This is a genomic window from Streptomyces sp. NPDC056527 (assembly GCF_042794475.1).
Taxonomy (GTDB): domain Bacteria; phylum Actinomycetota; class Actinomycetes; order Streptomycetales; family Streptomycetaceae; genus Streptomyces.
The window spans coordinates 1-56068 of the sequence record NZ_JBHTTQ010000044.1; the positions used below are offsets into that span (position 1 = coordinate 1).

The 56068-nt window shown below is 71.4% G+C and carries 55 protein-coding genes and 1 pseudogene (1 of these 56 cut by a window edge); 41 read left to right on the top strand and 15 right to left on the bottom strand.

The genetic code is table 11. The features are described 5' to 3' along the window. Positions 1 to 224 precede the first annotated feature (224 nt). On the top strand, positions 225 to 797 hold the full coding sequence (locus ACFQ7Q_RS21295) for a hypothetical protein (protein WP_383557487.1): 573 nt from the start codon (positions 225 to 227) through the stop codon (positions 795 to 797). A gap of 4 nt (positions 798 to 801) precedes the next feature. Here the strand turns inward: ACFQ7Q_RS21295 and ACFQ7Q_RS21300 are convergent, their stop codons facing one another. After that, positions 802 to 1113 carry a ferredoxin gene (locus ACFQ7Q_RS21300; protein WP_383557490.1) on the bottom strand — a complete coding sequence of 104 codons (312 nt, stop codon included), beginning with the start codon at positions 1111 to 1113 and terminating at the stop codon, positions 802 to 804. 254 nt (positions 1114 to 1367) lie between these two features. Here ACFQ7Q_RS21300 and arc point away from each other — a divergent pair, with 254 nt between their 5' ends. The 6 genes and pseudogenes from arc (at position 1368) to prcA (ending at position 7107) form a co-directional block, all read left to right on the top strand. Then, positions 1368 to 3134: a proteasome ATPase gene (arc, locus tag ACFQ7Q_RS21305; RefSeq protein WP_383557493.1), complete on the top strand. Its 1767-nt coding sequence runs from the start codon at positions 1368 to 1370 to the stop codon at positions 3132 to 3134. Between the two features lie 167 nt (positions 3135 to 3301). Continuing rightward, entirely contained in the window at positions 3302 to 4813 is a 1512-nt protein-coding gene (gene dop, locus ACFQ7Q_RS21310) for a depupylase/deamidase Dop (RefSeq protein ID WP_383557496.1), read from the top strand. Positions 4814 to 4973: 160 nt separating this feature from the next. Next, positions 4974 to 5186: a ubiquitin-like protein Pup gene (locus tag ACFQ7Q_RS21315; RefSeq protein WP_383557498.1), complete on the top strand. Its 213-nt coding sequence runs from the start codon at positions 4974 to 4976 to the stop codon at positions 5184 to 5186. A gap of 123 nt (positions 5187 to 5309) precedes the next feature. Continuing rightward, positions 5310 to 5501, top strand: a pseudogene (locus tag ACFQ7Q_RS21320) (endonuclease domain-containing protein); the annotation flags it as partial. Continuing rightward, positions 5453 to 6292, top strand: coding sequence for a proteasome subunit beta (gene prcB, locus ACFQ7Q_RS21325; RefSeq protein ID WP_383557501.1), 840 nt, complete (start codon positions 5453 to 5455; stop codon positions 6290 to 6292). The pseudogene ACFQ7Q_RS21320 and the gene prcB, both read left to right, overlap by 49 nt. Before the next feature lie 44 nt (positions 6293 to 6336). Continuing rightward, positions 6337 to 7107, top strand: coding sequence for a proteasome subunit alpha (prcA, locus tag ACFQ7Q_RS21330; protein ID WP_376434454.1), 771 nt, complete (start codon positions 6337 to 6339; stop codon positions 7105 to 7107). Positions 7108 to 7167: 60 nt separating this feature from the next. On the opposite strand, the gene ACFQ7Q_RS21335 is transcribed toward prcA, so the two are convergent. After that, positions 7168 to 8184, bottom strand: coding sequence for a LacI family DNA-binding transcriptional regulator (locus tag ACFQ7Q_RS21335; protein WP_383557504.1), 1017 nt, complete (start codon positions 8182 to 8184; stop codon positions 7168 to 7170). Positions 8185 to 8311: 127 nt separating this feature from the next. Between ACFQ7Q_RS21335 and ACFQ7Q_RS21340 the strand changes: the two genes are divergently transcribed. The 14 genes from ACFQ7Q_RS21340 to ACFQ7Q_RS21405 all read left to right on the top strand — a co-directional run bounded on the left by ACFQ7Q_RS21340 (position 8312) and on the right by ACFQ7Q_RS21405 (position 23322). Continuing rightward, positions 8312 to 9634 (top strand): MFS transporter, encoded by a 1323-nt coding sequence (locus ACFQ7Q_RS21340; protein ID WP_383557507.1) that lies wholly within the window; start codon positions 8312 to 8314, stop codon positions 9632 to 9634. A 9-nt stretch (positions 9635 to 9643) separates the two neighbouring features. Then, positions 9644 to 11005, top strand: a complete 1362-nt coding sequence (pafA, locus tag ACFQ7Q_RS21345) for a Pup--protein ligase (RefSeq protein WP_137990376.1) — start codon at positions 9644 to 9646, stop codon at positions 11003 to 11005. 118 nt (positions 11006 to 11123) lie between these two features. Then, entirely contained in the window at positions 11124 to 12062 is a 939-nt protein-coding gene (locus ACFQ7Q_RS21350; protein WP_383557509.1) for an FKBP-type peptidyl-prolyl cis-trans isomerase, read from the top strand. Between the two features lie 66 nt (positions 12063 to 12128). Further along, positions 12129 to 12503, top strand: coding sequence for an FKBP-type peptidyl-prolyl cis-trans isomerase (locus ACFQ7Q_RS21355; protein WP_383557512.1), 375 nt, complete (start codon positions 12129 to 12131; stop codon positions 12501 to 12503). A gap of 139 nt (positions 12504 to 12642) precedes the next feature. Beyond that, a complete protein-coding gene (locus tag ACFQ7Q_RS21360) occupies positions 12643 to 13623 on the top strand; it encodes a helix-turn-helix transcriptional regulator (protein WP_383557515.1) in 981 nt (326 codons plus the stop codon). A 17-nt stretch (positions 13624 to 13640) separates the two neighbouring features. Beyond that, the gene (locus ACFQ7Q_RS21365) at positions 13641 to 14597 is read left to right on the top strand and encodes a helix-turn-helix transcriptional regulator (RefSeq protein ID WP_383557518.1); all 957 of its coding nucleotides are present in this window, start codon (positions 13641 to 13643) and stop codon (positions 14595 to 14597) included. A 105-nt stretch (positions 14598 to 14702) separates the two neighbouring features. Further along, positions 14703 to 14966 carry a hypothetical protein gene (locus tag ACFQ7Q_RS21370; protein ID WP_383557521.1) on the top strand — a complete coding sequence of 88 codons (264 nt, stop codon included), beginning with the start codon at positions 14703 to 14705 and terminating at the stop codon, positions 14964 to 14966. A gap of 47 nt (positions 14967 to 15013) precedes the next feature. Continuing rightward, entirely contained in the window at positions 15014 to 15211 is a 198-nt protein-coding gene (locus ACFQ7Q_RS21375) for a hypothetical protein (RefSeq protein ID WP_383557523.1), read from the top strand. 185 nt (positions 15212 to 15396) lie between these two features. After that, positions 15397 to 15684, top strand: coding sequence for a Sec-independent protein translocase subunit TatA (gene tatA, locus ACFQ7Q_RS21380; RefSeq protein WP_383557527.1), 288 nt, complete (start codon positions 15397 to 15399; stop codon positions 15682 to 15684). A 104-nt stretch (positions 15685 to 15788) separates the two neighbouring features. Further along, positions 15789 to 16691 carry a twin-arginine translocase subunit TatC gene (tatC, locus tag ACFQ7Q_RS21385; RefSeq protein WP_383557624.1) on the top strand — a complete coding sequence of 301 codons (903 nt, stop codon included), beginning with the start codon at positions 15789 to 15791 and terminating at the stop codon, positions 16689 to 16691. A 41-nt stretch (positions 16692 to 16732) separates the two neighbouring features. After that, complete coding sequence (locus ACFQ7Q_RS21390) at positions 16733 to 17623, top strand: diacylglycerol kinase (RefSeq protein ID WP_383557530.1); 891 nt, start codon at positions 16733 to 16735, stop codon at positions 17621 to 17623. A 113-nt stretch (positions 17624 to 17736) separates the two neighbouring features. Next, positions 17737 to 20565, top strand: a complete 2829-nt coding sequence (locus tag ACFQ7Q_RS21395; RefSeq protein ID WP_383557533.1) for a DEAD/DEAH box helicase — start codon at positions 17737 to 17739, stop codon at positions 20563 to 20565. Positions 20566 to 20779: 214 nt separating this feature from the next. Next, the gene (locus tag ACFQ7Q_RS21400; protein WP_383557536.1) at positions 20780 to 22165 is read left to right on the top strand and encodes a cytochrome P450; all 1386 of its coding nucleotides are present in this window, start codon (positions 20780 to 20782) and stop codon (positions 22163 to 22165) included. A 14-nt stretch (positions 22166 to 22179) separates the two neighbouring features. Then, positions 22180 to 23322 carry a winged helix DNA-binding domain-containing protein gene (locus ACFQ7Q_RS21405; RefSeq protein WP_383557539.1) on the top strand — a complete coding sequence of 381 codons (1143 nt, stop codon included), beginning with the start codon at positions 22180 to 22182 and terminating at the stop codon, positions 23320 to 23322. A 12-nt stretch (positions 23323 to 23334) separates the two neighbouring features. Here the strand turns inward: ACFQ7Q_RS21405 and ACFQ7Q_RS21410 are convergent, their stop codons facing one another. From ACFQ7Q_RS21410 to ACFQ7Q_RS21420, 3 genes are read right to left on the bottom strand one after another with little or no spacing between them, the layout of a single operon-like run. Beyond that, positions 23335 to 24282, bottom strand: coding sequence for an ADP-ribosylglycohydrolase family protein (locus ACFQ7Q_RS21410; protein ID WP_383557541.1), 948 nt, complete (start codon positions 24280 to 24282; stop codon positions 23335 to 23337). A gap of 9 nt (positions 24283 to 24291) precedes the next feature. Then, a complete protein-coding gene (locus ACFQ7Q_RS21415; protein ID WP_383557543.1) occupies positions 24292 to 24729 on the bottom strand; it encodes an ABA4-like family protein in 438 nt (145 codons plus the stop codon). Next, positions 24726 to 25628 carry a hypothetical protein gene (locus ACFQ7Q_RS21420; RefSeq protein ID WP_383557627.1) on the bottom strand — a complete coding sequence of 301 codons (903 nt, stop codon included), beginning with the start codon at positions 25626 to 25628 and terminating at the stop codon, positions 24726 to 24728. The genes ACFQ7Q_RS21415 and ACFQ7Q_RS21420 overlap by 4 nt, the downstream gene beginning before the upstream one ends. Before the next feature lie 177 nt (positions 25629 to 25805). Here ACFQ7Q_RS21420 and ACFQ7Q_RS21425 point away from each other — a divergent pair, with 177 nt between their 5' ends. Then, entirely contained in the window at positions 25806 to 26438 is a 633-nt protein-coding gene (locus ACFQ7Q_RS21425) for a MerR family transcriptional regulator (protein ID WP_383557546.1), read from the top strand. A gap of 275 nt (positions 26439 to 26713) precedes the next feature. On the opposite strand, the gene ACFQ7Q_RS21430 is transcribed toward ACFQ7Q_RS21425, so the two are convergent. Next, complete coding sequence (locus ACFQ7Q_RS21430) at positions 26714 to 27550, bottom strand: siderophore-interacting protein (RefSeq protein ID WP_383557548.1); 837 nt, start codon at positions 27548 to 27550, stop codon at positions 26714 to 26716. A gap of 73 nt (positions 27551 to 27623) precedes the next feature. After that, on the bottom strand, positions 27624 to 28529 hold the full coding sequence (locus ACFQ7Q_RS21435) for a 5'-3' exonuclease H3TH domain-containing protein (RefSeq protein ID WP_383557629.1): 906 nt from the start codon (positions 28527 to 28529) through the stop codon (positions 27624 to 27626). Positions 28530 to 28798: 269 nt separating this feature from the next. On the opposite strand from ACFQ7Q_RS21435, the gene ACFQ7Q_RS21440 reads away from it, so the two are divergent. The 4 genes from ACFQ7Q_RS21440 (at position 28799) to ACFQ7Q_RS21455 (ending at position 33128) form a co-directional block, all read left to right on the top strand. Then, positions 28799 to 29872 (top strand): glycine betaine/L-proline ABC transporter ATP-binding protein, encoded by a 1074-nt coding sequence (locus ACFQ7Q_RS21440; protein WP_383557551.1) that lies wholly within the window; start codon positions 28799 to 28801, stop codon positions 29870 to 29872. Continuing rightward, complete coding sequence (locus tag ACFQ7Q_RS21445) at positions 29865 to 31670, top strand: ABC transporter permease/substrate binding protein (RefSeq protein WP_383557554.1); 1806 nt, start codon at positions 29865 to 29867, stop codon at positions 31668 to 31670. The genes ACFQ7Q_RS21440 and ACFQ7Q_RS21445 overlap by 8 nt, the downstream gene beginning before the upstream one ends. 161 nt (positions 31671 to 31831) lie before the next feature. Continuing rightward, the gene (locus ACFQ7Q_RS21450) at positions 31832 to 32386 is read left to right on the top strand and encodes a helix-turn-helix domain-containing protein (RefSeq protein WP_383557557.1); all 555 of its coding nucleotides are present in this window, start codon (positions 31832 to 31834) and stop codon (positions 32384 to 32386) included. A gap of 10 nt (positions 32387 to 32396) precedes the next feature. Beyond that, positions 32397 to 33128, top strand: a complete 732-nt coding sequence (locus ACFQ7Q_RS21455) for a helical backbone metal receptor (protein WP_383557560.1) — start codon at positions 32397 to 32399, stop codon at positions 33126 to 33128. On the opposite strand, the gene ACFQ7Q_RS21460 is transcribed toward ACFQ7Q_RS21455, so the two are convergent. Further along, complete coding sequence (locus ACFQ7Q_RS21460) at positions 33055 to 34212, bottom strand: TDT family transporter (protein ID WP_383557563.1); 1158 nt, start codon at positions 34210 to 34212, stop codon at positions 33055 to 33057. The genes ACFQ7Q_RS21455 and ACFQ7Q_RS21460 overlap by 74 nt on opposite strands. 70 nt (positions 34213 to 34282) lie before the next feature. Between ACFQ7Q_RS21460 and ACFQ7Q_RS21465 the strand changes: the two genes are divergently transcribed. Then, positions 34283 to 35221 (top strand): LysR family transcriptional regulator, encoded by a 939-nt coding sequence (locus ACFQ7Q_RS21465; RefSeq protein WP_383557566.1) that lies wholly within the window; start codon positions 34283 to 34285, stop codon positions 35219 to 35221. Positions 35222 to 35495: 274 nt separating this feature from the next. Here the strand turns inward: ACFQ7Q_RS21465 and ACFQ7Q_RS21470 are convergent, their stop codons facing one another. The 3 genes from ACFQ7Q_RS21470 to ACFQ7Q_RS21480 form a co-directional block, all read right to left on the bottom strand. Then, the gene (locus tag ACFQ7Q_RS21470; protein ID WP_383557569.1) at positions 35496 to 36221 is read right to left on the bottom strand and encodes a gamma-glutamyl-gamma-aminobutyrate hydrolase family protein; all 726 of its coding nucleotides are present in this window, start codon (positions 36219 to 36221) and stop codon (positions 35496 to 35498) included. A 29-nt stretch (positions 36222 to 36250) separates the two neighbouring features. Continuing rightward, positions 36251 to 37693 carry an ethanolamine permease gene (eat, locus tag ACFQ7Q_RS21475; RefSeq protein ID WP_383557572.1) on the bottom strand — a complete coding sequence of 481 codons (1443 nt, stop codon included), beginning with the start codon at positions 37691 to 37693 and terminating at the stop codon, positions 36251 to 36253. 169 nt (positions 37694 to 37862) lie between these two features. Next, the gene (locus ACFQ7Q_RS21480; protein WP_383557632.1) at positions 37863 to 38573 is read right to left on the bottom strand and encodes a FadR/GntR family transcriptional regulator; all 711 of its coding nucleotides are present in this window, start codon (positions 38571 to 38573) and stop codon (positions 37863 to 37865) included. Positions 38574 to 38702: 129 nt separating this feature from the next. On the opposite strand from ACFQ7Q_RS21480, the gene ACFQ7Q_RS21485 reads away from it, so the two are divergent. The 5 genes from ACFQ7Q_RS21485 to ACFQ7Q_RS21505 all read left to right on the top strand — a co-directional run bounded on the left by ACFQ7Q_RS21485 (position 38703) and on the right by ACFQ7Q_RS21505 (position 44507). Further along, a complete protein-coding gene (locus ACFQ7Q_RS21485; RefSeq protein WP_383557575.1) occupies positions 38703 to 40067 on the top strand; it encodes a glutamine synthetase family protein in 1365 nt (454 codons plus the stop codon). An 8-nt stretch (positions 40068 to 40075) separates the two neighbouring features. Continuing rightward, complete coding sequence (locus ACFQ7Q_RS21490) at positions 40076 to 41449, top strand: aldehyde dehydrogenase family protein (protein ID WP_383557578.1); 1374 nt, start codon at positions 40076 to 40078, stop codon at positions 41447 to 41449. Between the two features lie 5 nt (positions 41450 to 41454). Beyond that, a complete protein-coding gene (locus ACFQ7Q_RS21495; RefSeq protein WP_383557580.1) occupies positions 41455 to 42240 on the top strand; it encodes a 3-oxoacyl-ACP reductase in 786 nt (261 codons plus the stop codon). Positions 42241 to 42325: 85 nt separating this feature from the next. Continuing rightward, entirely contained in the window at positions 42326 to 43582 is a 1257-nt protein-coding gene (locus ACFQ7Q_RS21500) for a haloacid dehalogenase-like hydrolase (RefSeq protein WP_383557583.1), read from the top strand. A 22-nt stretch (positions 43583 to 43604) separates the two neighbouring features. Beyond that, entirely contained in the window at positions 43605 to 44507 is a 903-nt protein-coding gene (locus ACFQ7Q_RS21505) for a DUF2510 domain-containing protein (protein ID WP_383557586.1), read from the top strand. A gap of 7 nt (positions 44508 to 44514) precedes the next feature. Here the strand turns inward: ACFQ7Q_RS21505 and ACFQ7Q_RS21510 are convergent, their stop codons facing one another. After that, on the bottom strand, positions 44515 to 45717 hold the full coding sequence (locus ACFQ7Q_RS21510; protein WP_383557589.1) for an amino acid deaminase/aldolase: 1203 nt from the start codon (positions 45715 to 45717) through the stop codon (positions 44515 to 44517). A gap of 404 nt (positions 45718 to 46121) precedes the next feature. Then, positions 46122 to 46409: a hypothetical protein gene (locus ACFQ7Q_RS21515; RefSeq protein WP_383557591.1), complete on the bottom strand. Its 288-nt coding sequence runs from the start codon at positions 46407 to 46409 to the stop codon at positions 46122 to 46124. Positions 46410 to 46512: 103 nt separating this feature from the next. Here ACFQ7Q_RS21515 and ACFQ7Q_RS21520 point away from each other — a divergent pair, with 103 nt between their 5' ends. Both ACFQ7Q_RS21520 and mycP read left to right on the top strand, forming a co-directional pair. Next, positions 46513 to 47589 carry a hypothetical protein gene (locus ACFQ7Q_RS21520; protein WP_383557594.1) on the top strand — a complete coding sequence of 359 codons (1077 nt, stop codon included), beginning with the start codon at positions 46513 to 46515 and terminating at the stop codon, positions 47587 to 47589. After that, on the top strand, positions 47586 to 48767 hold the full coding sequence (gene mycP, locus ACFQ7Q_RS21525; protein WP_383557597.1) for a type VII secretion-associated serine protease mycosin: 1182 nt from the start codon (positions 47586 to 47588) through the stop codon (positions 48765 to 48767). Before ACFQ7Q_RS21520 ends, mycP begins: the two co-directional genes overlap by 4 nt. Here mycP and ACFQ7Q_RS21530 read toward each other — a convergent pair. Continuing rightward, positions 48742 to 49596 (bottom strand): serine hydrolase, encoded by an 855-nt coding sequence (locus ACFQ7Q_RS21530; protein WP_383557600.1) that lies wholly within the window; start codon positions 49594 to 49596, stop codon positions 48742 to 48744. The genes mycP and ACFQ7Q_RS21530 overlap by 26 nt on opposite strands. A gap of 95 nt (positions 49597 to 49691) precedes the next feature. On the opposite strand from ACFQ7Q_RS21530, the gene ACFQ7Q_RS21535 reads away from it, so the two are divergent. Continuing rightward, positions 49692 to 50426: an SseB family protein gene (locus ACFQ7Q_RS21535; RefSeq protein ID WP_383557603.1), complete on the top strand. Its 735-nt coding sequence runs from the start codon at positions 49692 to 49694 to the stop codon at positions 50424 to 50426. Between the two features lie 246 nt (positions 50427 to 50672). On the opposite strand, the gene ACFQ7Q_RS21540 is transcribed toward ACFQ7Q_RS21535, so the two are convergent. Then, the gene (locus ACFQ7Q_RS21540; RefSeq protein ID WP_383557606.1) at positions 50673 to 51035 is read right to left on the bottom strand and encodes a DUF1844 domain-containing protein; all 363 of its coding nucleotides are present in this window, start codon (positions 51033 to 51035) and stop codon (positions 50673 to 50675) included. A gap of 308 nt (positions 51036 to 51343) precedes the next feature. On the opposite strand from ACFQ7Q_RS21540, the gene infC reads away from it, so the two are divergent. From infC to pheS, 6 genes are all read left to right on the top strand, one after another. Beyond that, positions 51344 to 52069: a translation initiation factor IF-3 gene (gene infC / locus ACFQ7Q_RS21545; RefSeq protein WP_383557609.1), complete on the top strand. Its 726-nt coding sequence runs from the start codon at positions 51344 to 51346 to the stop codon at positions 52067 to 52069. A gap of 124 nt (positions 52070 to 52193) precedes the next feature. Beyond that, on the top strand, positions 52194 to 52388 hold the full coding sequence (gene rpmI / locus ACFQ7Q_RS21550) for a 50S ribosomal protein L35 (protein ID WP_019884943.1): 195 nt from the start codon (positions 52194 to 52196) through the stop codon (positions 52386 to 52388). A 107-nt stretch (positions 52389 to 52495) separates the two neighbouring features. Beyond that, positions 52496 to 52882 (top strand): 50S ribosomal protein L20, encoded by a 387-nt coding sequence (rplT, locus tag ACFQ7Q_RS21555; RefSeq protein ID WP_017241732.1) that lies wholly within the window; start codon positions 52496 to 52498, stop codon positions 52880 to 52882. A gap of 118 nt (positions 52883 to 53000) precedes the next feature. Further along, positions 53001 to 53840, top strand: a complete 840-nt coding sequence (locus ACFQ7Q_RS21560) for a TrmH family RNA methyltransferase (protein WP_383557613.1) — start codon at positions 53001 to 53003, stop codon at positions 53838 to 53840. Between the two features lie 82 nt (positions 53841 to 53922). Beyond that, positions 53923 to 55071 (top strand): ATP-binding protein, encoded by a 1149-nt coding sequence (locus ACFQ7Q_RS21565; protein ID WP_383557616.1) that lies wholly within the window; start codon positions 53923 to 53925, stop codon positions 55069 to 55071. A 138-nt stretch (positions 55072 to 55209) separates the two neighbouring features. Next, positions 55210 to 56068, top strand: partial view of a phenylalanine--tRNA ligase subunit alpha gene (gene pheS / locus ACFQ7Q_RS21570; protein ID WP_383557619.1) — the 5' portion only. Its footprint extends 269 nt past the window's final position; the window shows 859 of its 1128 coding nt (coding positions 1-859); it begins with the start codon at positions 55210 to 55212; the stop codon falls past the right edge of the window.

Consider the following 56068-nt stretch of genomic DNA (forward strand, 5'->3'; position numbering starts at 1 on the left):
GCGTCTGCTTATTTTTTTTAAACCACACACCAACCGGGGCTCCCCCCCCCAACACTCGGGGGGGCCGTGCGCGCGCCCCCCCCCGGGGGCTCGCACCCCCACGGCGGCACCTTCACGTTCGGCATCTTTGCGAACAGCCCGCACCCCGCCTGTTCCACCCGCATGTGACGTGTGGCACGATGCCCGCAACTCCTTCCGCACCATCGTCACAGGAGACATCCCGCGTGCAGCCCCCCGCCGTCACGGACCTCGCGCACACCCACGCCCGGCCGGTGCACTGGCTGGCCACCGCGACCGCCATGGCCGCCGTCGTGGCCGCCGCCGGCCTGCTGCAGCCCGGCGCCGCCACCGCCACCACGACGACCGCGGGCAGCGGGACCACCGCCCCACGACCCGCCCCCGACGCCGCGTCGGCCGACTATCCCCTGCAGTGCGGGGGAGCCCCCGTCAAGATCGCCCAGCGGGCGACGGGGGATCTCGACGGAGACGGGAACCCGGAAACCGTCGCAGTCGTACACTGCGAAGCCGGATCGGGGACGCCTCCCCACGCCGTCTACGTGCTGACCCACGCCAAGACCGGCCCGGACGCGCGCGTGGTCGCGACGCTCGTCGAGTCCTCGGAGCAGAAGAGCGTCTCGGGACTCGCCGTACGCGACCGGGCGGTCACCGCCACGCTGCTCGGCTACTCGTCCCCGGACGTACCCAGTTGCTGCCCCGACGAGCAGGAGCGCGTCAGCTGGCGCTGGCGGGGCGGAAGCTTCGTCCGCGCGGCTCAGGCCGACACGAGGAGTATGTGACGGGTCACTCCGCGTCAGGGCCGTAGACCTCGACCCTGTCCGAAACCCGGCGTACGTGGATGCAGTCGCCCGGGCATTCCTTCGCGGAGTCCACGACGTCCTGGAGCAGCGGCAGCGGGACCGGCGTCGTCGCCCCGGCGTCCTGCAGCAGCTCGTCGTCCGCGCTCTTCACATAGGCGAGCCCGTCGATGTCCAGCTCGAAGACCTTGGGAGCGTACTGCGCGCAGATCCCGTCCCCGGTGCAGAGATCCTGGTCGATCCAGACCTCCAGCGCCTCGCCGGCGCCCGTTGTCGGGGCCTCGTGCTGCACGGTCATGTCTCCTGCCGTTCCTGAGCGTCGAAAGAGATCGTTCTTCTAAGTCCGGTCAAGCCTGACGGGTGTTGACCACTCACGACGATACAACCGCCCGCTTTCCGATGTTGATGGGTGGGTATTCCACTGGCGTGAGGGGAAGCGCAAGGGTGAAGATCGGACACGCCTCGACAGTCTTTGTGATCTAGGGGTTTCAATCACCACCCACGCAGGTAGGGTCAGGAAGCGTCCAGCTCCCCTTGGAGGAGGTGAGGACCGTGGCAGCCCACGACGACGACATCAACCGCGGCATCCGGCCGGGGCGGGGGTCTGAAGACCCCGCCGGCCAGGTTGCCTATCTCGAGCAGGAAATCGCCGTCCTGCGCCGCAAGCTCGCCGACTCTCCGCGTCATACGAGGATTCTCGAAGAGCGGATCGTCGAGCTGCAGACAAACCTGGCCGGCGTGTCCGCGCAGAACGAGCGGCTCGCCAACACACTCCGTGAGGCCCGCGACCAGATCGTGGCCCTCAAGGAGGAGGTCGACCGGCTCGCACAGCCACCGGCAGGCTTCGGTGTCTTCCTGCAGGCCAATGAGGACGGCACCTGCGACATCTTCACCGGGGGCCGCAAGCTCCGGGTGAACGTCAGCCCCAGCGTCGAGCTCGACGAGCTCCGGCGCGGCCAGGAAGTCATGCTCAACGAGGCGCTCAACGTGGTCGAGGCCATGGAATTCGAGCGCGCCGGGGACATCGTCACCCTCAAGGAGATCCTCGAGGACGGCGAGCGCGCCCTGGTGATCGGGCACACGGACGAGGAACGGGTGGTCAGGCTCGCCGAGCCGCTGCTGGACATCACCATCCGCCCCGGCGACGCCCTCCTGCTCGAACCCAGGTCCGGCTACGTCTACGAAGTGGTCCCCAAGAGCGAGGTCGAAGAGCTCGTCCTCGAAGAGGTCCCCGACGTCGACTACACCAAGATCGGCGGCCTCGGCGGCCAGATCGAGATGATCAGGGACGCGGTCGAGCTTCCGTACCTCTACCCGGACCTCTTCAAGGAGCACGAACTGCGGCCCCCGAAGGGCATCCTGCTCTACGGTCCGCCCGGCTGCGGCAAGACGCTGATCGCGAAGGCCGTCGCCAACTCCCTTGCCAAGAAGGTCGCGGAGGTCACCGGCCAGCCCGCCGGCAAGTCCTACTTCCTCAACATCAAGGGCCCGGAACTCCTCAACAAGTACGTCGGCGAGACCGAGCGGCACATCCGCCTCGTCTTCCAGCGTGCCCGTGAGAAGGCGAGCGAGGGCACCCCCGTCATCGTCTTCTTCGACGAGATGGAGTCCCTCTTCCGCACCCGTGGATCCGGAGTCAGCTCGGACGTCGAGAACACGATCGTCCCGCAGCTGCTCGCCGAGATCGACGGTGTGGAGGGCCTGGAGAACGTCATCGTCATCGGCGCCTCGAACCGTGAGGACATGATCGACCCCGCGATCCTGCGGCCCGGCCGGCTCGACGTCAAGATCAAGATCGAGCGTCCGGACGCGGAGGCCGCGAAGGACATCTTCGCGAAGTACCTCACGTCTTCGCTGCCGCTGCACGCCGACGACCTCTCCGAGCACCAAGGCTCGAAGGAGGCGGCCGCCCACGGAATGATCCAGTCCGTGGTCGAGCAGATGTACGCGGAAACCGAGGAGAACCGCTTCCTCGAGGTCACGTACGCCAATGGCGACAAGGAAGTCCTGTACTTCAAGGACTTCAACTCCGGAGCGATGATCCAGAACATCGTGGACCGGGCCAAGAAGATGGCCATCAAGGCCTTCCTCGACCACAACCAGAAGGGCATCCGCGTCTCCCACCTCCTCCAGGCATGCGTGGACGAGTTCAAGGAGAACGAGGACCTGCCCAACACCACCAACCCCGACGACTGGGCCCGGATCTCCGGAAAGAAGGGCGAGCGGATCGTCTTCATCCGCACCCTTGTCACCGGAAAGCAGGGCGCGGACACCGGACGCTCCATCGACACGGTGGCGAACACCGGTCAGTACCTGTAGATCGCACACCGGCTGCGGATGTCCGGAACCTCGGACATCCGCAGCCGTCGTATTCCACCTCAGCAAAACAGTGAATCGATCTCCCCACCGGCGCGGAGTCGCTCTAGGCTCGTCGGTACTTGTTGCGCCGCACCCGAAGGGGAGCGCCGCCGGGCAAGGAGGGCCGCATGACCGTACGGCGAGTAATGGGCATCGAAACGGAGTACGGGATCTCCGTTCCGGGCCACCCGAACGCCAATGCCATGCTCACCTCGTCCCAGATCGTCAACGCCTACGCGGCGGCGATGCACCGGGCGCGCCGCGCCCGCTGGGATTTCGAGGAGGAGAATCCGCTGCGGGACGCCCGCGGCTTCGACCTCGCCCGCGAGGCCGCCGACTCCAGCCAGCTCACCGACGAGGACATCGGCCTGGCCAACGTGATCCTCACCAACGGAGCCCGGCTCTACGTGGACCACGCCCACCCGGAATACAGCGCCCCCGAGGTCACCAACCCCCGCGACGCCGTCCTCTGGGACAAGGCCGGCGAGCGGATCATGGCAGAAGCCGCCGAACGGGCCGCCCAGCTCCCCGGTGCCCAGCCCATCCACCTCTACAAGAACAACACCGACAACAAGGGCGCCTCCTACGGCACGCACGAGAACTACCTGATGAAGCGGGAGACCCCCTTCTCGGACATCGTGCGCCACCTGACGCCCTTCTTCGTCTCCCGCCAGGTCGTCACCGGCGCCGGCCGTGTCGGCATCGGCCAGGACGGCCGTGAGCACGGCTTCCAGATCAGCCAGCGCGCCGACTACTTCGAGGTCGAGGTGGGTCTGGAGACCACCCTCAAGCGCCCCATCATCAACACGCGCGACGAGCCGCACGCGGACGCCGAGAAGTACCGCCGGCTCCACGTGATCATCGGCGACGCGAACCTCTCGGAGATCTCCACCTACCTCAAGCTGGGCACCACGGCCCTGGTCCTGTCGATGATCGAGGACTCCTTCATCAACGTGGACCTCGCCGTCGACCAGCCCGTGCGCACCCTCCACCAGGTCTCCCACGACCCGACGCTCCAGCACCTGATCACGCTGCGCAGCGGCCGGACACTCACCGCCGTCCAGCTCCAGATGGAGTACTTCGAGCTGGCCAGGAAGTACGTGGACGAGCGGTTCGGCGCCGACGCCGACGAACAGACCAAGGACGTCCTGATCCGCTGGGAGGACACCCTCAACCGGCTGGAGCACGATCCGATGAGCCTGGCCGGCGAGCTGGACTGGATCGCCAAGCGGGAGCTCATGGAGGGCTACCGGCGCAGGGACAACCTGGAGTGGGACGCGGCCCGGCTGCACCTCGTGGACCTGCAGTACGCCGACGTACGCCCCGAGAAGGGCCTGTACAACCGTCTGGTGGCCCGTGGGCGCATGAAGCGGCTCCTGGACGAGTCCGAGGTCGAAAGGGCCGAGACGAAGCCTCCGGAGGACACCAGGGCCTACTTCCGTGGGCGCTGCCTGGAGCAGTACGCGGACGACGTGGCGGCCGCGTCCTGGGACTCGGTGATCTTCGATCTCCCGGGCCGCGACTCGCTCCAGCGGGTGCCGACCCTGGAGCCCCTGCGGGGCACCAGGAACCACGTGAAGGAGCTGCTGGACCGGTGCAGGACCGCGGAGGAACTGGTCCGCGTCCTCTCGGGCGGCTGAGAGCGTGCCGCCCGGCGCGGCTGAAATGCCCGGGCGCTGGGAATCATGGGACTAGTGCCCGGACGTTGTACCAAACTGCGGGGCCGAAGTCAGACCTGGCTTGTAGGGTCTGATCTTGAGAGACCCAACCGAGCGGGCCGATTCGAGCGGGGTGAGGGATATGGCGACCAAGGACACCGGCGGCGGACAGCAGAAGGCGACGCGTTCCACGGAGGAGGTCGAGGAGGCGACCGCGGAGGAGACCTCCGACCTCAAGGAGCGCCAGGAGAAGCTGAGCGACGACGTCGACTCCGTGCTGGACGAGATCGACGACGTACTTGAGGAGAACGCCGAGGACTTCGTGCGCTCCTTCGTGCAAAAGGGTGGCCAGTAAGGTCGCCTGACCTTCGAACCGAAGGTCGGGGCGGGGTGACCCAGGCGGTTGCCGGACGGTGCGGGCGAAGCTGCCCGTGCCGTCCGGTCGCAAGCGATGAGCCGGGAACCACTGCGGCGGGCCGCCCCCGAAGTCCATGTTGATCATCGTCACGAGACGGGTAGGGTCCGTGGCGTACCGTGCTTCAACTGCAATTCGGCCATCGGCAAGTTGGGAGACGATCCCGACACACTGCGGCGGGCCATCTCATACTTGGAGGGACACGCGTGGAAGCCAACACTCGTAGCACCGGGCGTCTACCAGCTGCCTTCCTGACGCCGGGCTCGTCCTCGTTCCTGGACTTCCTGTCCGACCACTCGCCGCAGCTGCTGCCGGGCAACCGGAAGCTGCCCGAGGGGGTCGTCGAGGCGCCCCACGGCACCACGATCGTCGCCGTGACCTTCCCCGGTGGCGTGGTGCTCGCCGGTGACCGGCGAGCGACCATGGGCAACATGATCGCGCAGCGCGACATCGAGAAGGTGTTCCCGGCCGACGAGTTCTCCGCCGTGGGCATCGCCGGCACCGCCGGTCTCGCAGTGGAGATGGTCAAGCTGTTCCAGCTGGAGCTGGAGCACTTCGAGAAGGTGGAGGGGGCGACCCTCTCCCTGGAGGGCAAGGCGAACCGCCTGTCCACCATGATCCGCGGCAACCTCGGGATGGCCATGCAGGGCCTCGCCGTGGTGCCGCTCTTCGCCGGCTGGGACGAGGGCAAGGAGAAGGGCCGGATCTTCTCCTACGACGTGACCGGCGGCCGCTCCGAGGAGCACGGCTTCGCCGCGACCGGTTCCGGTTCGATCTTCGCCCGAGGCTCTATGAAGAAGCTCTTCCGCCCCGACCTGACGGAGGAGCAGGCCACCACGCTGGTCGTGCAGGCCCTGTACGACGCCGCCGACGACGACTCGGCGACCGGCGGCCCGGACCTGTACCGCCACATCTACCCCATCGTCACCGTCATCACCGACGAGGGCTTCCGCAGGCTCACCGAGGAAGAGTCCCAGGCGCTCGCCCGCTCGGTCACCGATCGGCGCCTCGAGCAGCCCGACGGTCCCCGCGCGGCCCTGCTCTGATCACTCGTCGTCAGTTGAACCCAGAAGAAAGGGACGGGTAGCCGGTGTCGACTCCGTTCTACGTCTCACCCCAGCAGGCCATGGCCGACCGGGCGGAGTACGCCCGCAAGGGCATCGCCCGAGGCCGCAGTCTGGTCGTCCTTCAGTACACCGACGGCATCGTGTTCGTCGGCGAGAACCCGTCCCGCGCGCTGCACAAGTTCAGCGAGATCTACGACCGGATCGGTTTCGCCGCGGCCGGCAAGTACAACGAGTACGAGAACCTGCGGATCGGCGGCGTCCGCTACGCCGACCTGCGGGGCTACACCTACGACCGGGACGACGTGACGGCCCGGGGCCTGGCGAACGTGTACGCCCAGACGCTGGGCACGATCTTCTCCAGCGCCGGTGAGAAGCCGTACGAGGTGGAGCTGGTCGTCGCCGAGGTCGGCGCGGAGCCCGAGGGCGACCAGATCTACCGCCTGCCGCACGACGGCTCGATCGTGGACGAGCACGGTTCGGTCGCCGTGGGCGGAAACGCGGAGCAGATCAGCAGCTTCCTCGACCAGCGGCACCGCGACGGCATGTCGCTCGCCGAGGCGCTGAAGCTGGCCGTGCAGGCGCTGTCGCGGGACACCAACGGCAGTGAGCGGGAGATCCCCGCGGAGCGGCTGGAGGTGGCGGTCCTGGACCGTACGCGCCCGCAGCAGCGCAAGTTCAAGCGGATCCTCGGACGTCAGCTGGTCCGTCTCCTGGAGGCGGACAACGCGGCGATCGCCAAGACGGACGAGCCGTCGGACGACATTCTGGATGACCTGGACGACATGGAGGACTAGGTCCCTCCTCGCCCGCTGGATGGCCCCGGTCCGCTTCGGCGGGCCGGGGCTTCGTCGTGCTCAGTCGGGGGCCGGGCCGGAGGAGCCGCGGGGCATCAGGGTGACCGGGAGGTCGCCGGGTGCGGGGGTCTCGCCCGCCAGGACGGCGAGGAGAGCGGCCATACCGCGCTCGCCGACGCGCTCGGCGGGCAGGCGGACGGTGGTGAGCTCCGGTTCGACGGCGGTGGCCAGGGCCAGATCGTCGAAGCCGGTCACGGAGACGTCCTCGGGGACGCGCAGGCCGAGCCGGCGCACCGCCTTGCAGGCGCCCGCGGCGAGGATGTCGTCGTCGCAGACGAGGGCGGTGGGCCGCGGGCCGGGTCCGGTGAGGGCGCGCTCGGCGGCGGCACGGGCGCCGTCCACGTCGAGGGGGGCGCGCACGGTCCGCACCGAGGCGCCGCGCAGCGCGTCGGCGAGGACGGCGGCCCGCACGTCGAAGGTCCAGGACGGCACGGCCGAGGCGAGATGGACGAAGCGGCGGTGGCCGAGCGCGAGGAGGTGCCCGGTGACCTGGCGCATCCCGTCCGCGATGTCGAGGTTGACGTGGGCGGCGGCGCCGGTGTCGGAGGGGTCGCTGTCGAGCATGACCAGCGGCAGGTCGGTGCCGTGGAACGCCTTGAGCGCGTCGGCGGCCATGGAGGAGGCGATCACCCCGTCGAGCGCGGCGCGGGCGGAGGCGAAGGGGTCCTTCGCCGGGCCGACGCCGTCGGGGGAGGGGTAGAGGACGACGCCGAAGCCGTGGCGGGCGGCGACGGTGGCCGCGCCCGTGTAGACGCGGGCGAAGAACTCGTTGGTGAGCGCGGGGACGACGAGGAGCGCGGTCCTGGTGCGGCCGAGGCGGAGGTTGCGGGCGGCGAGATTCGGCCGGTAGCCGAGTCCGCTCGCGGCCTCCCGTACGGCCTGCGCGGTCCGCTCGGAGACGCGGCCACGCCATTTGTCGCCGAGTACGAGCGAGACCGTCGCCTGGGACACTCCGGCGGCCCTGGCGACGTCCCGGCTGGTGGGCCGCGCTGCGCTGGGGGGTTCCGGGGTCTGCACTCGTTGCCTCCGCGAGGGATGGGTTGCCGCCGGCGGGGTGGACCCGCGGGATGCCGCCATGGTACGTATGACCCAGGAAGTTATACGTAAAACCTCAGGGTGGGGCACTGGGGGAGAGGAGACGGACATGGCCGGCGAGGCCAAGGAGAGCAGCGGCTATCTCGACATCCTCAGGGCACCGCACGCCCTGAGGCTGCTCACCGGCACTCTGGTGGGCCGGCTCCCGAACGGCACGGGGCCCATCGCCATCGTGCTCTTCACCCGCTCGGAGGGCGGCAGCTACAGCCTGGCCGGCGGGCTCACCGCCGCGTACGGCCTCGCCACCGCCGTCGGACAGCCCCTGCTCGGACGGGCCGTCGACCTGAAGGGCCAGCCGCGTGTCCAGCTGCCGGCCGCGATCGTCTCGGCCCTCGGCATGATCGTCCTGGCCGTGGCCGGAATCAGCCCCCTCGTCCTCGCCTACGCGGCCGTCGTCGTCGCCGGGCTCTTCACACCGCCCCTCGAAGGCGGACTGCGCGCCCTGTGGCCCAGCGTGCTCGGCCGCGAGGACCGGGTCCACCGGGCCTACGCCATGGACGCCGTCGCCCAGGAGGTCATGTTCACCGTCGGACCGTTGCTGGTGACCCTCCTGGTCGCCCTCTGGTCACCGGCCGCGGCGCTCCTCGTCATCAACGTCCTGGGCATCCTCGGCGCGCTCTCCGTCGTCCTGTCCGAGCCCTCGCGCGCGTGGCGCTCGGAGCCCCGCGAGGCCCACTGGCTCGGCGCCCTGCGCTCACCCGGCCTGCTGGCCCTCCTCGGCTCGTTCTTCTTCGTCGGGCTCGCCCTCGGCTCCATCACCGTCGCGGGCCTCGCCTACGCCGACGACCAGGGCAACGAATCGGCGTACGGCTGGCTGATGGCCGCGCTCGGCCTCGGCGCGCTGATCGGTGGTGTCCTCTACGGCGCCCGGCGCTGGGCAGGAGCCCCCGAGCGACGCCTGCGGGTCATCATCGGGCTGCTCGCCCTCGGCTATCTGCCGCTCATGCTGACGCCCGGTGTCGTGCCGATGACGGCGCTCGCCGCCCTCTCCGGCGTCTTCCTCGCCCCCGCCCTCGCCTGTGGCTTCATCGTCGTCGACCGGCACGCGCCCAGCGGCACCGTCACGGAGGCCTTCTCCTGGCTCGTCACCACCTTCGGTGTGGGGGCGGCCCTCGGCTCGGCCGTCGCGGGGCCGGCCGTCGAACTCGCCGGAACCACCGCGGGCTTCGGCGTCGCCGGAGCCGGTGGTTTCGTGGCCCTCCTCGTCCTCCTGGCCACCGGGCGGGTCCTCGCCGCCCCCGGTCGCAGTGTGCGACACGCCGTCAGCGGGGGCACCGGGAGCAGCGGACACGCCGAAAAGAACGAGCACTCATCGGAAAATGATCGAAACGGGGCTGTCGAACCCGGTTTCAGCTCAGGCCATCAGGCGTAATGTTCAGACATGGACCGCCGCATTTTCGGGCTGGAGAACGAGTACGGCGTCACGTGCACGTTCAGGGGACAGCGCCGACTGTCTCCTGACGAAGTGGCGCGCTACCTCTTCCGCCGTGTTGTGTCATGGGGCCGCAGCAGCAATGTCTTCCTGCGGAACGGCGCCCGCCTGTACCTCGACGTGGGTTCGCATCCGGAATACGCAACACCCGAATGCGACAACGTGACCGAACTGGTCACGCACGACAAGGCGGGCGAACGCATTCTCGAAGGCCTGCTCGTCGACGCCGAACGCCGCCTGCACGAGGAGGGAATCGCCGGCGACGTCTATCTCTTCAAGAACAACACCGACTCGGCGGGAAACTCCTACGGTTGCCACGAGAACTATCTCGTCGCCCGCCACGGAGAGTTCTCCCGGCTCGCGGACATCCTCATTCCCTTCCTCGTCACCCGACAGCTCATCTGTGGCGCCGGAAAGGTGCTCCAGACCCCGCGCGGCGCGGTCTACTGCGTCTCCCAGCGGGCCGAGCACATCTGGGAGGGCGTCAGTTCCGCGACGACCCGTTCCCGACCCATCATCAACACCCGTGACGAGCCGCACGCGGACGCCGAGCGTTACCGCAGGCTGCACGTCATCGTCGGCGACTCGAACATGTCCGAGACGACCATGCTGCTCAAGGTCGGCGCTACCGACCTCGTGCTGCGCATGATCGAGGCGGGCACCGTGATGCGCGACCTGACCCTGGAGAACCCGATCCGGGCCATCCGCGAGGTCAGCCACGACATCACCGGCCAGCGCAAGGTCCGCCTCGCCAGCGGCCGCGAGGCCTCGGCCCTGGAGGTCCAGCGCGAGTACTACGAGAAGGCCGCCGACTTCGTCGACCGCCGGGGCATCCGTACGGGCACGGTCGCCCAGGTCCTGGAGCTGTGGGGCCGCACGCTGGACGCCATCGAGGCCGAGGACCTCGACCGCATCGGCACCGAGATCGACTGGGTCATGAAGTACAAGCTCATCGAGCGGTACCGGGCGAAGAACAACATGACCATGTCGCACCCCCGGGTCGCCCAGATAGACCTCGCCTACCACGACATCCACCGCCGCCGGGGGCTCTACTACCTCCTGGAGAGGAAGGGTCAGGCGGCCCGGATCTGCAACGACCTGAAGATCTTCGAGGGCAAGTCGGTGCCCCCGCAGACCACCAGGGCGCGGCTGCGCGGCGATTTCATCCGCCGCGCGCAGGAGCAGCGGCGGGACTTCACCGTCGACTGGGTCCACCTCAAGCTCAACGACCAGGCGCAGCGCACGGTGTTGTGCAAGGACCCGTTCCGGTCGGTCGACGACCGGGTGGAAAAGCTGATCGCCGGAATGTAGGACATCGCTGTACGAAGTGCCAGGGCCCCGTGCGTTTCGCGTGCGGGGCCCTTGGCCTGCCCGAAGGGTCCCCTAGAGTGTCGGACAACTACTGTGCCGTCTGAGATCTGAGGAACACGTGCGCCGACTTGCCGGCCTACTGGTCGTCCCGCTGCTGCTGCTCTCGACAGCGGCCTGCGGCAGCGATGACAAGGGCTCCGATAACGCCTCGATGAAGAACGGACTGCCCGCCATCACCGCGGGTGAGAAGTTCGGGGAGAAGCCCACTCTCGCGAAGGGGGAGGGCGACCCGCCGAAGGAGCTCAAGGTCAATGTGATCAGCGAGGGTGACGGCGCCGTCACGAAGAAGGGTGACGCGCTCCAGGTGAACTACCTGGGTCAGGCCTGGGACTCGACGACGCCCTTCGACAACAGCTTCGACCGGGGCCAGCCCTTCGAGCTGACCCTCGGCGCCGGTCAGGTCATCAAGGGCTGGGACCAGGGCCTGGAGGGCCAGAAGGTCGGCAGCCGCGTCGAGATCGGCATCCCGCCGGAGCTCGGTTACGGTGCGCAGGGGCAGGGCGACATCAAGCCCAACGCCACCCTCGTCTTCGTCGTGGACATCCTGAAGGCCACCACGGTCCCCAAGTCCGCCGAGGGCACCGAGGTCGCCCAGGACAACAAGGACCTGCCGAAGGTGGGTACGAACACCGACGGCAAGGCGCCCTCGCTGACCGTCCCGAAGGTCGACCCGCCGACCAAGCTCGTCTCCAACTACGTGCTGGAGTCCAAGGGCGAGGTCGTCAAGGCCACCGACACGGTCGTCGTGAACTACGTCGCGGCGCTGTGGAAGGACGGCAAGGTCTTCGACTCGACGTACGCGACGGGCAAGACCGCCAACTTCCCGCTCGACCAGCTGACGCTCAAGGGCCTGAAGAACGGCATCACCGGCAAGAAGGTCGGCAGCCGCATCCTGATCGTCGCCCCGCCGTCCGAGGCCTTCGGCGACCAGGAGCAGCAGGGGATCCCGAAGGGCTCCACGCTGGTGTTCGCCCTCGACATCCTGGCGAAGATGTAAGACTGTCCCGGTCGCGTAGTTCATCGTTTCGTTTGCGCGGTTCATCAGTTTGAGGAGCACACTGCAGTGAGCAGCATCGAGAAGCCCGAGGTCGACTTCCCGGGCGGCGAGCCGCCGGCCGACCTGGAGATCAAGGACATCTGGGAGGGTGACGGCCCCGAGGCCAAGGCGGGCGCCATGGTCTCCGTCCACTACGTGGGCGTCTCCTTCTCCACCGGCGAGGAGTTCGATTCCTCGTGGAACCGTGGCACTCCGCTGCAGTTCCAGCTCGGTGCCGGCCAGGTCATCGCCGGTTGGGACCAGGGCGTGCAGGGCATGAAGGTCGGCGGCCGCCGCCAGCTGATCATCCCCGCCCACCTCGCCTACGGCGACCGTGGCGCCGGCGGCAAGATCGCCCCGGGCGAGACCCTGATCTTCGTCTGCGACCTGGTCGCCGTCTGATCGGTCACGTCACGACCTGAAACGGTCACTCGAGGGTCCCCGTCGTACGGCGGGGACCCTCGGCTTTTGTCACGACACCCCGGGGCGGTACGGTCGGATGTCCGAGAAGTCAATCCGGCAGAAGAGGTGCAGGGCGTCGATGGCGATTGCCAAGGCCGAGCGGCTGATGAATCTGGCCCTCTGTCTGCTCGGAACACGCCGGCCGCTCTCCAAGCGTGAGCTGCGGGACTCGATCGAGGCCTATGTCGAGGCCGTCAGGCCGGGCAGCGGCTCTGCCGGAGGCGACGACGCCTTCAACCGGATGTTCGAGCGCGACAAGGACGATCTGCGCGAGCTCGGTCTGGTCATCGAGACCGTCGAGAACATCGAGGGCGAGATCGGCTACCTCGCCCGCCGTGACTCCAACCGGCTCCCGCCGATCACGCTCGACGCCGAGGAGGCCGCGGCGCTCGGCCTCGCCGCGAAGGTGTGGCAGCAGGCCCGCCTCGCCGGGGCGGCCAGCGGAGCCCTGCAGAAGCTGCGCGCCGCCGGGATGCCCGAGGCCGAGGACTCCTACGACGCCCAGCACAGCGCGCTCGAGCCCCGCATCCCCGTCCACGAGACGGCCTTCGAGCCCCTGATGCTGGCCTGCCGCGACCGGCGCCCGGTCGTCTTCGACTACCGCAAGGCGACGGCGGCGCGCCCGGAGACCCGCCAGGTCGAGCCGTGGACCCTGGAGTGCTGGCGCGGCCACTGGTACCTGGCCGGCTGGGACCGTGACCGCGGCGCCGAGCGCGTCTTCCGCCTCTCCCGCATCACCGGCAGGGTCCGCTCGCGGGCCGGCGCCTTCACCGCGCCGGTGCCCGATGTCGTCACCGTCCGCGAGACCGTCGAGAGCTGGGCCGGCGAGATCGCGACCCGCTCCGCCCGGATCCGGCTGCGCACCGGCTGCGGCTATCCGCTGCGGGCCAGGGCCCAGTCCGTACGGGAAGGCGCGGACGGCTGGGACGAGCTGGAGATTCCGTACGGGCACGGTCTGGACGCCTGGCTGGTGGAGTTCGGTCCCGATGTCGTGGTGCTCGAACCCGCGGACCTGCGGGCCGATGTGGTGGACCGGCTGCGCGCCGTGGCCAAGGGCTGAAGGGGGAGACGTACAGCATGGCTGCGAACGCGATCGACCAGACGAGGCGGATGCTCTCCCTCGTCACCTATCTCCGGGAACGGCCCGGCGCGCATGTCGCCGACGTCGCCCGCGCCTTCGGGATCACCGAGGACGAGCTGATCTCCGACCTCGATGTGCTGCCCATGTGCGGCACGAGCTTCCGCGGCGGCGATCTCCTGGACATCGACACCGACGGCGACCGCATCTGGTGGCACAACCCGGACGATGTCGCCGAGCCGCTGCGGCTCGCGGCCGACGAGGCGACGGCCCTGCTGGTCGCGGCGCGCGCCGTGTCCACGCTGCCCGGTCTGCGGGAGAGCGACCGCGAGGCGCTGCTGCGCGCCACCGCCAAGCTGGAGACGGCGGCCGGTGAGGCGGCCGGGGCCAGTTCCCGGCTCTCGGTCACCTTCGAGTCCGAGGGCGGTGTCTTCGCCGAGGTGGACCGGGCGATCTCGGAGCGCCGTCGGCTCTGGGTGCGCTACTACTCGCCCGCCCGTGACGAGCTGACCGAGCGCGAGGTGGATCCGATCCGGCTCTTCGCCGTCGGCCACACGTACATGGAGGCGTGGTGCCGGCTCTCCGAGGCGCGCCGCACCTTCCGGCTCGACCGGGTCGCCGAGATCCGGATCCTCGACGAGCAGTCCGCTCCCCCCGAGATCGAGCTGCGGGACCTGTCGGAGGGGCTGGTCCAGCCGTCCGCCGAGGACCCGGAGGTCGTGGTCGAGGTGGGCCCCGGCGGCCGCTGGGTCGCCGAGTACTACCCGCACGACCGGGCCGACGAGCTGCCCGACGGGGGACTGCGCATCACTCTGCGGACGCCCGCCCCCGCCTCGTTGCGGCGCCTCGCACTGCGGCTCGGCAGCGACGGACGGATCGTCTCGCCCCAGGACCTCGCCGACAGCGCCCGGGAGGCGGCCACGGCCGCCCTCGCTGCCTACGACGGCCAGGAGTGACTCGGCGGGTCGGGAGCGGCTCAAGGGGAATGTGACATTCCCCGCCGAGTCGACGCTGTTGCCTGTGGAGCCGATGGATTCGCGAGAGCGCGGGAACCGAGAGGGATGAGGGAAATGTCCGTGATGCACGGAATGACGGCGTCAATCGCACCGGTCTTCTTCAAAGCGGCCTGCCCCGACTGCCGTGCCCGGTTCGAACTCTCCGCGAGCGCGCTGCGCCTCGCGATCGGCGCCAGCCGCCGGACCACCTTCTACTCCTTCACCTGCCCGGAGTGCGGCAGCTCGGTCCGCAAGCCCGCCGGCGAACGGATCGTCGAACTCCTCACCGGCGGCGGCGTCCGTACCCTGCGTCTGCACTCCACCGTCTGACGCCCCGTCCGACGCTCCCACCACCCCGCAACGTCTAGGCTCGGCACATGTTCTGGCCCATGCTCGCCATCGCACTCGGATTCCTCGGCATCGCCGTCCTCGGCGTCCTCGGCATCAAGGTCTTCATCGAGGCCCAGCGGCTCGGCCGTCAAGTGGCACGGACCACCGAGCGCATCAACCGCGCCGCCGAGGACCTCGAGAATGCCGCGGGACAGCTGGCCCGAACCGGCGAGGCGCTGCGCTGAGCCCGTGCCGTAGGCTGCCCGGAGCGGCCCGGAAGGGGATGCGTGGGCCGCAATCGGGAGTATGCACAGGCATTGCCCTGCGTTTACTCCTGCGGGTTACGATCGCAGACAGCGCGGTGGCCGGACGCATGTCCGACCCGCCGGGCACGCACACCATGTCGCCTCGGTGAAGAAGGTAAACAGCTATGGGTAGGCTCGGCCCCACCGAGATCATTCTCATCCTCGTCGTCATCATCCTGCTGTTCGGCGCCAAGAAGCTCCCCGACATGGCCCGTTCGCTGGGCAAGTCCGCCCGCATCCTCAAGAGCGAGGCCAAGGCGATGAAGTCGGACGACCAGCAGAGCGCCCCTGCCGACCCGCCGACCCCCGGCACCCCGGACCAGGCCGCCGCCCCGCGCACCATCCAGGCCGCGCCCGGCGACGTGACCAGCTCGCGTCCCGTCACCGAGCCGTCGGACACCACCAAGCGCTGACCCGGTCCGCCGCGGCCGCCGCACCGAGCGGCGGCTGCCGCACGAGATGAGGACGTGGGTTGCTCAAGTCTGCCCGCAAGCAGGAGAAGGACCCCGAGGGCCGGATGCCCCTCGTGGAGCACCTGCGCGAACTTCGCAACCGTATGGCGAAGGGCCTGCTGGCCATCGCCGCGGTCACCGTCGTGGCCCTCGTGTACAGCGAGGAGCTCATGCAGTTCCTGACGAAGTCCGTGCCCAAGTGCGGACCCAACGTCACGAGCGACGGTGGAAACTGCGCGATCGTCTCCTTCAACACGCTGATCGCGCCGTTCAGCACGACGATCCAGGTCAGCCTCGTGACCGGCCTCGTCGTCGCCAGCCCGATCTGGCTGTACCAGCTCTGGGCCTTCATCGCGCCCGGCCTGCACAAGAGCGAGAAGAAGTACACCTACGCCTTCGTCGGCGCCGCGGTGCCGCTGTTCACCGCCGGCGCCTACCTCGCGTACCTCATCCTCCCCATCAGCGTGAAGGTCCTCATCAGCCTCACGCCCGGCGGATCGGCGAACATCCTCTCCCTCGGTGACGTCCTCGACTTCACCCTGCGCATGGTGCTCGTCTTCGGCCTCGCCTTCGAGCTCCCGCTCGTCCTCGTGATGCTGAACCTCACCGGAGTCCTCACCGGTCGCCGCATGGCCGGCTGGTGGCGCGGCGTGATCATGGGCGTCTTCGTCTTCGGCGCCGTCATCACCCCCACCACCGACCCCGTCGGAATGATCGCCCTGGCCGGACCGATCACCATCCTGTACTTCGGAGCCGTCGGCTTCTCGCTCGTCAACGACCGACGGCGGGCCCGCAACAACCCCGACGCCGAACTCGACGACGACGAGGCATCCAGCCTCGACCTCACCCCGGAGGGCGTCGAAGCCGTCGAGCCCGTCGGAGCCGCCCGCGCCCTGCCCGAGCAGGCCGGCGGCGAGGCCGACGGAGGCAGGTCGCCCCGGCCCGGCAGTTACGACGACATCACCTGACCTGTAGGGTCCTCCCCCCAGACTCCGTCCGGGGGGCACCCATGACCAGCGAGATCACCCTTCTCGTCAATCCCACCGCGGGACGCGGCCGGGGCGCGCACGCCGCGCAGCCGGCCGCCGACGCTCTCAGGGACGCCGGATTCTCCGTCCGTACCGTCCTCGGCGTCGACGCCGACGACGCCCTGAAGCGGGCCCGAGACGCCGTCACCGGCGGAACCGGCGCACTCGTCGCCGTCGGCGGCGACGGCATGATCTCGCTCGCCCTCCAGGCCCTCGCCGGCACCCGGACCCCGCTCGGCGTGGTCGCCGTCGGCACCGGAAACGACTTCGCCCGCAGCCTCGGCCTGCCCGTGCGCGAGCCCGCGGCCGCCGGCCGGCTCGCCGCCGAGCTGCTCAAGGGCGGCGGCGGACGCGACATCGACCTCGGCAGGGTCGGCGACCGGTGGTTCGGCACCGTCCTCGCCTCCGGCTTCGACTCCCGCGTCAACGATCGCGGCAACCGCATGAAGCTGCCGGCCGGCCGCTTCAAGTACGACCTCGCCATCGTGGCCGAGCTCGCCTCCTTCCGGCCCGTCCCGTACCGCCTCACCTTCGACGACGGCACCGAGCGCCGGGTCGACGCCACCCTCGTAGCCGTCGGGAACGGCACCTCGTACGGCGGGGGCATGCGGATCTGCCCCGACGCGCGCGTGGACGACGGCCTCCTCGACGTCACGGTCGTCGGCGACTGCTCCCGTACGACCCTGATCAAGGTCTTTCCCCGCGTCTACCGCGGCACCCATCTCGACCACCCCGCGGTCACCGTCCACCGCGTCCGCGCCGTTACCCTGGACGCCCCCGGCACCACCGGCTACGCCGACGGCGAGCCGCTCGGACCGCTGCCCCTGACCGCCGAATGCGTCCCCGGAGCGTTGCGCGTCCTGGCGCCCTAGAGGGCCTCCCGCGGATCCACCCTGCCGTGCCCGGCCGCCCGCCGGAGGGCGGAATCGGTCCGTCATTAAAGATCGCGTCAGTGTCAGAGGTGACGGGTAGGCTCGACAGCAAGATGACAGAGGACCTCACACCAGCCGAAGCGTACGCAGCTGCCCGGGCCCGCAATGCCGAGCAGGCCACGGCGCTGGCCCCCTTCCGCGAGATGTACGAGTTCGGTCTGGACCCCTTCCAGATCGAGGCCTGCCAGGCCCTCGAGGCGGGCAAAGGCGTGCTCGTCGCAGCCCCCACGGGCTCGGGCAAGACCATCGTCGGCGAGTTCGCCGTCCACCTCGCCCTGCTCCAAGGGCGCAAGTGCTTCTACACGACACCCATCAAGGCGCTGTCGAACCAGAAGTACGCCGACCTCGTCAAGCGGTACGGACCCGGCAAGGTCGGCCTGCTCACCGGCGACAACAGTGTCAACGGCGACGCCCCGATCATCGTCATGACCACCGAGGTCCTCCGCAACATGCTGTACGCGGGATCCCAGGCCCTCAGCGGCCTCGGCTACGTGGTCATGGACGAGGTGCACTACCTCTCGGACCGCTTCCGCGGTGCCGTCTGGGAGGAAGTGATCATCCACCTCCCCGAGTCGGTGACGCTGGTCTCACTCTCCGCGACCGTCTCCAACGCGGAGGAGTTCGGGGACTGGCTCGACACCGTCCGAGGCGACACGGAGGTCATCGTCTCCGAGAGCCGCCCCGTGCCGCTCTGGCAGCACGTGCTGGCCGGCCGCCGGATGTACGACCTCTTCGAGGAGGAGACCGACCACGGCGGCCGCGGCGCGTCCCGCCGCGAGGTCAACCCCGACCTGCTGCGTCTGGCCCGCACCGAGAACTCCCGTACGTACAACCCGCGCGAGCGCCGCCGCGGCAAGATGATCCGCGAGGCCGACCGCGAGCGCGAGCGCCGCCAGCGCTCCCGCATCTGGACGCCCGGACGCCCCGAGGTCATCGAACGGCTCGACGCCGAGGGGCTCCTGCCCGCCATCACCTTCATCTTCAGCCGGGCCGGCTGCGAGGCCGCCGTCCAGCAGTGCCTGTACGCGGGCCTCCGGCTCAACGACGACGAGGCCCGCCACAGGGTCCGCGAGATCGTCGAGGCACGCACCGCCTCCATCCCCTCCGAAGACCTCCATGTCCTCGGGTACTACGAGTGGCTGGAAGCTCTGGAGCGCGGCATCGCCGCCCACCACGCCGGAATGCTGCCCACGTTCAAGGAAGTCGTCGAGGAGCTCTTCGTGCGCGGCCTGGTCAAGGCCGTCTTCGCCACGGAGACCCTCGCGCTGGGCATCAACATGCCCGCCCGTTCGGTGGTCCTGGAGAAGCTCGTCAAGTGGAACGGCGAGCAGCACGCCGACATCACCCCCGGCGAGTACACCCAGCTCACCGGACGCGCCGGGCGCCGTGGCATCGACGTCGAGGGCCACGCCGTCGTCCTGTGGCAGCGCGGCCTCGACCCCGGCCACCTCGCCGGACTCGCCGGCACGCGTACGTACCCGCTGCGCTCCAGCTTCAAGCCGTCGTACAACATGGCCGTCAACCTGGTCGACCAGTTCGGGCGCCACCGCTCCCGCGAGCTGCTCGAGACCTCCTTCGCGCAGTTCCAGGCCGACCGGTCCGTCGTCGGCATCTCCCGCCAGGTCCAGAAGAACGAAGAGGGCCTGGAGGGCTACCGGGAGGGCATGACCTGCCACCTCGGGGACTTCGAGGAGTACGCGCGGCTGCGCCGCGACCTCAAGGACCGCGAGACCGATTTGGCCAAGCAGGGCGCCGCACAGCGCCGTGCCCAGGCCGCCGCCTCCCTGGAGAAGCTCAAGCCCGGCGACATCATCCACGTCCCCACGGGCAAGTTCGCCGGTCTCGCCCTCGTCCTCGACCCCGGCATCCCCGCCGGGCGGACCAACGGCCACCGCGGCTTCGAGCACCACGACGGGCCCCGCCCGCTCGTCCTCACCGCCGAGCGGCAGGTCAAGCGGCTGGCCTCGATCGACTTCCCGATCCCGGTCGAGGCCATGGAGCGGATGAGGATCCCCAAGTCCTTCAACCCGCGCTCCCCGCAGTCCCGGCGGGACCTCGCCTCCGCCCTGCGCACCAAGGCCGGGCACCTCAACCCGGAGCGGCACCGCAGGGAGCGCTCGGCCGCCGCCGACGACCGCGAGATCAACCGGCTGCGCACCGAGCTGCGCGCCCACCCCTGCCACGGCTGCGACGAACGCGAGGACCACGCCCGCTGGGCCGAGCGCTACCACCGGCTGCAGCGCGACACCCGGCAGCTGGAACGGCGCATCGAGGGCCGCACCAACACCATCGCCCGCACCTTCGACCGGATCGTCGCGCTCCTCACCGAGCTCGACTATCTCCGTGGCGACGACGTCACCGACAACGGCAAGCGGCTCGCCCGGCTCTACGGCGAACTCGACCTGCTGGCCAGCGAATGCCTGCGCGACGGTGTCTGGGAGGGGCTGACCCCGCCCGAACTGGCCGCCTGCGTCTCCGCGTTGGTGTACGAGGCGCGGCAGTCCGACGACGCCGTGCCGCCGAAGCTCCCCGCGGGGAACGCGAAGGCCGCGCTGGGCGAGATGGTGCGGATCTGGGGGCGGCTCGACGCCCTGGAGGAAGAATTCAAGATCAACCAGACGGAAGGGGTCGGCCAGCGCGAACCCGACCTCGGCTTCGCCTGGGCCGCCTACCAGTGGGCCTCCGACAAGGGGCTCGACGAGGTCCTGCGCGAGGCCGAGATGCCGGCCGGCGACTTCGTCCGATGGTGCAAGCAGGTCATCGACGTCCTCGGCCAGATCGCGGCCGCGGCGCCGAAGGAGAACAGCACCGTCGCCAAGAACGCGCGCAAGGCGGTGGAGTCGCTGCTGAGGGGCGTCGTCGCCTACAGCTCGGTGGGCTGACGGTCGTCCGAAGTCGCCTGCAGGGGCCCGTGGTTGACGCCACGGGCCCCTTGGCGTTCGCCGCCTCCTGCTCGGTGTCGCGGTATTCGTCCGACAGCGGCCGGGTTGTCCACAGGGGCGTCACGGGGGCGTTGTCCACAGGGGTGGCGGAGTGTCAGGCCTCTCCGATTCCATGGACTCACACACCGGGCAACACCGCTGGGAGGGGACCCACGTGACCACGCAAGCCGGTTCGGCCGCCGTTGAGGACACGGCCGGCGGACAGAAGATCGTGCCGGGGCCACGGGGCGTGCCGCTGCTCGGAAACCTGCCGGAGTTCGGCAAGGACCCGCTCGCCTTCTTCGAGCGGCTGCGTGAGCGCGGAGACTTCGTCAGCTGGCGCTTCGGACAGGGCCCCGCCCTCTTCATCGCCCACCCCGACGCCATCGGCGAACTCCTCACCGAGATCGAGCGCACCTTCGACCAGCCCGACCTCGGCATCGCCTTCCGCACCCTCCTCGGCAACGGAGTGGTCGTCGCCAAGGGCGCCGACTGGCGGCGCAAGCGCTCCCTCGTCCAGCCCTCCGTCCGGCCCAAGCAGGTACGGTCCTACGCCGCCACCATGGCCGAGTGCGCGATCGCCCTCGCCGACCGCTGGAGCGAAGGACAGCGCATCGACATCAAGAAGGAGATGGCCGCCCTCACCCAACTCATCGCCGTCCGCACCATCTTCGGCGTGGACACCGCCGCCGACGCCGAAGCCATCGGCCGCGCGATGGACATCGCGCAGAAGGAGATAGGCGCCGAGTTCAGCGGCATCGGCGCTCTGCTGCCCGACTGGGTGCCGACACCGGGACGCGCGCGCATCAAGCGCGCCACAGCCGTCATCGACGCAGAGGTCTCCCGTGTCGTCGCCCGTCACCGCGACGGCGACACCGAGCGACCCGATCTGCTCAGCCGGCTCCTCGCCGCGCAGGACGAGACCGGCGCACGCCTCTCCGACCAGGAGATCCGCGACGAGACCGTCACGCTCTACATCGGCGGACACGAGACCACGAGCTCGACCCTCGTCTGGGCATGGAACCTGCTCTCCCACAACCCCCGCGTGCGCGAGGCGCTCACCGAAGAGCTGGACCGGGTCCTCGGCGACCACGAACCAGGCTTCGACGACTACGCGCAGCTGACCTACACCCAGGCCGTCGTGAAGGAGACCCTGCGGCTCTACCCGACCATCTGGCTCCTCACCGGCATCGCCAAGGAGGGCGCGACGCTCGGCGGAATGGCGATACCTCCCGGGACACGGGTCTGGAGCAGCCAATGGGCCACCCACCGTGACGGCCGCTGGTTCACCGACCCCGAGGAGTTCCGTCCCGAACGCTGGGGAACGGTGGACACACCCGCCGAGGACATACCCGAGTACGCCTGGTTCCCCTTCGGCGGAGGGCCGCGCGTCTGCCTGGGAACGCGGTTCGCGATGGTCGAGGCCGTCCTGATCCTCGCCGTCCTCGCCCGGCGGTTCCGTCTCGACCTCGACCTCGGCTCCGGGGAGATACGTCCCGTACCGAGTCTGACGCTCCAGCCGGACCGGGAGGTCCTCGCCACGGTCCGCACCCGCGGCTGAGGAATGATTCCGGTATGAAGATCACGGCTCGGGGACTCAACCGCTCCACGTTGGCACGGCAGTTGCTGCTGCGGCGCGAGAAGATCGGTGCGGCCGAAGCGGTGCGGCGGGTGGTCGCGCTCCAGGCCCAGCAGCCGGCGTCGCCGTATCTCGCGCTGTGGAACAGGACCGCCGCGTTCGACCCGTCCGGCCTCGACGGCGCTTTCGCCGACGGGACGGTCGTCAAGTCGACGCTGATGCGGATCACCCTGCACGCGGTGCACGCGGACGACTACCGGCCCTTCCGTGAGGCCGTGCATCCGCTGCTGAGGTCCGGGAGGCTCGGCGGCCGTTTCACGGCGTCGGGTCTGACCCCTGCGGACGCCGACGCGCTCGTTCCGGAACTGCTGGCCTTCGCCGACCGGCCCCGGACCAACGCGGAGTACGAGGCATGGCTCGAGCAACGGGTGGGGGCCGCGCCGAAGTCCGGGGCCTGGTGGGGGCTGCGGCACTACACGCCGCTGCTGCATGCGCCCACGACGGCACCGTGGTCGTTCGGGGAGCGCCCCGCGTACGTCGCTCCGCCCGATCCGCCGGCGGCGCCGGAGCCGGAGGTGTCGGACGCGGCCCTGCGGACGCTGGTCCTGCGCTACCTCGCGGGGTTCGGGCCGGCATCGGTGGCGGACGTGGCGCAGTTCGGGCTGGTCGCGCGGGCCAGGGTCAGGAAGGCGCTCGGCGCGCTGGCCGACGAGCTGGAGCGGTGCGAAGGGCCGGACGGCGAGGAGCTGTTCGACGTGCCGGGCGCACTGCGGCCGGACGAGGACACGCCCGCGCCGGCACGGCTGATGGCCATGTGGGACAGCACCCTGCTGGCCTACGCCGACCGTGGGCGGGTCATACCGCCCGAGTACCGCACGGAGGTGATCCGCAGAAACGGGGACGTGCTGCCGACGCTGCTCGTCGACGGCTACGTCGCCGGGGTGTGGCGTCCGGTGGGGGGAGGGATCGAGGCGACCGCGTTCCACGAACTGCCGGACCGGGTCTGGGAGGAACTGGCGGAGGAGGCTCGCTCGCTGGTGGCCTTCCTCTCCGAGCGCGAGCCGGAGGTGTACCGCCGCTACGGCCACTGGTGGAGCAAGCTGCCGAACGCCGGGACCCGGCTGCTGCCCGGGGTGTGAGGGGCGCCCCGGTCAGAGCCGGGGCGGGCGGCGGTGCGGGGAGCTCAGGAGGGTAGCCAGGGTCCGCAGGTCCTCGGCGTGCAGGACACGGCGGCCGAACCCCGGCAGGGGGACGTGGAGGGGAGCCGTCCAGCGGCCGGGGATGGCCGCCGGCCCGTACACCGCGCCGGCGAGGGTGCCGGTGACAGCTGCCACGGTGTCCGTGTCGCCGCCCAGATCGATCGCCGCGGCGACGGCCGACTCGAACGAGTCGGTCGTCCGCAGCGCCCAGACGGCGGAGCCCAGACACGGCCAGACCGCGCCGTTGAACTCGGTGGCGTCGTCCGGCTGCCAGTCGGGGGCGAGGACCGTCGACCAGCGAGCCCGGTGCGGCGCGGCGACGGCGGCGAGCGTGGCGGGCACGGCCGCGAGCGGGTCCTCGCCGAGGAGGGCGACACGGACGAGGTCGTGGAGGATCGCCGTGCCCTCCCACGCGGCGCCGTCGCCGTGGGTGAGGGCCGCGATGCGGCGGGCGGCGTCCATCGTGGCCTCGTGGCCCGCCGTCGCGAAGTACACCGCCGACGTGGACGCCCGCATCAAGGAGCCGTTGCCCGCCGCACGGCCGTTGACCTGGAAGTGGATCGCGGCAGCGGTGTCCCACGGGTCGCCGCTGGTGAGGACGGCGTCGGTCTGGAGGCCGATGTCCTTCGGTTCGGCGGCCGCCCAGCGGTGGAAGCGGTCGAAGACGTCCGGCAGGTCGAGGCCGTCCCGGTCGAGGAGCGACTCCCCGACCAGGACGGCCATCTGCGTGTCGTCGGTGGCCTCGCCCGGGTCCCAGCCGCCGCCCCCGCACATCTCCCCGACGCCGTCCGGGAAGCGTTCCCGGAAGATGCCCGGCAGATGGAACTCGAAGGGAGCACCCAGCGCGTCCCCCACCGCGGAGCCGAGTACGGCGCCGATGGCACGCTCTGTCGATCGCATCCCGGCAGCCTAGGCGGCGCCCGGCACGGGACGCGGCCTTTTCACCGCCCGTAGGACCAGGAAGATCAGCAGACCGATGGGGGACAGCAGGATCGTCAGGATCAGCAACGGGCCCATCAGCAGGGGCGAGAGGCCCAGCCCGCGCGCCTCGCGGTACATCCACTGACCGAGCAGCAGGTCCCAGGCGATGACCTGCGCCCAGATCGCCCCGGCGCCGTTCGCCAGCGCGGTGAGTTCCCGGAAGGTGTCGAGGTCGGGGCTGCTGACGGCCGCCCACAGTTCGGGGAGGACCGGGAGCGCCAGCGCGAGGTAGACCGCGAGGATCGGCACGACCGTGAGGGGCGAGGCCGCGAGCCGCTCCGTGCCCCGCCATCCCGGTGCGAAGATCATCAGCAGCCAGACGGGCGCGGCGAGGAAGAAGGAGAGCTCGAAGAGGAAGCCGGTCATGAAGTGAACTCCTTGGCGGTGAGCACGGTTTCGGCGCGGACCGGGGTCCGTAGGGCCGCCCACGTCGCCACCGAGCCGACGAGCGCGAGCGCGCCGACCGCGGCGAGCGTCGTGCCGTCGGGATCCAGCAGCGCCTGACCGCGCAAGGCCTGCCAGGTGAGAAGGGCGAACACCGCCGCGTACGTCCCGGACACGACCAGCGTCAGACGCAGCCGCACCCGCTCGTCGCGCAGCCGGGCGAACCGCGGGGCGAGCGCGACCAGGGCGAGCAGCAGGAGCGGGATCACCTGCAGGGCGTGCATCCCGAAGAAGTGGGCGATGCGCAGATCGCCGCCGGTCGTGGACCAGCCGGTGACGGGCATGGCCGGGCCGCCGTCCGGGACGCCGACGCTGTGCGCCCCGACGATCGCCGCGTCGTCGCCGGCCGCGAGCTGCTCGGGGGTCGGCTGCACCATCAGGAAGCCGACCGCGGCCCCCGCGAGGGCGATCAGGGAGCCGAGGCGCACGGCCCAGGCGGCGGCGCGGTCCAGGATCCGGGCGCGCAGCAGCAGGATCGCGATGACGAGGGCGGCCAGCCACAGGACGACGACCGTGAGGCCCATCGCCTGGAAGACGGCGGCGTCGAAGGCGGTCTCGTTGTTGAAGTGGCTCTGCTTGCCACGGACCACCTGGAGCGTGATCAGCACCATCTCGGCGGCGCTTGCCACGGCCAGGACGGTGCCGGCCCACCAGCCGACGCGGCGGCCGCGGGGGAGCAGGGTGAGCATCCAGGCGAGCGTCATGCAGTACGCGACGAACGAGACCGCGAACTTGAACGGCTTGGTCCAGATCGGGACGCCTACCAGGATCCGGTCGTCGAAGAGCAGGCCGCCGATCGAGACCAGGGCGAGTAACGCCATGGAGGCGGAGAACCAGACGAGCGGGCGGTGCAGGTCACGGACCCGCGGAAGAGTTGAGGACATGGGTACCCCCGTGAGACATGGATAGTGGCACTCGCCGCTATCTGATAGCGCCACTATCTATGATGGGAGGATCGGCTGGCAAGGCCGGGGCAGGATCGGGAAGGTGAACGCAGAGTGCGCATCGGAGAGTTGAGCCGCAGGACCGGGGTGTCCGTGCCGACGATCAAGTACTACGTACGAGAAGGGCTGTTGCCGGCCGGGCAGTTGACGAGCCCGAACCAGGCTTCGTACGACGAGACGCACGAGCGGCGCCTTCGCCTGGTCCGGGCGCTGCTGGACGTCGGAGGACTCTCGGTCGCGGCGATCCGTGAGGTGATCGCGGCGGTCGAGGACCCGGACCGTTCGGTGCACAAGCTGCTCGGCGCGGCGGCGGACCGGGTGGTGCCGCGCTACACCGAGGAGCCGGGGGAGGGTGTCGTCGATGCCCGGAAGGCGGTGGCGGAGCTGATCGAGCGGCGCGGCTGGCGCGTGCACGAGGGCAACCCGGCGGCGGACGCGCTCGCGGTGGCCCTGACGGCACTGGAAACGGTGGGGCACGCGGACTTCGCGGAGGTGCTCGACGCGTACGCGGATGCGGCGGAGCGGGTGGCGGGGGCGGATCTGGACTACGTGGCGCGGAACGTGGAGCGGGAGGATCTGGTGGAGAGCGTGGTGGTGGGGACGGTGCTCGGGGACGCGGTGTTCGGGGCGCTGCGGAGGCTGGCGCATGTGGACGCGTCGGTGCGGGTCTTCGGCGCCGGGGAGTGACCGTCAGCCTTGCGGGTGCGCGCGCCTCGGGGTGGCCCGGGTCTGTGCGCGCGCCTCGCGAGCGGGTGCGCCTCGGGGTGCCCCGGCCCCCGGCGTGCCCGGGCCTCGCGGGTGCGGGCCGCCGGCCCATGGGCTGAACGGCCCTTGAACGGGCGCCGCCCCCGTGGGTTGTGCCCACCCGTCCCGCCCCGCGGGACGATTGCCCACAACGGTTCGGGTGGGAGGCGCCCCGCGGGCCTGCGCTCGCAACGGGCGACGCCCCGCGGGGTTCCGGGTCAGTTTTCCTGTTCGCGTTCCACCTGGTCATTCCATTCGCGCTTGATCGCGCGCCATGCCTCGTCCGTCTTGCCCTGGCGCCAGTAGCCCGAGATCGACAGGCGCTCGCGGGGGACTTCGCGCTCCAGGCGGAGGTGGCGGCGGAGGTCCTTCACGAAGCCCGCCTCGCCGTGGACGAAGGCGTGGACGTCGCCCGCGGGGAAGTCCAGGCCCTTCACGGCGTCCAGCAGCGCCTCGCCCGCCGGGCGGTCGCCGCGGTGGAGCCACGTCACCTCGACGCCCGCGGCCGTCGCGAACTTCTGCTCCTCCGTCGCGTCCGCGACCTCCAGGAACGCATGTACCGTCGACCCCTCGGGCAGCCGCTCCAGGGCCACCGCGATCGCCGGCAGCGCGCTCTCGTCGCCCACCAGCAGGTGCCAGTCCGCCGCCTGGTCCGGCGCGTAACCGCCGCCCGGGCCCAGGAAGCGCATCGTCTCGCCCGCCTGCGCCCGCGCCGCCCACGGCCCCGCCAGGCCCTCGTCGCCGTGGACCACGAAGTCGACGGTCAGCTCGCGGTGGACCGGGTCCCAGCTCCGTACCGTGTACGTCCGCGTGGTGGGCCACTGGTCGCGCGGGAACTCCTCGCGGATCCGCTCCATGTCGAACGGCTCCGGATAGCTCACGCCCTCCGGCGCGAACAGCAGCTTCACATAGTGGTCGGTGTGCTCACCCAGCTCGAACGCGTCGAGGCCGTTCCCGCCGAGCACCACCCGCACCATGTGCGGCGTGATCCGCTCCGTGTGCAACACCTGCGCCTCGTGGGCCTTCGGTGCCTTGCGCGCCGGCTGCTCTGCCACGACGGTCTCCCCTGACTCAGCGAACTTAGGTATGCCTAAGCTAGCATCCCGGCGATCCCCGGCCCAGGAGGCCTCAGCGCGCCAGCACCGGCAGCAGCCTGCCGACCGCCCCGCCGAGGCCCCATCGCTCCACCAGCGCCGCCAGCACCTCAGGGTCCCTCGGCTCGCTCGGCAGCGCCGGGTCGAAGTCCGGCAGCGGCACGTCCCCGGCCACCTCGACGACCTTCGGGGCCACGTCCAGATAGGAGGCCGCGTCCACGATCCCGCGCCGCTTGGCCGGGGTCAGCTTCGACGTGCGGTCCACGGCCGCCGCGCGGACGCCGGCCAGATCGCCGTACTCCGTGATCAGCTGCGCGGCGGTCTTCTCGCCGATGCCCTTCACCCCGGGCAGCCCGTCGCTGGCGTCACCGCGCAGCGCCGCGAAATCGGCGTACTGGTCGGCCCGCACCCCGTACTTCGTACGGATCAGTTCGCCGTCGACCAGATCGCAGTCGCCGACCCCCTTGCGCGGGTACAGCACCCGCACGCCGCGCCCGTCGTCCACCAGCTGGAAGAGGTCCCGGTCGCCCGTGACGATGTCCACCGGCCCCTTCGCCCGACCGGCCAGCGTCCCGATGACGTCGTCCGCCTCGTATCCCGCCACCCCGATCCGGGCGATGCCGAGGGCGTCCAGGACGGCCTCGATCACCGGCACCTGCGGGGCGAGCGTGTCGGGAACCTCCTCCTCGTCCGGCCCGGTCTCGGTCTCCACGGCCACTCGGTGGGCCTTGTACGAGGGGATCAGGTCCACCCGCCACTGGGGCCGCCAGTCGGCGTCCATGCAGGCCACGAGGTCGTCGGGGTGGTGGTCCTGGACGAGCCGGGTGATGAAGTCGAGCAGGCCGCGCACGGCGTTGACCGGCGTGCCGTCGGGGGCCCGGACCGAGTCCGGCACACCGAAGTACGCGCGGAAGTAGAGAGAAGCGGTGTCGAGGAGCATCAGGCGTCGCGTCACACCCCGATCATGCCGCACCCCACCGACAGCGGCCCCGACCGACGGCACGGCCCGGTTCCCGCGGCCTTCCGTGACCCCCGTCACCTTTGCGTTTGCCCCGTGGGGCCCGGGGCAGGCGCGGGCCCGGAGCGGACCCGGTCCGGGATTCACGACGAATCCCGGTGCATCACGGGAGTCGCGGGCCGAAACCGCCCCGCTCCACGGCCTGTCTGCGGGGGTGGAAGGCCGTTTTCGTTTCAACACGCGAGGTATATGTGTCCAGGCTCCAGGCCGATCACCTGTTCAAGGTGTTCGGCAGACGACCCGACGAAGCCGTCAAGAAACTCAGTGACGGCGCGGACCGCGACGAGCTCCGCGCCGACGGCACGACCGCGGCCGTGATCGACGCGTCCTTCGTCGTCGAGCCCGGCCAGATCTTCGTCGTGATGGGTCTGTCAGGATCCGGCAAGTCCACCCTGCTGCGGATGCTCAACGGCCTGCTCGAACCCACCGCGGGCCGTGTGCTGCACGACGGCAAGGACCTCACCGCGCTCAGCCCCCGTGATCTGCGCACGGTGCGGTCCACGAAGATCAGCATGGTCTTCCAGCACTTCGCCCTCTTCCCGCACCGCAGCGTCCTCGAGAACGCCGCGTACGGCCTGGAGGTCCAGGGTGTCCCGCGCGCCGAGCGCGAGACCCGGGCCACCGAGGCCCTGGAGATGTGCGGTCTCGCCGGCTGGGAGAAGTCCTGGCCGGACGAGCTCTCCGGCGGAATGCAGCAGCGTGTGGGCCTCGCCCGCGCGCTCGCCACCGACGCCGACCTGCTGCTCATGGACGAGTCGTTCAGCGCGCTCGACCCGCTGATCCGCCGCGACATGCAGGACCAGCTCCTCGAACTGCAGAAGCGCCTGAAGAAGACCATCGTCTTCATCACCCACGACCTCAACGAGGCCATGCGCCTCGGTGACCGCATCGCGGTGATGCGCGACGGCCGGATCGTCCAGCTCGGCAGCGCCGAGGACATCCTGGTCCGCCCCGCCAACGACTACGTCGCCTCGTTCATCCAGGACGTCGACCGCTCCCGCGTCCTCACGGCGGCCGCCGTGATGACCGAGTCCGAGCACCCCCGGCCCGACGGCTGCGACTGCGAGACCGTCGGCCCCGACACCCTCGTCGCCGACCTGTGCGCCGTCAGCGCCCGCGTCCCGCACGCGGTGGCCGTCAAGGACACCGACGGCACCGTCCTCGGAGTCGTACCGCAGTCCCGTCTGATCGGCTTCATCGGAGACGAGCAGCGCCCGCCCGTTGCCTGCACCACCGGTGAGAAGGAGGTGGCCGACCATGCCTAGGCTCCCTCTCGGCCAGTGGGTCGACAGCTCCGTCGACTGGCTCCAGGCGCAGCTGTCCTGGCTCTTCGACGCCATCACCGCCGCCGTCACCGGTCTCTACGACGGCATCGACGCGGTCCTCTCCGCACCCGAGCCGCTGCTCTTCGCGGGCATCCTCGCCGTCGTCGCCTGGTGGCTGCGCGGGCTGACCGCCGGTGTGCTCGCCTTCGCGGGCTTCGCGCTCGTCGACTCCATCGAGCTGTGGGACGACGCCATGTCGACCCTGTCTCTGGTGCTCGTCGCGACCCTCGTCACCCTGGTGATCGCGGTCCCGCTCGGCATCTGGGCGGCCCGCTCCAAGACCGTCAGCGCCGTGCTGCGCCCGGTCCTGGACTTCATGCAGACCATGCCCGCCATGGTCTACCTGATCCCCGGCATCATCTTCTTCGGCGTCGGCGTGGTCCCCGGCATCATCGCCACCATCGTCTTCGCCCTGCCGCCCGGCGTGCGGATGACCGAGCTCGGCATCCGCCAGGTCGACGGCGAGCTGGTCGAGGCGGCCGAGGCGTTCGGCACCACTCCGCGCAACACGCTGCTGCGCGTCCAGCTGCCGCTCGCCCTGCCCACGATCATGGCCGGAATCAACCAGGTCATCATGCTGGGCCTGTCCATGGTCGTCATCGCCGGCATGGTCGGCGGCGGCGGGCTCGGCGGTGCCGTCTACCGCGCCATCGGCAACGTCGACATCGGCCTCGGCTTCGAGGCCGGCATCTCCATCGTCATCCTCGCCATGTACCTGGACCGGATGACCGGCGCGCTGGGCCACCAGGTCTCGCCGCTCGGCCGCAGGGCCCTCGCCAAGGCGCGGGCCGCGAGCGCGGCGCGCGCCGGGGCGAAGCTCTGGAGCCACCGCCCGCAGCCCGTCACCGCCCTCGTCGGCGTCGTGATCCTCGCCCTCGTCGCGGGCGGCATGGGCTTCCTCGGCGGCGGCGCCGCTTCGACGACCGCCGGCGGCAAGGACATCGGCCACGGCAAGAAGATCAACCTCGGCTACATCCCCTGGGACGAGGGCATCGCCTCCACCTTCCTCTGGAAGGAACTGCTCGAACGGCGCGGCTACGAGGTCGACGCCAAGCAGCTGGAGGCCGGCGCGCTCTACACCGGTCTGGCCGGTGGGCAGATCGACTTCCAGACCGACTCCTGGCTGCCGGTCACCCACGCCCAGTACTGGGAGAAGTACCGGAACAAGCTGGAGGACCTCGGCTCCTGGTACGGACCGACCTCGCTCGAACTGTCCGTGCCGTCCTACATGAAGGGCATCGACTCGCTCGATGACCTCAAGGGCAAGGGCGGCCAGTTCAAGGGCCGGATCATCGGCATCGAGCCGAGCGCCGGAATGATGGGCATCCTCAAGGACAAGGTCCTGAACGACTACGGCCTCAAGGGCGAGTACAAGGTCGTCGACGGCTCCACGCCCGGCATGCTCGCCGAGCTGAAGCGCGCCTACGACAAGAAGGAACCGGTCGTCGTCACGCTCTGGTCGCCGCACTGGGCCTACTCCAGCTACGACCTGAAGAAGCTCGAGGACCCCAAGGGCACCTGGGGCAAGGGCGACGGCGTCCACACCCTCGCCCGTAAGGGCTTCACCGCCGACAACCCCGAGGTCGGCTCCTGGCTGAAGAACTTCGAGCTGACCGAGAAGCAGCTCACGGATCTCGAAGCCGCCATCCAGGAGACCGGCAAGGGCAAGGAGCAGGAGGCCGTCCGCGGCTGGCTGGAGAAGAACCCCGGCCTCGCGGAGAAGCTGGCTCCGCAGTAGGGCAGACGAGGGAATTCCGACTCCTGTCCGCATAGGGGTGGTCGCCGATCGTATTCGGCGACCACCCCTTTTCGCCACGACGCGAAACCCTGCCCGAAAGCTGCGTAAGGTTCAGGTAACCGACCGGTACGCAGGCGCGAGGGAAGAGGGAGGGAGCCGTCATGGACGAGAAGGAATCACTGCGCGTGGGCGCGGCCGTCAAGAGGCGCCGCAGGGCTCTCAAGCTCACCCTGGCCGTCGTCGCCTCGCGCAGCGGGCTGTCCGTGCCCTTCCTCAGCCAGATCGAGAACGAGCGGGCCCGCCCCAGCACGCGGTCCCTCCAGCTCGTCGCCGGAGCCCTGGAGACCACGGCGGCCGAGCTGCTGGCCGCCGCGGAGTCCGCCCGTACGGTCGATGTCGTACGCGCCGACGAGGAGGCCCGCCCCGACCTGCCCGAGGGGGTACGGTCCCTGATCCGCGGCCGGCACCAGCTGCATGCGCTGGAATTCACCGGCGAGCGCGACGCGGGACGCGAATTCCAGCACCGCAACGACGAGTTGCTGTTCGTCGCCGACGGCGCCGCCGAGGTCGAGGCCGAGGGCCGGGCGTACCGGCTCTCACGCGGGGACACGCTGTATCTCTCCGGAGGCGTACGGCACCGCTGGCGCGCCACCGAGTCCGGCACGCGCCTGCTCGTCGTGGCCGTCGCCGACCACATCGAGGCCGACGACGCATGAGGGACGCCGTGTGAGCGCCCGGATCCGTGTCGTCTCCCTCGTCCCCTCGCTGACCGAGGCGGTCGCCGTCACCGCGCCCGGCCTGCTCGTCGGCGCCACCGACTGGTGCAGCCACCCGGCGGATCTCGACCTCGTACGGATCGGGGGCACGAAGAACCCCGACATCGCCGCGATCACCGCCCTCCGGCCCGACCTGGTGATCGCCAACGAGGAGGAGAACCGCGCCCCCGACCTGGCAGCGCTGCGCGCCGCCGGGACGGAGGTCCTGGTCACCGAGGTACGCACGCTCGACCAGGCGTTCCGCGAGCTGGACCGGACGCTCCGGGCCTGCGGCGTGGCCGACCGGCCCCGCTGGCTGGACGAGGCGGAGGAGGCGTGGGCCGCCGTGGACGCGCCGGGCGAGCCGCCGACCGCCGTCGTACCGATCTGGCGCCGGCCCTGGATGGTCCTCGGCCGCGACACCTTCGCCGGCGACCTGCTGGCCCGCCTCGGCGTCCGTCAGCTGTACGCCGATCACGCGGACCGGTATCCGCGCATCCCCCTCGACGAACTCCGGGCCGCCGGCGCCGACCTGGTCGTGCTGCCCGACGAGCCGTACCGCTTCACGGCCGACGACGGCCCCGAGGCGTTCCCCGGGATCGCCGTCGCACTCGTCAGCGGGCGTCACCTCACCTGGTACGGGCCGTCACTGGCCCAGGCGCCACGGGTCCTCGGCCGGGAGCTGCGAGCAGCGCTCCGCTGAACAGACCCCGCAGGGTGTGGAACCCGGCCACCAGCCAGGCCGCGACGAGGAACACGTACAGCGCGACGGCGAGCCAGCGGAAGGCGACCAGGCCCGTGTGGTGGGCGAGTCCCTCCGCGCCCGTCACACACGTGCCGACCGGGAAGGTGAAGGCCCACCAGGTCATCGCGAACCCCATGCCCCGACGGCGGGCCCACAGCACCATCGCCCCGGCGAGCGCCAGCCACAGCAGGGCGAAGCCCATCACCGGCACCCCGTAGAGGACGGCGAAGGCGGTGAAGCCGTGGGCGTACGGAGCGGGCAGCACGCCGGGCGCGACATCGGCGAACTTGTTCGCGGCGGTGGTCGACTGGCCCAGCGGGCCGAGGACCAGGAAGAGGGTGGGGGTGAGCGCGAGGGGCAGCGGGCCACCGGTGACGAGCCGGCCGAAGACCAGCGGCAGCATCACCAGGGTGGCGAGCAGACTGATGCCGAACATCGCGTAACAGGCGATCAGCAGCGTCTGCTGAGCCTGGCCGGCCGGCAGATGGGGCAGGAGCAGCGGGCCGAGGGCGGCGGAGACCATCGGGGCGACGACCGGGAGGAGCCACACCGGGGACGCGCTCTCGATCTTGTGGTGCACCACCATGAGGTACGGGATCGCGACCGCGGCGGCCAGGCCGACGGCCGAGCCGGCGATGAACAGCACGGTGTCGATCGCGACGGCGGCGGGGAGCCCCGTCCAGTCCCGGCCCACGATCAGGGCGCCGCCGCCGACCGCCAGAAGCGCCATCGAGAGACAGCCGTAGAACGGTGCCACGGCCGGGTCCATGAGGTGCTCCCTGGCCCGGTCGCGGTGGTGGATCCAGTGCGCGGAGCGGGCGGCGAGCAGGGCGAGGAGCATCGCGAAGGAGAGCGCCCAGACGGCCGTGCAGGCGGTACGCAGACCGGGCACGTGCACGGGGAGGGCCGCTCCCGCGTTGGCGACGATGGCGGTGCCCATCACCGAGGCGTACCAGTTGGGGCCGAGGTGGCGGACCGCGGTCGCCCGCGCGCCGGGGGTGGTGGCGCGGGGGACCGGACGGGAAGCTGCGAGGGTTGCCATGGCCTCACCCTCGCGCGGCCGCGCGGGCCCGACCAGGGATCTTGGCACTATGACGTCATAAGCTGACTTTATGAGCAGTGAGCCTACCGAGACCGCACCCGTGTCCCACCGGGTCCCCGACCTCGGCGCGCTCGAACTGCTCCTGGCGGTCGCCCGGCACGGCAGCCTGGGGCGGGCCGCCCGCGAGGTGGGCATCACGCAGCCCGCGGCGAGCAGCCGGATCCGGTCGATGGAGCGGCAGCTCGGGGTCGCCCTGGTGGACCGTTCGCCACGCGGCTCGCGCCTCACGGACGCGGGGGCTCTGGTGACCGACTGGGCGCGGCGGATCGTGGAGGCGGCGGAGGCGTTCGACGCGGGGGCGCAGGCGCTGCGGGGCAGGCGGGATTCGCGGCTGCGGGTGGCCGCGTCGATGACCATCGCCGAGTATCTGCTGCCGGGCTGGCTGATCGCGCTGCGCGCGGAGCGGCCGGACACGGCCGTGTCGCTGATGGCGGGCAACTCGGCGGCGGTCGCGGAGCGGCTGCTCGCGGACGAGGCGGACCTGGGGTTCGTGGAGGGGCTCTCCGTGCCCGACGGGCTGGACGGGGCGGTCGTCGCCCGCGACCGGCTCCTCGTGGTCGCGGCGCCGTCCCACGCGTGGGCACGTCGCCGCAGGCCGCTGGAGCCGGGGGAGTTGGCCGCGACCCCGCTGATCCTGCGCGAGCGGGGTTCGGGGACCCGCCAGGTGCTCGACTCCGCGCTCTCCGGGCACGGCGGCCTCGCGCAGCCGCTGCTCGAACTCGCGTCCACCACGGCGGTGAAGGCGGCGGCGGTCAGCTCCGCGGGGCCCGCCGTGCTGAGCGAGCTCGCCGTCGTGGAGGAGCTGACCTCGCGCCGCCTGGTCGAGATCCCGGTCGAGGGCGTGCTGCTCCGCCGGGACCTCCGCGCGGTCTGGCCGACCGGCCACCGCCCGACGGGGCCGGCGCGCGACCTGCTGTCGCTGACCAGGGCGAGGCCGCCGGGGACCTAGCGCGGTTCCCCGCGGGCACGCTCGACGGCGCCGGGGGACGGGGTCGTGTGGAGCCTGCGGGTGCGTTGCGGTTGAGCGCGGTTCCCCGCAGGCCCGGGGTGGGGCGGCGTCGTACGAAGCCTGCGGGTGCGTTGTGGTTGAGCGCGCGGTTCCCCGCGCCCCTCGACGCGGCCGCAGCCCCGGGTGCGCAGCGGCTGAGCGGGTGGCTCCCCGCGCCCCCGGGGTGGGGCGGCGTTCTGTGCGGCGCCCGCGACCGGCCGCGTGGTGCGTGGTGTCAGTTGGACGTCGTCGTGGCCAGGTTTCGTGGTGCGGGGCGGGTCTGGCCCGTCGCCGCCGCGATCAGGCCCCGCATCACCCGGAGGTCCTCGCCCATCTCCGGGTGCCACTGGACGCCCAGGGCCCACGCCGGGGCGGCCAGTTCGATCGCCTCGGTCGTGCCGTCCTCCGCGTACGCCGACGCCGCCAGGCCCTCGCCCAGGCGGTCCACGGCCTGGTGGTGGTAGGTCGGCACCGAGGCCGACTCGGGGACCAGGGACGCGTACAGCGTTCCGGGAACCGGCTTCACCGCGTGGCGGCCGATCACGCCGACCGCCTCCACATGGCCGTCCAGGTGCTGGACCAAGGTGCCGCCCAGCGCCACGTTGAGCAGCTGCATGCCCCGGCAGATGCCGAGCAGCGGAGTGCCCGCGGCCAGCGCCGCCTCGACCAGGGCCAGCTCCCACGTGTCCCTGGCCCGGGCGGGCGGGCCGGTACGGGGATCGGGCTCCGCCCCGTACCGCACCGGCTCGACGTCCGCGCCGCCCGCGACCACCAGACCGTCGAGCCGGGCCACCACCGCGGCCGCGGCCGACGGCTCGTCCGGCGGGAGCATCGCCGCGTGGCCACCGCTCGCCTGGACCAGCCGTGGGTACTGCGCCGGCAGCAGGGCCGCCGGCATGTCCCACACCCCCCAGCGGGCCTGGTCCAGATAGGTCGTCACGCCGATGAGCGGCTTGGACACGGTGTAGCTCCTCCGTCGGTACGTGGTGGTCAGTCGCGTTCGAGTTCGGCCTCGGCCGCCGCCAGCGCCGCGAACTCCTCCTCCGGCGCCTTGGCCACCAGATGCTTCCGACTGTAGAACGCGAAGTAGGCGAGGGCGATCACATAGACCCCCAGCGCGATGAACGCCGCGTCCTTGTCGACCAGGAAGGTCGCGACCAGAGCCGACAGGGCGAGGACGAAGGCCACGGACGAGGTCGCCACCCCGCCCGGCGTCCGGTACGGACGGTGCAGCTCCGGCTCGCGGCGGCGCAGCACGATGTGGGAGAGCGCCATCAAGGCGTACGAGATGGTCGCGCCGAACACCGCGATGTTCAGCATCCGCGCGCCGTTCCCGGTCCCCGCGGCGAGCGCGAAACCGATCGCGCCCGGGATGAGCAGCCCCAGGTACGGCGACTTGCGGCGGCTGGTGAGGGAGAGGAACCGGGGCAGGTAGCCGGCCCTGGACAGGGCGAAGAGCTGGCGCGAACCGGCGTAGATGAGCGAGAAGAACGAGGCCACGAGGCCGGCGAGGCCCGCGTAGTTCACGAACCGGCTGAGCAGCGTCGGGTCCCCGTCGCCCTGCAGCGCCACGACCAGCGGGTTGCCCGCCTCCTGGATGGCGGCCGAGCCGCGCGCCCCGGTCGAGGCGAAGAAGGTCATCACGGCGAGCAGCACCAGGATGCCCATCGAGATCGCGAGCGCCTTCGGCATCGAGCGGACCGGGTCCTTGGCCTCCTCCGCGGCGAGCGGCACGCCCTCGACCCCGAGGAAGAACCACATGCCGAAGGGGAACGCGGCCCAGATCCCGAGCAGGCCGTACGGCAGCCAGGAGTTGGAGCCGAGCGCGTCGGTGTCGACCGGGATGTCGTTCAGCCCGTCGACGTGGAAGTCGCTGAGCGCGCCCAGCGCGAAGATGACCAGGGCCGCGACCGCGATCGCCGTCACGATCAGACTGAAGCGCAGCGCCTCGCCCACCCCCCACAGATGGATCCCGATGAAGATCACGAAGCAGGCGAGATAGACGGGCCAGCCGGACTCCAGGCCGAACAGGCCGAGCGATTCGACGTAGTCGCCGATGAAGATGGAGATCGCGGCGGGAGCGAGGATGTACTCGATGAGGATCGCGGTGCCGGTGAGGAAGCCGCCCCAGGTGCCGAGCGCCCGGCGCGCGAAGCCGTAGCCGCCGCCCGCCGTGGGCAGGATCGCGGAGAGCTCGGCGAGCGCGAAGACGAGACAGGCGTACATCGCGCCCATCAGCACGGTGGCGACGGCGAGTCCGCCGAATCCGCCCTTGGACAGGCCGATGTTCCAGCCGGAGAAGTCGCCGGAGACGACGTAGGCCACGCCGAGTCCGGTCAGCAGCAGCCAGCCGGCGCTGCCGCGGCGCAGCGCCCGGCGTTCGAGGTAGTCGTCAGGTGCTGTCTTGTCCCCGGTGGTGTCTTCGAGCGTCATGGCAGCGTCAGCTCCCGCGTCGGGCCCAATGGAATGGGACCATACCTTTGCGCCGGGTCGGCTGGAACGCAACCCCCGTGCGTTACTTTCCGGTTACGTGACCTTCGTTCAGGGCTCGGCGCACCTCCGGGCGCCCCTCCGGGAGGCGTCCGGAGGCCCGCTCGCCCGCTCACGTCAGGAAGCCCCGCAGCAGCGCCGCCGTGCCGCCGCAGTGTTCGCGCATGACCTCGCGGGCCGCGTCCGCGTCGCCGTCGAGGACGGCCTCCACCAACGCGGTGTGCTGGTGCTGGGAGTGCTCCAGGTTGCGTACGAGCAGGGGGATGCAGTCGAGGAGGTCGTTGACCGTCGCCCGGACGGCGGCGTACTGGGCGGTGAGCGTCGGGGAGCCCGAGAGTTCGGCCAGCGTGAGATGGAGCAGCGTGTCCTGGCGTCGGTAGTCCGCCAGCGGGGCGTCGTGCGTGGCCGCCAGGGCCGCGCGGAGCCGCTCCGTACCCTCGTCCGTCAGCCCGTGCGCCGCGCAGAGCCCCGCCGCGCCGACCTCCAGGACCTCGCGGAAGCGCAAGGTGTCCTCGACGTCGATCGCGGCGATCCGGCGGCGCAGCTCGTCCTCGTCGGCCGTCTGCGACCGGTGCAGCACGAACGTTCCGCCGTACCGCCCGCGCCGGCTCTCCACGAGCCCCTGCTCCTGGAGCACCTTCAGGACTTCCCGCAGGGTGACCCGGCTGATCCCCATCCGGTCGGCCAGCTCCCGCTCGGCGGGCAGCCGCTCCCCGCCGGGCACCAGGCCGAGCCGTACGACCTGAAGGATCTGCTCCAGCGCCTCCTCGAAGCCGTTGCCCGCTCGCACCGGCCGCAGCACGGGCGTCAGCCGGTCCGGCATGTGCGCCGCGGCGCCCGTCACCGCGTCCGTCTCCTCGCCGATCTTCGCCACGTTGCGGTTTCCCCTTCCCAAGCAATGGTCTTCGGCAATACCTTATGGCTTCCGGCTGGCCGAAGGAGGAGTAATCCCGTGGCAGACCGCAAAGCCCCGCTCTCCGTCGAGGAGCTCCGTGCCCTCGTCGCGAGCGGTGAGATCGACACAGTCGTCCTGGCCTTCCCCGACATGCAGGGGCGGCTCCAGGGCAAGCGGTTCGCCGCACCGTTCTTCCTCGACGACGTCCTCGACCACGGCACCGAGGGCTGCAACTATCTCCTGGCCGTCGACACCGAGATGAACACGGTCGACGGATACGAGATGTCCTCCTGGGACCGCGGCTACGGCGACTTCGCCATGCACCCCGACCTCTCCACCCTGCGCCGCGTCCCGTGGAACGAGGGTACGGCGATGCTGATCGCCGACCTCGCCTGGAACGACGGCTCACCCGTCGTCGCCGCACCCCGCCAGATCCTCCGCCGCCAGCTGGAACGGCTCGCCGAACACGGCTACACCGCCCACGTCGGCACGGAGCTGGAGTTCATCGTCTTCAAGGACACCTACGAGCAGGCCTGGGACGCGAACTACCGGAACCTGACCCCCGTCAACCAGTACAACATCGACTACTCCGTCCTCGGCACCGGGCGCATCGAGCCCCTCCTGCGCCGGATCCGCAACGAGATGGCCGGCGCCGGGCTGACCGTCGAGTCCGCCAAGGGCGAGTGCAACCCCGGCCAGCACGAGATCGCCTTCAAGTACGACGAGGCCCTCGTCACCTGCGACCAGCACTCCGTCTACAAGACGGGCGCCAAGGAGATCGCCGCCCAGGAAGGCGTCTCGCTCACCTTCATGGCGAAGTACAACGAGCGCGAGGGCAACTCCTGCCACATCCACCTCTCGCTCCAGGACGCCGACGGCACGAACGTCATGGCCGGCGACGGACCCGGCGGGATGTCGGACGTCATGCGGCACTTCCTCGCCGGACAGCTCGCCGCCCTGCGCGACTTCTCCCTCCTCTACGCCCCCAACATCAACTCCTACAAGCGCTTCCAGCCCGGCTCCTTCGCCCCCACCGCCGTCGCCTGGGGCGTCGACAACCGGACCTGTTCCCTGCGCGTCGTCGGACACGGCCGCTCGATGCGCTTCGAGAACCGTCTGCCGGGCGGAGACGTCAACCCCCACCTCGCCGTCGCCGGCCTGGTCGCCGCCGGCCTGTACGGCATCGAGCAGCGGCTCGAACTGCCCGCGGCCTGTGACGGGAACGCCTACACCGCCGAGTACGCCCACGTCCCCACCACCCTGCGCGAGGCCGCCGAGCTCTGGGAGACCAGCCCGATCGCCAAGGCCGCCTTCGGGGACGAGGTCGTCGCGCACTACCGCAACATGGCCCGCGTCGAACTCGACGCGTACGACGCCGCGGTGACCGACTGGGAGCTGCGCCGCTCCTTCGAACGCATGTGAGGAAAGAGTTGCTCCAGGAACTCGAGGTACTCAACCCGGCGACCGAAGAGGTCGTCGCGACCGTCCCCGCCGCCACTCCGGCCGATGTCGACGCCGCCGTCGCACGGGCGGCCCAAGCCCAGCGCGGCTGGGCCGCGGCCGCTCCGGCGGACCGAGCCCGGCTGCTGCGCCGCTTCGCGGCCGTCGTCGACACCCACATCGAGGAGCTCGCCCTCCTCGAAGTGCGCGAGGCCGGCCACACCCTCGGCAACGCCCGCTGGGAGGCGGGCAACGTCCGTGACCTGCTCGACTACGCGGCCGGGGGAGTGGAGCGGCTGAACGGCCGCCAGATCCCCGTCGCCGGCGGTCTCGACATCACGATCCTCGAACCCCTCGGCGTCGTCGGCGTGATCGCGCCCTGGAACTTCCCCATGCCGATCGCCGCCTGGGCCACCGCCCCGGCCCTCGCCGCCGGCAACGCGGTGATCCTCAAGCCGGCCGAGACCACCCCGCTCACCGCGCTCCGCCTCGCCGAGCTGGCCCTTGAGGCCGGCCTCCCCGAGGGCCTCTTCCAGGTCCTTCCGGGCGAGGGCGCCGTCGCGGGCAACGCGCTCGTCGAACACCCCGGCATCGCCAAGATCGTCTTCACCGGCTCGACGCGGGTCGGCAAGAGCATCATGGCGAAGTGCGCCGACCAGGTGAAGCGCGTGACGCTCGAACTCGGCGGCAAGAGCCCCAACATCGTCTTCGCCGACGCCGACATCGAGGCCGCGGCGGCCGCGGCACCGATGTCCTTCCTCGACAACAGCGGCCAGGACTGCTGCGCCCGCACCCGCATCCTCGTCCAGCGCTCCGTGTACGACCGCTTCCTGGAGCTGCTCACCCCCGCCGTCGAGGAGATCGTGGTCGGCGACCCGGCCGGCGAGAAGACCCAGATGGGCCCGCTGATCTCCAAGGCCCAGCTGGAGCGCGTCCGCGCGTACGTCCCCGACTCCCTCCCCGGCATCCGGGGCAAGGCCCCCGCGGGCCCCGGCTTCTGGTTCCCGCCGACCGTCCTCACCGGCCTCGCCGAGGACGCGCCCTGCGCCGTCGAGGAGGTCTTCGGACCGGTCGCCGTCGTCCTGCCCTTCGAGGACGAGGCCGACGCCGTACGCCTCGCCAACGCCACCGAGTACGGACTGTCCGGCTCCATCTGGACCCGTGACGTGGGCCGCGCCCTGCGCGTCTCGCGCGCCGTCCGGGCCGGCAACCTCTCCGTCAACTCCCACTCCAGCGTCCGCTACTGGACCCCGTTCGGCGGCTACCAGCAGTCCGGCCTCGGCCGGGAGCTCGGCCCCGACGCCCTCACCGCCTTCACCGAGACCAAGAACGTCTTCATCAGCACGGAAAGCACGGAGGCCTGAACCGCATGAGCACCGAAGAGATCGTCTGCCGCCGTCTGGTCGGCCGTACCGCCGTCATCACCGGGGCCGGCAGCGGCATCGGCCTCGCCACCGCCCGCCGCCTCGCCTCCGAGGGCGCGAACGTCGTCTGCGGCGACATCGACGAGACCGCGGGCAAGGCCGCCGCGGAGGAGGTCGGCGGGACGTTCGTGAAGGTGAACGTCACCGACCCCGAGGAGGTCGAGAACCTCTTCAAGGTCGCCTTCGACACCTACGGCTCCGTCGACATCGCCTTCAACAACGCGGGCATCTCCCCGCCCGACGACGACTCGATCCTCACCACCGGCCTGGAGGCGTGGAAGCGCGTCCAGGACGTCAACCTGACCTCGGTCTACCTGTGCTGCAAGGCCGCCCTGCCCTACATGCAGCGACAGGGACGCGGCTCGATCATCAACACCGCCTCCTTCGTCGCCATCATGGGCGCGGCCACCAGCCAGATCTCGTACACCGCCTCCAAGGGCGGCGTGCTCGCCATGTCCCGCGAGCTGGGCGTCCAGTTCGCCCGCGAGGGCATCCGCGTCAACGCCCTCTGCCCCGGGCCGGTCAACACCCCGCTCCTCCAGGAGCTGTTCGCCAAGGACCCGGAGCGGGCCGCGCGCCGGCTCGTGCACATCCCCGTCGGCCGCTTCGCCGAGGCGGAGGAGATCGCCGCCGCCGTCGCCTTCCTCGCCAGCGACGACTCCTCCTTCATCAACGCCACCGACTTCCTCGTCGACGGCGGCATCTCGGGCGCGTACGTGACCCCGCTCTAAACCCATCTCCACCCCACCCCGACAGCCGGGCGTCGCAAGGCGCCCGGCTGTCGTGCATCCGGACATCCCCGACAGGAGCGCGCCCATGAACACCCGATTCCGCCGCATCACCGCCACGGCCGCCACGGTTCTCGCCCTCGCCGGCCTGGCCACCGCCCCGCCCGCCCACGCCGGACCCGGGAAGTGCCCCACGCTGAAGGTCTCCGAGGGCTGGTACGGCGACAACCGCGCGAGACTGCAGGAGCTCATCGACGCGCACTGCGGGGACAGGCGCGGCGACCGGCCCGTCGCCGTCTTCGACTGGGACAACACCGTCATCAAGAACGACGTCGGCGACGCCACGATGTACTGGCTCCTGCGCAACGACCGCATCCGTCCGCCCGCGAACGACGACTGGACCACCACCAGCCGCTATCTGACCCCGGGCGCGGCCGCCGCCCTGCGCGACGCCTGCCCCACCGGTGTCCGCATCCTGCCCACGGCGACCGACACCCGCTGCGCCGACGAGATCCTCTCCGTCTACGCGGAGGGCGCCACGACCACCGGCAGCGAGGCGTTCACGGGCTTCGACCACCGTCGGATGGAACCGCAGTACGCCTGGCTCGCCCAGCTCCTGCGCGGCTGGACCACCCGCCAGGTCGAGTCCTTCGCCGCGGCCGCCCGCGCCGAGAACCTCGCCGCGCCGACAGGAGCCACCCAGCGGGTCGGCACCGGCGAGGTCACCGCCTGGGTCCGCTACTACGAGCAGCAGCGCGACCTCGTCCGTACCCTTCGCGCGGCAGGCTTCGACGTCTGGATCGTCTCGGCCTCGCCCGAACCGGTCGTCGACGTCTGGGCCCGGGGCGTCGGCATCGCGCCCTCGCATGCCATCGGCATCCGCAACACCACCGAGCACGGCCGGCTCGGTGCCCGGCTGAAGGGGTGCGGTGGCGTCCGTGACGGCGAGGACTCGATGATCACGTACATCGACGGCAAGCGCTGCTGGATCAACCAGGAGATCTTCGGCGTGCGCGGGCCCGCCGCCGAGCGCGTCCAACCGGCCTCCCGGCGCCAGGTGTTCGCCGCCGGCGACTCCGACACCGACATCTCCTTCCTGCGCGACGCGACCGGACTGCGCCTGGTCCTCAACCGCAACAAGAACGAGCTGATGTGCCGCGCGTACGACGACAGCGACGGCCGCTGGATCGTGAACCCGATGTTCATCGAGCCCAAGAAGGCGAAGACGAGCCCCTATCCCTGTGCCACCACCGGCTACATCGCCTCCGACGGCACGGCACAGCCCGTGCGGCGTGCCGACGGCAGTGTCGTGCCCGACCAGTGGGACTCCGTGTTCGGTTCCTGAACCCGCCCTCTAGGCTTGCGCAATGAGCATGACGACCCCTCCCGGCTGGTATCCGGACCAGGCCGCGCCCACCGTCGAACGCTGGTGGGACGGTACGGCCTGGACCGCGCACACCCGCCAGGCCACGGCACCCACGACGGCCGTCGCGGCCATTCCCGCGCCCGGCCGCGGGCGGGGCAGGGCCGTCGCGCTCGGTGCCGGCGCGGTGGCCGTCGTCGCCGCGGTCGTCGCCGGTGTCGTCGTCCTCGTCGGCGGTGACGAGGAGAAGGACCCGGGCACGGCGGGTCCGACCTCGGCGACCACGACCACATCGGCGCCGACCGCCACCTCCTCCAGCAGCCCGCCCGCCGAGGACACCACGAAGGTCGTCGACCAGATCAACGGCATCACGCTCCCGGTCGTCAAGGGCTGGGAGAAGCCGGAGTACACCTCGGGCGGCGCTCCGACGATCACGACCGTCGGCGAGTACCCCTGCCCCGGCGCCACCAACAAGCGGTGCCGGCACGGCACCGTGTCCTCCCACTCGGCCTCGGGGACCGACGCCGCCACCCCCGAGGCCCTGGCCAAGGAGGACATCGCCCTGGCCGCCGACGCCTACTTCGGGGACGACGTCTTCGGGAACTGGCTCTACGGCGACATCCAGTCCCACAAGCAGGTCGCCGCCCGCCCCGCCGTCGTCGCCGGACGCACCGGCTATCTGGTCCGGTGGCAGGTCACCACCGGCAAGGGCCCCGGCGGCTACGTCCAGTCGCTCGTCTTCCCCTCCCCGACGGGCAGCGAGTCGCCGGTCGTCGTGCGCTTCGCCTTCGACGCGGGAGCCGACGGCCCGCCGCTCGCCACGATGGACGAGATCACCAAGGGGATCCTGCCCATCGGCAGCACGACGAGCGGGGGAGTGGGAAGCTCGATCACTCCCGGCTCCTGACCGCCGGTCAGAGGAAGGTGCGGCCCTCGCCCCGGTACGTGGGGACGGTCGCCGTGATCCGGTCGCCCTCGATCAGCTGCAGGCTGTCGAACCGCTCGCACAGCTCCCCGGCCTTCGCGTGCCGGAACCACACCTTGTCCCCGATGAGGAGATCGTCGGCGGGGGAGCCGAGCAGCGGCGTCTGCACCTCGCCGGGGCCCTCCTGGGGGTCGTACCGCAGCCCCTCCGGGAGGTACGGGACCGGCAGCCGGTCCGCCCCCGCCGCACCGGAAGCGGGGTAGCCGCCGCCGAGCACCGTCACCACGCCGACGCCGGGACGGCGCACGACCGGCTGCGCGAAGAGAGCCGCCGGCCGGCCGGTGAAAGAGGTGTAGTTGTCGAAGAGACGCGGCACGTAGAGACCCGAACCGGCGGCGATCTCGGTCACCGCGTCCTCGGCCGCAGTGTGCTGCACGCTGCCCGTACCGCCGCCGTTGACGAACTCCAGGTCCGGGGCCACCGCCCGCACCGCACGGACCACGGCCGCGCGCCGGGACTCCAGCTCCTTGCGGGCGGCCGACTGCATGAGACGGATCGCCCGGGAGCGCAGCGGCCGTCCGGCGACCGAGTCCCCCACACCCGCGACATGCCCCTCGTACGCCATGATCCCGACGAGCCGGAAGCCGGGCCGACGGGCGATGGAACGGGCCAGTTCGGCGAGCTGGGCGGGCTCGCGCAGCGGGGAGCGCAGGGCGCCTACCCGCACCCGGCCGCCGAGCAGCCGGAGCGAGGTGTCCAGCTCCAGACAGACCCGGACCTCCTCGCCGCCGCCCGCGCGTGCCGCGTCGATCAGCTCCAGCTGGGCCGGGTCGTCGACCATCACGGTCACGGCCGCGGCGAGCTTGGGGTCGTTCGCGAGTTCGCCGAACGAGGTCCGGTCGGCGGAGGGATAGGCGAGCAGGACGTCCTCGAACCCGGCGCGGGCCAGCCACAGCGACTCGTCGAGCGTGAACGACATGATCCCCGCGAACCCCTCGCGCGCCAGCACCCGCTCCAGGAGCGCCCGACACCGCACGGACTTGCTCGCCACCCGGATCGGCTTGCCGCCGGCGCGCCGCACGAGGTCGTCGGCGTTGGCGTCGAACGCCTCCAGATCGACGATGGCGACGGGCGCGTCGAGATGGGCGGTGGCCCGGTCGTACCGGGCCCGGTCGGCGGCGCGGGGAGTCATGGCCCGAGCTTGCCAGACGGGTTTACGGGTGGGTAGCCCCTGGGTTCCCGTGCTGCGGGGAACAGCCCGTAGAGTGGCGGGCATTGCCGGGGCAGGCACGACAACGGGACGACCAGGGGGGCGGCGATGAGCACCGACGCGCACCACCCCACGTCCCGCATCACCGACGCCCTGCTCCCGCCCGCGCCGACGGGACCGAGCGCCGACGCCGGCGCCCCCGGCACCCCGAGCCGGCCCGCCGCGAGCACCGCTCACCCGCAAACAGCCCCGCCGAGCCCGCCACAGCCGCCGCCCGCTCCGGCCGGCACGGCTCCGTCGGCCCCGCCCGTGCCCCCGGCCACGCCGCCGGGCACCGGCCACTCGTCGACCCCGCCGGTGGCCCCGGCTGCCCCGACGGGCGCCGGCTACGCCGCCCGCACCGCCTCTCCGCGAGCGGCGTCGGCTGCGCCGGTGGCCCCCGTTGCCCCGGCCAGTCCGACGGATGCCGGGCGCGCCGCCCGCACCGCCCCTCCGCGACCGGCGTCGACCCCGCCGGTGGCCCCCGTGGCCCCGGCCGCCGCGCCGGTGGATGCCTCGGGCTCGCCTCGGCGTACGGCGTCCATGCCGGCCGCCCCGACGGGCACCAGCCACGCCCCCTCCGCCCCACCGCGACCGTCGTCGGCCCCGCCCGTGGCCCAGGCCAGGCCGGACACCGCTCCTGACTCCGGACACACCGCCCCCGTCCCGCCGCGGCCGGCGGCGGCCCCGTCCATAGCCCCTGCGGGTCGGCCCACCACCGCCGGTTCCGGCTCCGGTGTGCCCCCGCAGCAGCCCACGGCCGCGCCGCGTACCGCGCCCGCCGCCGGTGGCGGTCATCGACCGCCGGTCGCCGTCCCCTCCCCGCGCCCCGTGGGCCCGGTCCCCGCCTCCGACCTGCCCGCCGTCGAGACGACCACCCGGCTGAGGCCCATCCGCACCACCGAGCCCGTGCGCCCCGCGCCCTTCAGGCCCGCGCCCGCGCGCCCCGCACCGACCGCCGCGCCCCCGCCCCCGCGCCACCACCACGCCGCCTACCGCCCCTTCACCGTGCCGCCCGAGAGCCCCGTCGAGACGACCACCCGACTGCGGCCCATCAGGGAGCGCCGCACCGGGCGGGTCGTCGCCGCCGGGGCCTGTCTCGTCCTCGGGGTCGGACTCATCGGCGGAGCCCTCGCCGGGGCCGTGCTCGCCGCCACCGACGCCGGAGCAGCCGCCGACCCCGCCGGGTACGAGCAGGCCAAGGGCCTGTGGCACGACGTCCCCGTCGACACCCTCTTCCCCCGTACCCTCGCCGGCCCCGGCGCCGGACCCGGCGCCGCCGATCGCACCTGGACGCGGGTCGTCGTCGCGGCCGACGCCCCCTGCTCGGCCGCCGTCCTGCAGAAGAGCCTCCTCACCGCCGTGCAGGCCGTCGGCTGCGACCGCGTCCTGCGGGCCACCTACACCGACGCCACCGCCAGCAGCGTCGTCACCGTCGGCCTCGTCTTCACCCAGGCCGAGCCCGAGGCCACCCGCTCCCTCGCCGGGGAGGGAGCCGCCGGGATCGCCGCCGACGTCCCCCCGGCGCTCGCCGGCCCCGGCACCGTCGCCGCCCGCTTCGGCGCCGCGCAGCGTGCCAGCTGGTTCACCCGCCCACTCGCCGACCTCCCCGTCGTCGTCACCGCCGTCTCCGGCTTCGCCGACGGCCGCCCCGTCGCCACCCCCGAGCCCGCCGAACGCGCCATGGCCACCGGACAGACCAGCGCCCCCGCCCAGGCCGGCCTCGGCCACGAGGCCAAGGGCGTCGCAGACCGCGTCGAACGCGGACTGCGCGCGGCCCTCACCGCCACGGCGAAGAAGGACGGCGACCGGTGAACCGCCCCCGTACCCTCGCGGCGGTCCTCGCCACCGCGTTCGCCGTCCTCCCCGCCACCACCACCCCCGCGTACGCCGACACCATCCGCGCCCGCCAGTGGGGCCTCGAAGCCATGCACACCACCCAGGCATGGCGCACCACCAAGGGCGAGGGCATCACCGTCGCCGTGCTGGACACCGGCGTCGACGCCGAGCACCCCGACCTCGTCGGTTCGGTCCTCGACGGCAAGGACCTCGTCGGCTTCGGCGCCGAACGCGGCGAGCGCGCCTGGGCCCGGCACGGCACCGCCATGGCCGGCATCATCGCCGGGCACGGCCACGGCGCCGGCCGTCAGGACGGCGTCCTCGGGATCGCCCCCAAGGTGAAGATCCTGCCCGTCCGGGTCATCCTCGAAGGCACCGACAAGGCCCGCGACAAGGCCCGCAAGACCCGGGGCACCGCCCTCGCCGAAGGCATCCGCTGGGCCACCGACCACGGCGCCGACGTCATCAACCTCTCCCTCGGCGACGACTCCAAGTCCGCCCACGCCGACGCCGGCGAGGACGCGGCCGTCCAGTACGCCCTCTCCAAGGGCGTCTCCGTCGTCGCCTCGGCCGGCAACGGCGGCGAGAAGGGCAGCCACATCTCGTACCCCGCCGCCTACCCCGGCGTCGTCGCCGTCACCGCCGTCGACCGCTGGGGCACCCGCGCCTCCTTCTCCACCAGCCGCTGGTACGCCACCGTCAGCGCCCCCGGCGTGGACATCGTCATCGCCGACCCGGACCGTCGCTACTACGAGGGCTGGGGCACCAGCGCCGCCGCCGCCTTCGTCTCCGGCGCCGTCGCGCTGGTCCGCGCCGCCCACCCGGATCTGACCCCCGCCCAGGTCAAGCAGCTCCTCATCGACACCGCGCGCAACCGGCCCAAGGACGGCCGCAGCGACGCCAAGGGGTACGGCACCGTCGACCCGGCCGCCGCGATCGAGGCCGGACTCGAGCTCAAGGGCGGCGACCCCAAGAGCGCCACCTCCGGCTACGCCGGCCGCTACTTCGGTCCCGGCCCGCAGACCGCCCCCGACGACGGCAAGCCGATCGGGCTGCTCGCCCCCACCGCCGGCGGCCTCGGAGCGCTGCTGCTCGCCGCGGCGGTCGTCCTGTGGCGCGGCAGCCGCCCTACAGGACCGCGCCCACCGCGCTGACCGCCGCCCGGGCCGCGTCTTCCACGAGCCCGATGCCGGCTTCCTTCGTGGCATGTCCGTCGGACACCACCGCCACCAGGAAGACACGCCCGCCGGCCGTCACCCGGCCCACGCTGTTGATGTCCCACAGGCCGGTCGTGTCCCTCGGCAGCCACCCGTTCTTCAGCGCCGACAGGTCACCCGCCGCGGACACGCCCCAGTCCTGCCCGGCGACCACACCCTCCATCAGCTCCGCGGCATACGCGCGGGAGTCCGCGTCCAGCGGCGAGTCCGTCCCGAACACCGCTGCCAGCAGAGTCAGTTGGTCTACGGGCGTGGTCTGCGTCAGCCCCCACGCCGCCGCCCCGGTCGTCTCCGAGAGCCCGAGCCGCGCGTTCGCCGCGTCGAGCCCCTCGGCTCCGCCGACGGTCTGCCAGAGCGTGGTCGCCGACGCGTTGTCGCTGTGCCGCATCATCGCGGCGGCGGCCGTCCGCTCCGCCGCGGTCGGCTCCCGGCCCTCGTCCTGCGCGCGAAGCAGCAGGGCCGCGAGGATGTCGAGCTTCACGATGCTGGCGGTGTCGTACGTCCGGCCCGCACCGCCGTACGAGGCCGAGCGCCCGGTCCCGAGATCGAGCACCGCCACCGACACGGACCCGTCGCTCGCGGCGACGACAGGTCCCACCGCCTCCGCGAGGACGGCGTCGAGATCCACTTCCACGGTCACGGTGGCGGTCTCCTCCATGCTGGGCCGAGAGGCGGTCGGAGCAGGATCGGCCGGACGTACGGCGGGCGCGCACAGGGCGGCCGCCGCGAGCACGACCGCCGGCAGGGCGAGGCGGGGACGAGGCATGGGCGGGACGCTAGGAACGCCGCCTGGGCGTGGGCTGTGCGCGAGCCGTCGACCCGCTGGGAAAGCGGCCCGGGAGCGGCGGTTAGGCTCGGTACGTGGCGCTCAAGAACATCCCTGACCCCGGTTTCTCCGACGACGACGGTACCGCCGACCCGCGGCTCGCCGCGGCCCTCGCGGCCTGGGCGGAGAACAGAACCGCCCACGGCCCCGTGCTGGAGGCCCTGCGGGACGCGCGGCTGCTCGTCCCCATCGTCGCCGTCCTCGGCGAGGTCGAGGAGGACCCCGAGACGGGGCTGCGCCGCGAGAAGACCAGCGACATGGCCGTGCCCACGCTGACCGCGGGCGACCGGCGGGCGCTGCCCGCGTTCACCTCGATCGCCTCGCTCGCGCTGTGGGACCCGGAGGCCCGGCCCGTCGCCGTCCCCCTGCACCAGGCGCTGCAGGCCGCCGCGCACGAGAAGGCCGACACCGTCGTCCTCGACCTGGCGGGACCCGTCCCGTACCAGCTGAGCGGCCCGGTCCTGCTGGCCCTCGCGGAGGGCCGCACCAGCGCGGACCCGCTGGACGACGCGGCGGTACGGGACGCGGTGCGGAACGCGGTCGCCGCCGAGCCCGCGGTCCTGCGCGCCCATCTCGGCCCCGGCAGCGCCGACGGCACCCTCGCGCTGGTCCTGGCCGCCGACGCCGCCCCCGCGGAGGCCGCGCAGCGGGTGGCCCGCGCCCTGGCCGCCGACGAAACGCTGAGGGCCCGCCTGGTACGCGGCCTCGACCTGGCACTCCTGCCGGCCTCGGCCACGCCTCCGGGCGAGCCCTTCTACGTAAAGAACTGATCGGGCCCGGGGCGACGGGCGACCCCCCTACCTCCGGCGAGGGTCCTAGCAGTACACCGCTCGCGTGGCTGCGTTCGTCCGGGGGGCGACCCCCGTACCCCCGGCGAGGCTGCTAGCCGTACACCGCTCGCGTGGCTGCGTTCGTCCGGGGGGCGACCCCCGTACCCCCGGCGAGGCTGCTAGCCGTACACCGGTCCCGTGGCTGCGTTCGTCCGGGGGGCGACCCCCGTACCCCCGGCGAGGCTGCTAGCCGTACACCGGTCCCGTGTACTTCTCGCCCGGGCCCTGGCCCGGCTCGTCCGGGATGAGGGAGGCCTCGCGGAAGGCCAGCTGCAGGGACTTCAGGCCGTCCCGCAGCGGCGCCGCGTGGAAGGAGCTGATCTCCGTCGCGCCGGCGTCGAGGAGGCCCGCCAGCGCGTGGACCAGCTTCCGCGCCTCGTCGAGGTCCTTGTGCTCCTCGCCGTCCTCGGTGAGGCCCAGCTTCACCGCGGCGGCGCTCATCAGGTTCACCGCGACGGTCACGATGACCTCGACCGCGGGGACCTCCGCGATGTCACGGGTCATGTCGTCGAAGTCGGGGGACTCGGGGGAGTGGGGCGTCTCGCTCATGCCCACACGATAAGCCGGGCGGCCCTTCCTCCCTCCCGTCGGCCTCGGTTAGCGAACCCGGGCAGTCGGTGCTAACCTTGTGTAACGACCGGCCGGACACCTGTGTGCCCGGCCCACAAGTGGAGGCTCCGATCTCCCACCTGGCCGCCCTCGCGGGCGGCGGGTCACCGGTCAGGTGGCGCCCATCGTTCCGTACGGACGATGGAGCCGCCCGATGTGCGCCCCGCGGTTCACCGCGGCGGTGCTCCGGTATTTCCGTGGAGCCCCGCCTGTGTCCCGTCCGGGGCATTTTTCATATCCCGGCGCGGTTGGTCTCACTGAAACAGACATACGCGTCCGTCCGCCAGGCGGTCGCGTGGTGCTACCGAGGAGGATCCATCAGCGCCGAGCCCCGCATCAACGACCGGATTCGCGTTCCCGAGGTGCGACTTGTCGGTCCCAGCGGCGAGCAGGTCGGGATTGTTCCGCTTGCCAAGGCCCTGGAGCTCGCACAGGAGTACGACCTCGACCTGGTCGAGGTCGCGGCGAACGCCCGTCCGCCCGTGTGCAAGCTCATGGACTACGGGAAGTTCAAGTACGAGTCGGCCATGAAGGCCCGTGAGGCGCGCAAGAACCAGGCGCACACGGTCATCAAGGAGATGAAGCTCCGGCCGAAGATCGACCCGCACGACTACGACACCAAGAAGGGTCACGTCGTCCGGTTCCTCAAGCAGGGTGACAAGGTCAAGATCACGATCATGTTCCGTGGTCGTGAGCAGTCCCGCCCCGAGCTTGGCTTCCGGCTGCTGCAGCGGCTGGCTTCGGACGTCGAGGAGCTTGGCTTCATCGAGTCCAACCCGAAGCAGGACGGCCGGAACATGATCATGGTTCTTGGCCCGCACAAGAAGAAGACCGAGGCCATGGCCGAGGCGCGTGAGGCCCAGGCCGCGCGCAAGGCGGAGCGTCAGGGCGTCTCGTCCGACGAGACCGCCGAGGCTCCGGCCGAGGAGGCTTCGGCCGAGGCTTCCGCCGAGGCCGAGAACCCCGAGGCGTGACCCGAGGGGCTGCCACCCAGGCAGCCCCGGGCCCCGCCCGGAACCACCAAACGAAGATCTGACGCTCCCGTGTGTCCGGTGTCCGCACCGGGGGGAGCGCCACTGACGAGGAGATAACGGCGCGATGCCGAAGAACAAGACGCACTCCGGTGCCAAGAAGCGCTTCAAGATCACCGGCTCCGGCAAGGTGCTGCGCGAGCGCGCCGGCAAGCGCCACCTGCTCGAGCACAAGTCGTCCAAGCTGACGCGTCGCCTCACCGGCAACGCCGAGATGGCCCCGGGCGACGCGGCCAAGATCAAGAAGATGCTGGGCATCTGAGCTTGATCTCCCGCCCTCGGCGACGAGGGCATCCGGCCAAGTCCGGGACCCATCCGTTTTCCGGGTCGTGTGAGTACCACCACGGCCCCGCTACAAGGAGTTAAGAAGTGGCACGCGTCAAGCGGGCAGTCAACGCCCACAAGAAGCGCCGGGCGATCCTCGAGGCGGCCTCCGGCTACCGCGGTCAGCGTTCGCGCCTGTACCGCAAGGCCAAGGAGCAGGTCACCCACTCCCTGGTCTACAACTACAACGACCGCAAGAAGCGCAAGGGCGACTTCCGTCAGCTGTGGATCCAGCGCATCAACGCCGCTGCCCGCCAGAACGGCATGACGTACAACCGCCTCATCCAGGGTCTGAAGGCCGCCAACATCGAGGTGGACCGCAAGATCCTCGCCGAGCTGGCCGTCAACGACATCAACGCGTTCGCCGCGCTGGTCGAGGTCGCGCAGAAGGCCCTTCCGGCCGACGTCAACGCCCCGAAGGCCGCTGCCTGATCTCCAGGCCGCAGATCTTCTGCACCGGACCCGCAGGCCTTCGGGCCTGCGGGTCCGGTCGTGTTCGGAGCACACCAGCCGCTTCCCGCCCGGACCCCCGAAAAGAGCCACCGACCCCATGGGTACCCCCGAGCTGATCTCCCCGCGTTCCCCGCGCGTCGTCGCCGCCAGGCGGCTTGCCAAGCGCAACTTCCGGGGCAAGGACCGCCTCTTCATCGCCGAGGGCCCGCAGGCCGTCCGCGAGGCCGTCCAGCACCGCAGCGGCACGGGTGAGCCCACCCTCGTCGAGATCTTCACCACCGTCGAGGCCGCCGAGCGGTACGCCACGATCGTCGACGCCGCCCGCGCGGCCGGGGCCCGAGTCCACTTCGCCCCCGACACCGTCCTCGCCGAGGTCTCCCAGACCGTCACCCCGCAGGGCCTCGTCGGCGTCTGCCGCTTCCTGGACTCGCCCTTCGAGGAGATCCTCGCCGCCAAGCCCAAGCTGGTCGCCGTCCTGGCCCACGTACGCGACCCGGGGAACGCCGGCACCGTGCTGCGCTGCGCCGACGCGGCCGGCGCCGACGCGGTCGTCCTCACCGACGCCTCCGTCGACCTGTACAACCCCAAGTCCGTCCGCGCCTCCGTCGGTTCCCTCTTCCATCTCCCGGTCGTCGTCGGCGTCCCGGTCGAGCAGGCCGTCGCCGGTCTGAAGAGCGCGGGCGTACGGATCCTGGCCGCCGACGGGGCCGGCGAGGACGACCTCGACGACGAGCTGGACGCCGGCACCATGGGCGGGCCCACCGCCTGGGTCTTCGGCAACGAGGCATGGGGGCTCCCGGAGGAGACCCGCGCGCTGGCCGACGCGGTGGTACGCGTGCCGATCCACGGCAAGGCCGAGAGCCTCAACCTCGCGACGGCCGCCGCCGTGTGCCTGTACGCCTCCGCGCGTGCCCAGCGCCCCCGAACCTCCGCCTGAGGGGGTCCACTCCGCCACCTCCACCTAGTAGGGTGACGGGCTCGGGGGCCCACTGCGCTACACGGAGGGGTGGGGAACGGGGATGACGGTCGGCACGGACAGTCCCGCACAAGCACGGAGTGCCGAGCCGCCTGCCCCGGATGACCCGGACGGATCTTCCGGAACGGCACCGGACGGCCACGGCATCGACCCGGACGAGCTGCCCGACGGCCTCGTCGTCGCGGACGCCACAGGCCGGGTCGTCGTCTTCAACGCCGCCGCCAGCCGCATCACCTCCGTCCCAGGCCGTGATGCCATCGGCCTCGCGCTGGAGCAGGCGCTGCCCCTGGAGGACCTCAAGGGCCGCCGCTGGTGGACCCTCACCGACCCGTACGGCGGGCTCGCCACCCGCCGCGGCCAGCCCGAGCGCAATCTGCTGCTGCCCGGCGGCCGCGAGGTCCTGGTCTCCGCCCGCTACGTCCGCGATCAGCCCACCGGACCCGTCCGCCGTGTCGTCGTCTCGCTGCGCGGCACCGAGGCCCGGCGCCGTACCGAACGCAGCCACGCCGAGCTCATCGCCACCGTCGCCCACGAGCTGCGCTCCCCCCTGACCTCCGTCAAGGGCTTCACGGCGACCCTGCTCGCCAAGTGGGAGCGGTTCACCGACGACCAGAAGCGGCTGATGCTGGAGACCGTCGACGCCGACGCCAACCGCGTCACCCGGCTCATCGCCGAACTCCTCGACATCTCCCGGATCGACTCCGGCCGCCTCGAGGTGCGCCGCCAGCCCGTCGACATCGCCGCCGCCGTCGGCCGCCACATCCAGGCGCACACCACCGGCGGCCAGTCCCCCGACCGCTTCTTCGTACGGGTCCGGCCGCAGCTGCCCGATCTGTGGGCCGACCCGGACAAGGTCGACCAGGTCCTCGGCAACCTGCTGGAAAATGCGGTGCGCCACGGCGAGGGAACCGTCACCATCGAGGTGGCACCCACCTGCGCCACCACCGACGGAGAGAAGGGAACGGCGGTCACCGTGAGCGACGAAGGCCCCGGCATCCCCGAGGAGTCGATGGGCCGTGTCTTCACCCGTTTCTGGCGGGGAAGCAAGCGCGGTGGCACCGGACTCGGCCTCTACATCGTCAAGGGCATCGTCGAGGCCCACGGCGGCACCATCACCGTCGGCCGCGGTCCCCGAGGCGGCGCCGAGTTCCGATTTATCCTGCCCGTCGGCGCCCCGGCCTATCTCGCCTGACGAGATCACCAGCCGCCCCGGCCGCCCACGGGCTCATTCGCGTCCTCGCACCCCGTTAGACTCGACCTTTGGCACGTTTGCGCCCTTGTCGTCGAGCGGGGCCGCGCCCAAGCCAGCCAAACGGAAGCACGGGAAGAGATGTCCGCACCCAATAAGTCGTACGACCCGGTCGAGGTCGAGGCCTTGAAACCGGAAGAGATCGAGCGCATGCGGGACGAGGCGCTCGCCGCCTTCGCCGCCGCGGGTGACCTCGACGCGCTCGCGCACGCGAAGGTCGCGCACACCGGTGGCACCTCGCCGCTCGCGCTGGCCAACCGGGAGATCGGCGCGCTGCCGCCGCAGGCCAAGGCCGCCGCCGGCAAGCTCGTGGGCCAGGCCCGCGGCGTGGTCTCCAAGGCCCTCGCCGCCCGCCAGGTCGAGCTCGAGGCCGAGCGCGACGCCCGCGTCCTGGTCGAGGAGGCGGTGGACGTCACCCTGCCGTACGACCGGGTCCCGGCCGGCGCCCGCCACCCGCTGACCACGCTCATGGAGCGGGTCGCCGACGTCTTCGTCTCCATGGGGTACGAGGTCGCCGAGGGTCCCGAGGTCGAGGCGGAGTGGTTCAACTTCGACGCCCTCAACTTCGTCCCGGACCACCCGGCGCGCCAGATGCAGGACACCTTCTTCGTCCAGGGCCCGGAGGGCACCACCGGTGACGAGTCCGGTGTCGTGCTCCGTACGCACACCTCCCCGGTGCAGGCCCGTACGCTCATCGACCGGGAGCCCCCGGTCTACGTCGTGTGCCCCGGTCGCGTCTACCGCACCGACGAGCTCGACGCCACGCACACCCCGGTCTTCCACCAGATCGAGCTGCTCGCCGTCGACGAGGGCCTGACCATGGCCGACCTCAAGGGCACCCTGGACCACATGGTCCAGGCGCTCTTCGGGTCCGACATGAAGACCCGGCTCCGCCCGAACTTCTTCCCGTTCACCGAGCCGTCCGCCGAGATGGACATGC

Excerpts from the sequence above, each read along its gene's own strand:
- ACFQ7Q_RS21480 (WP_383557632.1), bottom strand. The coding sequence starts at position 38,573 with ATGCCGGACCGGCTGACGCCCGTGCTGCGGCCGGTGCGAGCGGGCAAC.
- ACFQ7Q_RS21370 (WP_383557521.1), top strand. The coding sequence starts at position 14,703 with ATGAGGGAAATGTCCGTGATGCACGGAATGACGGCGTCAATCGCACCG.
- tatC (WP_383557624.1), top strand. The coding sequence starts at position 15,789 with ATGCCCCTCGTGGAGCACCTGCGCGAACTTCGCAACCGTATGGCGAAG.
- ACFQ7Q_RS21565 (WP_383557616.1), top strand. The coding sequence starts at position 53,923 with ATGACGGTCGGCACGGACAGTCCCGCACAAGCACGGAGTGCCGAGCCG.
- ACFQ7Q_RS21460 (WP_383557563.1), bottom strand. The coding sequence starts at position 34,212 with ATGGCAACCCTCGCAGCTTCCCGTCCGGTCCCCCGCGCCACCACCCCC.
- ACFQ7Q_RS21340 (WP_383557507.1), top strand. The coding sequence starts at position 8,312 with ATGGCCGGCGAGGCCAAGGAGAGCAGCGGCTATCTCGACATCCTCAGG.
- ACFQ7Q_RS21560 (WP_383557613.1), top strand. The coding sequence starts at position 53,001 with ATGGGTACCCCCGAGCTGATCTCCCCGCGTTCCCCGCGCGTCGTCGCC.
- ACFQ7Q_RS21445 (WP_383557554.1), top strand. The coding sequence starts at position 29,865 with ATGCCTAGGCTCCCTCTCGGCCAGTGGGTCGACAGCTCCGTCGACTGG.
- ACFQ7Q_RS21360 (WP_383557515.1), top strand. The coding sequence starts at position 12,643 with ATGGCGATTGCCAAGGCCGAGCGGCTGATGAATCTGGCCCTCTGTCTG.
- dop (WP_383557496.1), top strand. The coding sequence starts at position 3,302 with ATGACCGTACGGCGAGTAATGGGCATCGAAACGGAGTACGGGATCTCC.
- tatA (WP_383557527.1), top strand. The coding sequence starts at position 15,397 with ATGGGTAGGCTCGGCCCCACCGAGATCATTCTCATCCTCGTCGTCATC.
- ACFQ7Q_RS21375 (WP_383557523.1), top strand. The coding sequence starts at position 15,014 with ATGTTCTGGCCCATGCTCGCCATCGCACTCGGATTCCTCGGCATCGCC.
- ACFQ7Q_RS21300 (WP_383557490.1), bottom strand. The coding sequence starts at position 1,113 with ATGACCGTGCAGCACGAGGCCCCGACAACGGGCGCCGGCGAGGCGCTG.
- ACFQ7Q_RS21450 (WP_383557557.1), top strand. The coding sequence starts at position 31,832 with ATGGACGAGAAGGAATCACTGCGCGTGGGCGCGGCCGTCAAGAGGCGC.
- ACFQ7Q_RS21365 (WP_383557518.1), top strand. The coding sequence starts at position 13,641 with ATGGCTGCGAACGCGATCGACCAGACGAGGCGGATGCTCTCCCTCGTC.
- eat (WP_383557572.1), bottom strand. The coding sequence starts at position 37,693 with ATGACGCTCGAAGACACCACCGGGGACAAGACAGCACCTGACGACTAC.
- ACFQ7Q_RS21315 (WP_383557498.1), top strand. The coding sequence starts at position 4,974 with ATGGCGACCAAGGACACCGGCGGCGGACAGCAGAAGGCGACGCGTTCC.
- ACFQ7Q_RS21495 (WP_383557580.1), top strand. The coding sequence starts at position 41,455 with ATGAGCACCGAAGAGATCGTCTGCCGCCGTCTGGTCGGCCGTACCGCC.
- pafA (WP_137990376.1), top strand. The coding sequence starts at position 9,644 with ATGGACCGCCGCATTTTCGGGCTGGAGAACGAGTACGGCGTCACGTGC.
- rpmI (WP_019884943.1), top strand. The coding sequence starts at position 52,194 with ATGCCGAAGAACAAGACGCACTCCGGTGCCAAGAAGCGCTTCAAGATC.
- ACFQ7Q_RS21395 (WP_383557533.1), top strand. The coding sequence starts at position 17,737 with ATGACAGAGGACCTCACACCAGCCGAAGCGTACGCAGCTGCCCGGGCC.
- ACFQ7Q_RS21405 (WP_383557539.1), top strand. The coding sequence starts at position 22,180 with ATGAAGATCACGGCTCGGGGACTCAACCGCTCCACGTTGGCACGGCAG.
- ACFQ7Q_RS21500 (WP_383557583.1), top strand. The coding sequence starts at position 42,326 with ATGAACACCCGATTCCGCCGCATCACCGCCACGGCCGCCACGGTTCTC.
- ACFQ7Q_RS21435 (WP_383557629.1), bottom strand. The coding sequence starts at position 28,529 with ATGCTCCTCGACACCGCTTCTCTCTACTTCCGCGCGTACTTCGGTGTG.
- ACFQ7Q_RS21465 (WP_383557566.1), top strand. The coding sequence starts at position 34,283 with ATGAGCAGTGAGCCTACCGAGACCGCACCCGTGTCCCACCGGGTCCCC.
- ACFQ7Q_RS21540 (WP_383557606.1), bottom strand. The coding sequence starts at position 51,035 with ATGAGCGAGACGCCCCACTCCCCCGAGTCCCCCGACTTCGACGACATG.
- ACFQ7Q_RS21415 (WP_383557543.1), bottom strand. The coding sequence starts at position 24,729 with ATGACCGGCTTCCTCTTCGAGCTCTCCTTCTTCCTCGCCGCGCCCGTC.
- ACFQ7Q_RS21410 (WP_383557541.1), bottom strand. The coding sequence starts at position 24,282 with ATGCGATCGACAGAGCGTGCCATCGGCGCCGTACTCGGCTCCGCGGTG.
- ACFQ7Q_RS21390 (WP_383557530.1), top strand. The coding sequence starts at position 16,733 with ATGACCAGCGAGATCACCCTTCTCGTCAATCCCACCGCGGGACGCGGC.
- ACFQ7Q_RS21505 (WP_383557586.1), top strand. The coding sequence starts at position 43,605 with ATGAGCATGACGACCCCTCCCGGCTGGTATCCGGACCAGGCCGCGCCC.
- ACFQ7Q_RS21420 (WP_383557627.1), bottom strand. The coding sequence starts at position 25,628 with ATGGCGTTACTCGCCCTGGTCTCGATCGGCGGCCTGCTCTTCGACGAC.
- ACFQ7Q_RS21510 (WP_383557589.1), bottom strand. The coding sequence starts at position 45,717 with ATGACTCCCCGCGCCGCCGACCGGGCCCGGTACGACCGGGCCACCGCC.
- ACFQ7Q_RS21530 (WP_383557600.1), bottom strand. The coding sequence starts at position 49,596 with ATGCCTCGTCCCCGCCTCGCCCTGCCGGCGGTCGTGCTCGCGGCGGCC.